This window comes from Caballeronia humi (assembly GCF_001544475.1).
Taxonomy (GTDB): Bacteria; Pseudomonadota; Gammaproteobacteria; order Burkholderiales; family Burkholderiaceae; genus Caballeronia; species Caballeronia humi.
Map to the genome: position 1 here is coordinate 1 of NZ_FCNW02000043.1, position 53905 is coordinate 53905.

The following is a 53905-nucleotide window of genomic DNA, read 5'->3' on the forward strand; positions in this document are numbered from 1 at the left end:
CCGGTGACCATCACGCGCGAAGTCGCAGTACAAGTCGAGCGGGCGTTGTCGCCTAAGCTATGGACCGAGTTGCGCCGGGCGTTGGATGAGCGCTGCGGCGGGACATTTCCGGATCAGGACGAGGCCGAAACTCGGCAGTGGCGCACTGCGCGCGCGGCGATCCTGCTGATGGGCGATTCGGGGCTGCGGCGCGACGAAGCGGCGCACGCGCGTCGGGAAGCGCTGCGCCCCTACGTGGGTCAATCCGTCCGCCCATCTGTGCGCCCCTCGCCTGAGGGTTCGAACGACACTCCGGTGTGGGCCCTGACGGTGATTGGCAAACGGCGCAAGCAACGCACCGTGCCGGTCAGTGCGGCGACCGTCGCTGCCTTGCGCGACCACTGGATCGACCGTGAACGGGACTTCGATGCCCCGCTCGATTCCGCCCCGTTGATCGCGCCGCTCGCGATTCCCGCTACCCCGAGTGCCTTGAACAAACACGGCGGCGCCGTCGAAGCCGCCTATACGGCCGATGCGTTCGGTCACCTGGTGCGTCAGGCGCTGCAACGCCTGACCACCGAGTTAGCCGCGCGGCCCGGTATCTCGCCCGCTGACCTGGTGCAGCTCGCGAACACCTCCGCGCACGCGTTCCGTCACACCTTCGGCACGCGGGCGGTCGCGCGCGACATGCCGATCGATGTGGTGCAGACGATTCTGGGCCATGCGTCGCTGCAAACGACCTCGATTTACGTGCGGGCCGAGCAGCGGCGTGTGCTCGAGGCAGCCGCTCAGTATTACGCCGGTGACGCCGAGGCTGACGCCGGATCTGCATCACCACGCCGACAAGAAGGCGGGGTGAAGGATCTGTGAAGACGTTAATCTTTCGGCCGCGCGACGCGACGGAACTTGAGCAAAAGGAGGGTAAGAGGCATCATGCCGCCGCTTTTTGATACGTCCAGAATCCGAATGAACCCGAGCGATAAAACCGCCGAGACGGCGCACGAGTTGAACTTCCATGAGGAGCTACCGAGTCAGGCGGCGGACGTCGCCCAGCCGGCGTTCATTAGGGCGCATTTGATCGAGCGGCTCACCGCTCGGCTTGGGCTCGACAAGCCAGATGCCCATGCGCTGGTGGACGCGTTTTTTGAGTTGATCATGCAGGCACTAGGAGACGGCGAAACGGTCGGACTGTCGGGGTTCGGCTGCTTTCAGGTGCGCGATAAACGTGCGCGACCCGGGCGGAACCCGAAGACGGGAGCCGCGGTCCCTGTTGCGGCGCGACGGGTGGTGCTGTTTCGCGCCAGCCGGATCCTGGAGTCTCGAGTGCGCGGCGTCACCCATCCCGACGACTAAGCCACCGCAAAGCCACCGCAGCCTCGCGGGCGGCCGGCAGGCCACATTGTCGCGCATGGGCGCAGAAAGCTTGCAATATGCTTTCGAACACGCTTTAATGAGGCTGTCTGCATCCAGCGTGAATCGAACGCTCTTATTAGAGGACCTTGTCGTGCGTTTTGCTTCGAATTGCTCTCTCGCGTCGCTTCGTCTTCCGTCTATGGTCGGAACGGCGGGCGGTACGCGTGAAGGATCGGAGACAGCGAAATGCACTCGGAGCCGCGCGTGTCCGGCGGACAAGTCAGCACTTCCTTCCGCCCGGCTCGCCTGACAACCAAACCTCAGACGCAGGCCGGGCTCACCCCTCCAAGCAAACCCCGTCTCTAACGGAGCGGCGACCGTCGTACGGGCACGCCTGTCCCGACATGCGAGTTCGCCTTCGTTAAGCCGTGGGACATTATCCAACGCGAACTGCCTCGTGCCGCTTTTCTGGCGGTGTGGTCGCTATCGCGTTCGAATTCAAAGACGTCGCTGACATGAGAGTGATTTCCTACATGACGAATATGCAACCGTCGCGCAAGCCGGAGCGTTCTGGTGTCGTGCAACATCCTCGCATAACGTCCGCAGGCGGCCCGTCAGAAACGCTAGCAGCGCGTTTGCGAGCGGGCCAATGCTCAGCGTCAAAGCTGTGCGTGGACTACGCGGGCTACGTTTTGACAGCCACTGCGCCCCCCGCGCATGCGCATTTATATTCGGCTGACCTGTTGGTTGAACGACAAGGCCACCGCAAGCACAGCGTTCGTGGACTCGACTATTTCTACGACGCGGCGCAAGCACTCATGTATTCGATCGAGTGGGGCCGGCTCTGGGTGAAGAGCAACGTAAGAAAGCATCCCGAAGCGACACATGAACACAGTCACAGCCGAAGCAGACGGTGAGCAAGGAAAGGAGGCCGTTTCATGAAGACGATCAATACGTCGCCGACCAATCGAGGTTTGCGTTATGTGGCACGCGATCCCGAAGACACGCGTACAGCGCTTCTCTATTGGCTGGGAACGGCCTTACCGGCGCGAGCAGCGAACTTCTCCGAAGTGACGCAACGTCTTTCCCCGCTGATGCAAGTTGTGTTTCCGGATGAACGGCCCGGAGTATTCGTGAACCCACTTGCGGTGCGCCAGGTGATACGAAACGGAAGCCTCGAGCGCCTTATTTTCGTGGACGGTTCATGGCTAGACGTCTGGTCGGGTGGCAGTTGCACGGACCTTTGTAACCTTCACGCTTCCAGGAGGCATATATGCCGCTAGTTCAAGTTGGCTCCTTCGCTGATTCGCGATCACGCTCCGACAATTCGCGGATTTTATCCGAGACCGACATCGCGCGGCTCAAGCGAGGCGGGTATCTGATTACCGCCTCCGCTCAGCAGCGGGCGCTCCTGGAGGAACTGGAAGCGATGGCCGTGTTCGTGGATTCCGCCGACGTTCCCCCGGACGTCATCACATTGAATACGACCCTCGAGTGCGTCGATGTCGGAGGAGACGTCTATCGATGGACACTGGTCTATCCAGATGAAGCCGACTACCAACGAGGACGTATCTCGGTGCTGTCGCCCGCGGGGATTGCGCTGCTCGGCGCGCGGTGCGGTCACATAGTGGACTGCCGGGCGCCGAGTGGCTCGTTGACTCGGTATCTGATCAGTCGGATTGTGCAGCAGCCCGAAAGTAGTCGCACGACGGATTAAGCAAGATAGAAGTCCGTGAAGTGACTTGCTCGTCGCGCAGACCGCTACCGTAGCGTAGGGACTCGATGACTGCCGTTGGCTCGAAAGCGGACGTCCAAATCTTTCCCGGTCGACTGACGCGGGGTCGCAAAGCGAGATCCGTTCGGATTCTTGCTGGACCATGCCTGCGTAAGTGACCTGTCGTAAGATTAGTTCGCATGCCTGATAAATCGTATTATCGGGATAGCGTTTGCGGGGTAGAATTAGCCAATTCCGATTTACCAGAGCGGGCAGGGGCCTGTGGCACAAGCTTTTCCGCCGAATCACCATGAGCGGCACGACAGGCAGGACCAGTCGAGCGATGCAGTGCCCGACGAGCGATGGTTTAGCGAGGCACCGACCGCCGCCGTCGCGCAGGCGGTGCTCTCCGTCGACGCCGCCGTCACCCTGAAGCGCCGGGCCGCCGCCGCGTGGCTGACCGCGCCCGGCGATGCGGTGCCGTTGCTGCCGGTGAAACCCTCCCGGCTCGAACTGGCGGTCGTGATCGCGCTCGCCGAAACCTTCGGCACCGCCCTCAGTGCGGCGCCGCGCTTCGTGCCGGTGCTCGATTTCATCGCGGACTACGGCGCGGTGAAGCTGGTGCAGCGCGTGATGTATGGGTCGCCCCCCGAATCGGACAACTGCGCCGACTTCGATGTCACCGCGTACGCCGCTGAAAACGCGCGACTGGCGGAACTGCCGCGTGAGGCCCGCACCGCGTTCGAATTTCTGTGTGCAACCTGGCTTGAGGCGTTCATGGCGCAGGCCGCACCGGCACCGCCGTCAACGAACGGTGGAAGACGCGGCCGCGACGAGTCAATCGACGAGCCAGGCGACGAGTTCGATGAGGAGGGTGGCGATGCCTGAGCGCGCCTCCTCGTCCCCGGAAAGGCTCACCGCAGCGACGGCGCGTGCCCCGGAAAAGCTCACCGAAAAGCTCACCGAAAAGCTTACGCTCGAGCGGCGCTACACCACCAAGGATTTCACCGCGCTGCGCGCGTACGTGCAGCGCATTCCGCCCGCGGTGATTGCGCGCACCTACTACGATCCCGACGAGGATGCGCACGCGGCGACGCCCGGCGCGATGGAGCGGCATCTCACCACGATGCTCGACGCGCTGGTGGCGTTGGCGCTGGCGCACGGCTCGACCGCGCTCGCCGAGCACCTGCGGGCGTCGATCCGTCAGCACGGCCACGCGAAACTCACGGCGGTCACGTTCCGCATGGTGACCGAGGCGGCGCAACTGGCCGCGCTGCCGCCGCGGGCCGATCATCCGATCGGCGCCTGGCTGCGTCCGCGCGTGGCGCGGCGTCTGAAAGGCGAGGGCATCCAGACGCTCGGTGAACTGGTCGCGTTCTGCAACCGGCGCGGCGGCAGCTGGTGGCGCTCGATTCCGCGCATCGGCCCGGGCCGGGCATGCGCCATCGTGAGCTGGCTACGCAGGCAGCAGGCGTCCCTGCAACTAACGATCGAGCCCGACGTCTCCTCCGTGGAACAGGACGGCGTCCCGTTGATCGCGGCCGAATGGGTGGAAGTCAGGCGGGCCCCAAAGGTGATGGGATGCGATCCAAGCGGCGGTCCGGGCGGTAATCCAGAGGCGGGTCGACTGACGCTCGCGCCGCTCGAGCGGCTCGCCGTGCCGCATGCTCTCTCCGGCGCCGCGGGCGAAAATCGCGCGACGGCCTTCTGTTATATCCAGGCGAACCACGATCTCGATGCGGTGCGCGCGTATCTGAACCGCTTTCGCGATCAGCCGAAAACGCTGCGCGCGTACACCAAGGAGCTGGAGCGGTTCCTTTTGTGGTCGGTGGTGCTGCGCGGCAAGGCGTTGAGTGACCTACGCGTGGACGACTGCGAGGCGTACAAGGACTTCCTGAAAGCCCCGGACCCGCGCTTCGTCGGTGAGCGTTTCCCGCGACACTCGCCGCGCTGGCGGCCCTTCGCATCGAGCGAGCTGTCTTCCGAGTCGCAACGCTACGCGGTGCGAGCGCTTCGGGCCGCGTTCGCCTGGTGGGTGGATGTCCGCTATCTTGCCGGCAATCCGTGGAAGGCGGTCAACGATCCGACGGTGATCAAGCGGGAACACGCGATGAAGATCGAACGCGCCTTGCCTGCCGATCTGTGGCGCAAGCTGCGCGACGAGCTCGATGTGCGCTCAGCAGAAGAGAGCGGGGCGACGGCCGGTGAACAGTGGCGCGACGGCCGAAACGGCGTGCAGTGGCGTGCCGTGCGAGCAGCGATTCTGTTGATGGGCGATTCGGGTCTGCGGCGTGAAGAAGCCGCAAGCGCCCGGCGCGAGGATCTGCGCCCTTCATCCTTTGGAACACCCGAGCGACCCGTCTGGGAGCTGACGCTCGTCGGCAAGGGGCACCGCGAACGCACCGTGCCGGTGAGCGCCGCGACGCTGAACGCGCTGCGCGCGCATTGGCGCGATCGGGGGCAGGATTTTGGCGGCGCGACCGAAGAAGACAAACAGAGCGGGCCGCTGCTGAGCCCCGTCGTCATTCCGTGGACCGACACGTCACGCCGGCGACATCGAGCGGGGCAGAGCAAGGAGGGCGGGCAGGGAGAGCCTGCGAATGAAGCGGGCTACACCGCGGACGGACTGAACCGGCTGATTAGTCGAATGGTCACCGAGCTGGTCGAGACGATGGATGCGTTGAGCCTCGATGAACGCGTGAGGCTGGGGCAGTCGAATGCGCATGCGTTTCGACACACCTTCGGCACCCAGTCAGTCGCGGACGAGGTGCCGGTGGACGTCGTGCAGAAGGTTCTGGGCCATGCGTCGCTGCAGACGACGACCATCTATGTCCAGGCCGAAAAGCAGCGCGTGGTCGAAGAGGTGGCTCGCTACTATGCCGGCGTCGCCACGCATAAGACGGGGCAATAAGCAGTAGCTCATGCAGTCGGACGAACAACTGGGGAAGTTCGCTACGGCTGCATATTCCCACGCCCGATTGCGTATCGAACTAGACCGGTTAGTTCCCCGCCTTACGCGTCTTTATGTCTTTCATCTGTTGCGCCGGCCATCGGCGCCTTTTACACTTCCGGCACCCGACGCTGAACTAAGATGACCGGTCGACGAGTTACAGTGCGCCTGCGAGATGAAGAGGAAGATGTGGCAATTCCGCCCTTAAACAATATTGGTTTGCTACCGCCCGGCGTTCACGCGTGCAACCTCGACGAAATCCCGACATGGTTCGAAGGTGACCTTCTGCGGCACCGAATCTGGATGGGCTTGGCGCAGGTTCTGCCTCAAATGAGGGCGCCCTTCACAACGCATGCGGTTCCACAGGGTCGACTGATCCTCGGTGGAAGTTTCTTCAGCGACAAGCCGAATCCAGCGGATATCGAAGCCACTGTCGTCCTGGATGCATCGCATCCACCCACATTAATGGGACGGTTCGTCGAGCTCTTCTACACATCGCACAGTCAATGGAAAGACGAGCACCTCGTGGACTTCTACCCGACCTTCCCGGGACAGAATGACTTCTCTGCCTTCTTCCAGTATGTTGGAGTGAAAACGGCGAACGCTAAAGGGCTTCAGCCGAATGATTTGCGGGGCGTTGTGGGGCTCTCGATATGGTGACGAACAACAAAGCATACGTACAGAAGCAGGCAGCCGTCTGGATGGAACAGGCTACGGCTGCTTGGTCGTACCTGGAGAAGACGGGTCAGGTAAGTCACGAACAGTTCTGGGGACCATCGAACCCGTATCTCAAAAAGATATCGGAGCTTTTCGAGAACGACTTTGCCGTCGCGCGACTGATCGATTCTTCGGATCTCGTGATCCATGCAGAGGGGCCCGGTGCAATTCATCACAGCCCAAGTCTTGGAGCTGTAAATTGGTTGTGTTCCCGGATGGAACGGCGACTTCGAACGCTCGTCGAATCCGTCCTGCCGATGAACGAACGTCAAGCACGGGCGGTTTCCAGAGACTTGGACCTTCGTCTAACGGGACTGGCAGCTGGAAGCTTGTACTTAGGGTTTTCGGTAGCGCCGCCGCAGCCGCGCCTCGGCTTTGAAGCTGCTGACGAGCAAGCGATGTCACTCGTTCGCGATGCTGTCGAGAGCTTGCCGCTGGTTCCTCAGTTCGTGACGGACACCGACGTCAGTCCAGAGATCGCGAACGCTCTTCCTGACCCAGCGCTCAGAGACGCGGCTATCGTTGCCGCGCACGATTTGGCGCCCACTGGAAGGAAAGGAATTCATACGGTGGAGATCAATGCGCCGAGGAGCCATGCTGCCAGTTCGGTCTTGGGCCAACGCGAGAGAGTCATTCTCCGAGACAATATGCGCAGCCCGCTAATTGGAAAGAGGTATCGCGGTAGCTTTGTCGGAGACCTTCGAGCGTTGGACCTGGACACAGGTCGTGCTTCCCTCCGACACGTTGCGGACGACATAAATTCGATCCGATGTGTATTCGCAAAGAACATCACTCTGGCTCAAAAGATGTATGGGAGGACCGTCCGTGTCACAGGCGAATATGAGGCGGGAAAAGATGGTAAGCCGCGCCTCATGAAAGTGTTTGAGATTCAGGAGGCAAACTTGGACCTCAATGCGAACGACGACTAGTGCGCCTGCCGGAGGGCGGGCAGCCATGGAGAAGTTCTTCGGTGCAAGATGCCGACGCGATCATAGGTATCATAGGTACCGGGCTGCCAGCTCCGGATCAGAGTCGGCAACTGAGAACCTATTTTGCCCCGCCTTTAAATCCGTGCATGCAGAAACGCCCGAGCGCGCAGCCTCCGAACAACGCGCCAAGCACTTTGGTTTGGGTGCTAGTCCATCGGCCGATGTGGTTTTTTAGCAAGGCAGCAAAGGCCAGGAAAAGGAAAACAACAATGACGCACATTGGGGTCGGGGAGGCTCTATTCCACCTGCTATTGGCCAGCGCGCGCTACGGCAGTCACGTAAATCTGACTTCTGCAGATTTCAGGCTGTCTGAGGAACAGGTGGTGGGTCTGCTGCAGGTGGTCGCCGAAACGCATGGCGGAAGACTTATCCTGCGCAGAAACGATTACGACCAGGTCTGGCTACTGATGCAGGTCATAACGTTCCCGATGCAACTCGAACTGAAATGAAAATGGGTTCGGAAAATGCCTGAAACCGAGAAGTTCACGCAGTCAGATTATTTCAGTCTCCTGGTTTCCAGCGAACCGGGTCATTGGAATTCAGGACAAGGCGATACCCCAGCTTCTCGCTATCTCAATGAGACGGTCGAGGCGGTCACGGTGCCGTTCACGCCCCTCGATGATGCAGCGGCTGCGCGTTTGAAGGCTATGCCAGCCGTATTCGCTTGCGAGACGAACACTGAGAATCCGACGCCTGCCCGGCTGGGCCGCATTACCCGAATCCAGCATCGTCAAGCGGCCTATTACCTGCACTTCGAATTCGATGAGGCAGTGCCTCCGATTTCTCAGAGCGCGCTCGCCGGGCTTGCCCGTGAACTTGACATTAATCAGCGACAACGCGGCATAGCTGAGCTAAGCACGACACACTGGGCGGTTAAGCAGGCGGATCTATACGACGTCCTGCGCCGTCACGGACTTGTCGACCTTCGGCCCGCGATAGAGGGCGCGCCCGAGTCTCCCGTGAGATCGCGACCACTACAGGCCGGCGTTGACGCGCTGGTCGGGTCTACTGGCTTGCCGCGAGTGTTCATCGTCCACGGACGTGCCAAGGGTGCCAAACATGAGGTCGCGCGGTGGATCGACGGCCTTGGACTGAAGGCGGTCATTCTCGATGAACAGATCAGCGTCGGAGAAACGATCATTGAGCAGTTCGAACGTGAAGCGAAGGCGATCAGCTTTGCGGTGGTGCTACTGACACCAGACGACGTTGGGGGCCTTCAGGTGACGAACGTCGTCCCTCCCAATCTCCAGCCTCGCGCCAGGCAGAACGTCATTTTCGAGCTTGGTTATTTTGCGGCGAAGCTAGGAAGAGGGAAGGTATGTGCACTGCGGGAGGGGAATGTCGAGGTTCCCTCTGATTACAGCGGTGTGCGTTACATCGGCTATGACGATCACGGTGGCTGGAAACTGCCTCTTGTGCAGGTGTTGCGCAGTGCCGGGTTACCCGTGGATCTAAGCCGGCTATAAGGCTGCCGCACGCGTTGGATGCTAGGTGCCTGCCGGCTAGATTACCAAGAAAAATTCGAAGGTTGGAAAGTTGAGACGCAAAACGAGCTTGGAGCTTCCAGACGATGAGCGCTGCGGGGACGGTCCAGCGCGATCGGCTGATATTCCAGAATCTTGTCCATTAGATCAGTGACTTACGGAGAAAATTCGAAGTCTAGGACGCTAATTGACGAATTTAATGCGGACTTATGCGAATTGACGACTTTATTTCGTTCGGACTGGAATTAAAGTCGTCAATTCCCAGCCGTAGATCCCGCTGGCGCCTCGATTGCGGATTGACAGTTTTATTGCGTTCTACGCGAGCCGCGTGCGAACTCGCAGCAAGCTGGATCGACGACAACGATGTGCAGGCGTGGAAAGTCGCAACTGGACGATTCACACGCTGAAGACAAACCCTATGGCTGACGTATGGGGTGTTGTTTCTGGGCTGGTCCCTGCCGCGTCCGGACTGGGTGGTGTCTGGCTAGGTGGGTGGCTGACATCACGACGTGAACGAATCCGAGACACCGCGCAGAGTCAGAAAGACATGACCTATCTGGCGATCCTGGTTGTCGCCCATTTGGATCGATTGGTCGACGGCTGCGTGGCCGTTGTCAGCGATGATGGAACTAGTTACGGCCAGCCTGCTGGTAAAGATGGTTGCCACGAGCCCACCGTTGAGATGCCAACCTTCGAACCGCTCTCGTGGGAGGTCAACTGGAAGTCGTTACCCCCGAAGTTGATGTACGAGATTATCAACCTCCATTACACGATTGAGGTTTTGAACCACAAAATTGCCAATGCGGCAGGGCATGACTCTCCGCCCGACTATGCGGATTATTTCTGGGAGCGTCGGCATGGCTACGCCGTCCTTGGACTGCATGTGTCGAACTTCGCCAAAGAGCTCCGCCGGCATGCCGGTCTACCGATCGCCGTACCCGCGCCCGATGAGTGGTCTCGCGACGAATTCTTGAAAGAGCGCAAAGACAAGCTCGAGGCCAAGAGGCAAGAGAGTCGAGAAGGATAGGTGCGTTGGTGTGGTCGTGGACGACCCACCAAGGCTGCACGCGGGGATCGGAGCAGCGCGTCGCCGCCCCCGGATGCGGATCGGCTGATTTCGCAGGGAGCTGTGCGCGTAGAGCATCGAAAAGGAGATGATGCTCACGCGAGGTAGCAACTATAGCTTCAAATCGTTTTGATCGTGATCATCAAAAAGATGCGCACTTAAAATCTTCATGAGATATGATTTCCGTACGCCACAGAACGCAACTCCTTCATGCCCGAACCGTCCATTCCTACCGCACTTGATGCCCTAAACCAAGCTCAGCGAGAACGGCTGGCGTTCATCGACTTTAAAGTATATTTTTGCGGCGAATTTCGCCGCGCGGATCTGGAAAACCGGTTCGGGATCGCTCCCGCAGCAGCCACCCGGGACCTGACCGCGTATCGATCGCTTGCACCCCGCAACTTGGCCTACGACCCGAGCGCCAAGATTTATGCCTTAGGCGACAGCTTCGCGCCGCTTTTCGAACTCTCTCCCGACCGCGCACTGACTTGGCTTCGCCAAGGCTTCGGCGACGGACTATCGCTCCGAGCGAAACGGCTGGTGCTAACCGCCGACGCTGGACTGCTGGCGCCACCTCCGCTCGACACGTTGGCGTCGCTGTCTCGTGCGATCCACCAAGGCAGCCCCGTAACAGTCACCTATTTGTCCTTGTCGTCGGGTGCTTCGCGGCGTCCCATCGTGCCCCTCGCTTTAGTCGAGAATGGCTTGCGCTGGCACGTACGCGCCTACGACCGCAAGAACGGAAGGTTCGGCGACTTCGTGGTCGGGCGGATCACGCAAATTGAGCAGGTGAACGACGCGGTCGCCGACCACGAGCGCATTGCGGAAGATATCCAATGGAACCGGGTCGTCGAATTGGAGTTGGTGCCACACCCGGGTCTTGAACACCCCGAAGCCGTGGCCGCAGACTACGGGATGACCGATGGCGTGTTGCGGGCACGCGCTCGAGCCGCCGTCGTCGGCTATGCGCTCCGGCGATGGCAGGTCGACTGCTCCACCGATCATTCGTTGCCGCCGAACGAACATCACCTGTGGCTGCGTAACACGCCGACGCTATACGGCGTCGAGAGTGCGGAGATGTCGCCCGGATACCGGTGCGTCCCGCAAACCGAGGAGAGCGCATGACGCCATCCATGCCTGTCACGCTTCGGTTTGCGGAGGCGATTGGCGAGATCCTTACGGCTGGGCCGATCCGGGACGACCTGCCGCCTCTTCCTTTCCGCTACTACATCTAGCGGAGCGCCGTGCCGACCGTGAAACAAACGAATCAGATCAAGGGGCGCTTGGGGCTCTATAACGCCGAGATCTCCGCAGGCTCGCTCATGCCGCCGGAGAGCCGCCGCATCGCGAAGCTGTTACTTGAACGCCCGACGCCGGAGCAATGGGACGCCGCTCTAAAGGATGAGAATCTTCTACAGAAGAAGCCGGCCACCGCCCGTCGTCAAGCACGTCTCATCCGCAACCGCCTTGAGACGCTAGACGACGAAGGCCTACGTCTAGTCGTAGAGGGCGAAGGCGAGCTGTGTGGCCAAGTGTTGCTGGCTGCCGCCGTCCGCCACAACCGAATTCTGAGCGACTTCCTGCGCGACGTGTATATCGCCGATCTGCACCGGCTGGAGAACACGCTGAGCCATCGCCAGTGGGAGGCGTTTCTCACTGAGTGCGAGCACCGGGATGAGACCGTGGGCCACTGGGCCGTATCGACCCGCGAGAAACTTTTTCAGGTCGTCGTGCGCATCCTCGTCGAAGCGAAATACATCGATTCCACGCGCCGCAAGGGCCTCACACCCCCGATGCTGCACCCCACAGCGCGTGCTTACCTAAAACGACTGGGGGACGCCGAGACGCTCGCCCGCATGGAGGTCAAAGCATGACTACATCCTTTGAGGAGCGCCTCAACCACGTCTTGCCCAGGCTCGCGTCTCCCGACGTGCTCGACAACAGGGGCGCCGGCGGTGAGATTGGCTTCTGGATTTTCGATTACCCGCCGGAGCACGAGATGCAAATGCGCTCGTGGCTCTCGGACGTGATCGCGCCGGGTTTGCGCAAGCAAAAGCCCGATCTGCGCTTTGCCGTCATCGACCTCTTCGAGTGCGTCATCGGCCTGCTCGAGGAGCGGAGTCTGTTGGTAAAGGCATTCGATATGCAATTAAAGAAGGGCGACGAGTCCCTGCTAGCGTCGCTGCGATCCGTGCTCAAGGAGGATCGCCTCGCTGCGCGGATCGTGGAGCTCGTTGGCGCCGATCACCTCGATCTGCTGGTCGTCAAGGGCGTCGGTGCCGTCTACCCGATGCTGCGCACGCATACGCTGCTTTCGGCGCTGCACCCGCACATGCGCGACACGCCGCTGTTGATGCTGTACCCGGGCCGATACGACGGCCTGTCGCTGCGGTTGTTCAACAAGCTGGGCGATGATAACTACTACCGGGCCTTCCGCTTGGTCTCGTAAAAAAGGGATCCATGAAAATTAACGAACTGTTCGTCAAGCCAATCAACCGGCCTATCAACGGTGTCATCAAGGCCGATCAGCGTGACGACGAGAGCGTCTGGCAAGAGCTCGATGAATACGTGACCACCAAGCAGGTCACTGAATACCTGCGGCGCTTCTTCGACGCCTATCTAGCGACAGTTGACCACTCCAGCGATCCCACGATCACTGCGCGCATGGGCGTGTGGGTCTCGGGCTTCTTCGGCTCGGGAAAGTCGCACTTCATCAAGATCCTGTCCTACCTGCTTTCCAACCTCGAGGCGTCGCATCCGGGCGCGCACGAACGCAAGCGTGCCGTCGAATTCTTCGAGTCCAAGATCAAGGACCCGATGCTGCTCGGCGACGTCCGCCGCGCGGTGTCGGGCAAGACCGACGTGATCTTGTTCAACATCGACTCAAAGGCCGACGCCAAGAGCGATCGTGACGCCATCTTGCAGGTCTTCCTGCGGGTGTTCAACGAGATGCAAGGCTTGTCAGGCGACGCACCCCATGTGGCCGAGATGGAACGCTACCTGATCACGAAGGGCAGCTTTGAGGCCTTCAAGGAGGCATTCAAGGCCTCCAACGGCAACGATTGGGAAGCTGAGCGCGACGCGGTGGACTTCCTTCGCGACGACGTCATCGCGGGCCTGAGCAAGGCACTCAAGATGTCGGAGGAGTCGGCCGGTAGGTGGTTTGACAACGCTCGTGACACCTACAAGATCAACATCGAGGGCTTTGCCGAGCTCGTGCGCGCCTACCTCGACGCCAAGGGTCCTGGGCATCGCATCGTCTTCCTTATTGACGAGGTGGGCCAGTTCATCGGCAAGAACACCCAGTTGATGCTCAACCTGCAAACCATCATCGAGGAGCTGGGCACGCTGTGCAAGGGCAGGGCGTGGGTCATAGTCACCAGCCAAGAGGACATCGACGCGACGCTGGGCGAGGCCAACCAGGCGCGCACCAATGACTTCTCCAAGATCACCGGGCGCTTCCATACGCGCCTGTCACTGTCGAGTTCCAACACCGACGACGTGATCACACAGCGCCTTCTCGAGAAGACGCCGGCTGCCCGCGCCGAGCTTGAGGCTGTCTGGAGGGCCAAGGGCGATATCATCAATAACCAGCTGTCGTTCGCCGACCATGCTGTTGCCTTCCGTCGCTTTAAAGATGCCGAGGACTTCGCGGCGCACTATCCGTTTGCCCCCTATCAGTTCCAGCTGCTACAGAAGGTCTTTGAGTCTATCCGAAGGGTCGGCGCCACCGGCCGCCACCTCGCGCGCGGTGAGCGATCCATGCTCGACGCCTTCCAGACCGCGGCCGTGGGCAACGGCGACAAGGGGATCGACTCGTTTGTACCACTTTACGACTTCTATCCCTCGATTGAGAGCTTCCTTGACTCGTCGGTCAAGCGAGCAATAGACCAAGCCGGCGAGAACCCGGCCCTGGAGCCGTGGGACGTCAAGCTGCTGCGGGCGCTGTTCCTTATCCGCTATGCCGACGCCATCAAGGCGACCGTCGATAACCTGGCGACCCTATGCCTCGACCGCGTCGATGCCGACAAGCTCGCATTGAAGCGCCAGATCCAGGAGAGCCTTGCCTGTCTTGAGCGGCAGAGCCTAGTGAGCCGCAACGGCGAGCTGTGGTTTTTCCTGACCAACGAGGAGCGCGATGTCTCGCAAGAGATCAAGGCTGTAGATATTTCGTCGACAGAGATCTCGCGGCTGGTCTCCGAGTTCGTCTTTGACGAGGAGTTGAGTGGGCAGACGAAGGTGCGCCACCGCGGCACCAAGAGCGACTACGAGTTCAACCGGGTGCTCGATAGTGTGCCATGGCGTCAAGCCAACCAGCAGCTCACGTTCGAGGTTCTCTCGCCTGTCGGCTCCGATTACGAGCTGATGACCGAGGCGAAGTGCATCGGCCGAAGTGCCGAAGGTGTGGGCCGGGCGATCCTGCGCATGGCCAATGACTCGCGCGTAGACGTGGAGCTGCGGACCTACCTGCAGATTGAGAAATACATCGGTCCCAAGGCCGATACGGCCACACCATCGCTCAAGCGCATCCTCTACGACCGGAAAGACGAGAACCGCGAGCGGCGAACGCGCATCCTCGGCCAGCTTTCTGACCTCATGAGTCGCGGTGACTTTTACGCGCTGGGCCAGAAGCTCGCGCTCAAGCCGGTAGGCCCCCCGTTGCTGCTCGACGAGCTGCTCAACTACCTTGTCTCTAACACTTACACCAAGCTCGGTTACATCAAGGTCCGCCAAGCCGACCCGGCCGCCGAGATCCGAGCGGTGCTCGCGGCCGACACCAGCGGTCAGCAAAACATGGCCCTCGGTGGTGAGGATGGCAACGCCTTGGCCATCGACGAGATGCGCCAGTATCTGACGGTAGCCGCGAGCTCGAGCCGCGTGCTGCTCTCCGACGTAGTGGACCGCTTTGCCGGCGCCCCTTGGGGCTGGCGCCCGGAACTGGAAACCGTCTTGCTCATCGCCCGCCTGTTCATGGTCGGCGAGATCAAGCTTGTGATGGAGGGGACAGATCTGGACCACAAGACCGCCGTCGAGCCGTTGACCAAGGCGGTCCGCTTCAAGCAGGTTTCGATCCTCAAACGCAAGTCCGCGGACGCCACAACCCGCGCGAAGGCCCGCGATCTCCATCGCGAGATCTTCTCGCTGATACCGCCTGATGACGAGGATGGGATGGTCGCCGCGTTCCGCGAGAACCTCAGTAAGCGCAAAACTGAACTCGAGCGGGCGAAGGTCAAGGCTGAGCAGAAGCACTATCCTGGCGCGGCGGCAATTGCCACGACACTTGGCGCCATCGATAGGCAGCTGGCCGTTCGGGATCCGTACGAGTTCCTTGGGACCATGCTCGCATCACGCGACGACTGGCTGGACTTGGCCGAAGACACGCATGACGTTTTGAGCTTCTACAAGACCCAGGCGCCGGTGTGGGCGCGCATGCTTGATGGGCTCGCCAGCTTCGCAGACAATCGTGAGGCGCTGGTCAAGGACGCGGGATCAGCCGCCGCCTTGGGCGAGCTCGAGACAATTCGATCAAATCCTGCTCCGTACGGCCAGGTCAATCGCATCGAGGCGTTGCTTGCCTCGGTCGAAAAGGTCAACGATGCGCTGGCGAGCGCGCGCCGCGAGAAGGCGCTGCTCTCAATTGACGCCAAGATCAAGGAGGCCAACCAGACACTCGACGCGGCCCATGCTGACGCTGGGCTTCGCAACGCCGCCTTGAAGCCCTTGCAGGACCTCAAGACACAGCTGGCTGGGCTGGTGAGCATCCCTCGAATCCTCTTCCTGCAGGGCAGGGGCGGCGAGTTGCTCGATGAGGCGATGGAGAAAATCGCGTTAGTCGCCAAAGCGAGTGTGGCGGCCAAAGCTCCGGTCGCCCCGGCAGGTGCGGGCGGTGAGGCACCTGTGCCGCCACCTCTGCCGGCAGCACCGGCCTCCAAGCCCATCCGGGTGGTGCGCACCGCCGATCTCGGGGCAAAGACCTACTTGGAGACCAAGCAGGAGGTTGAAGACTACGTGGCGAAGCTCAGATCAGAACTGCTTGCGGCCATCGCTTCGGGCCACCGCGCCCGCATCCAATAACGACAACAAGGCTCAGCCTCAGGGCAATCCATGAACAAAGCCAACCTCAAGTCCTACGCGCCGAAGGCTCGACTCGACTTCATCGCTGCCGTTACCGCGCGGGCAAACCTGCTCGGCATCTCCGCCAATGGTGCTTCCCGCGCGGACGTACGGGGCGACGTCGCCATCATCGACGGGCGCGAATGGCCCGCCCGACTCTCGGGCCAGCGCGACGAGCTCATCGCGCACATCAAGCGGCGCGGCTTCGAGCAGACCATGGAGGAGGTGGCCTACACGTGGTTCAACCGCTTTGCCGCGCTCCGGTTCATGGAGATCCACGAATATCTTGACCACGGCTGGCGAGTGTTGTCGAGCCGAGACGGCGGGTTGCCGGAGATCCTGCGTCACGCGAGCGAGGTGACCCTGCTTGGGCTCAACCAGGATCGCGCGCGTGAGATGCAGCTGGCGGGCAACCAAGACAACGAGCTCTATAAGCAGCTGCTCGTAGCGCAGTGCAATGAACTTTCGCGCTCGATGCCGTTCCTTTTCGAGCGCATTGACGATGAGACGGAGTTGCTGCTGCCTGAAAACCTTTTGCGAACAGACTCCATCATTTCCAAGCTGGTGGCTGCGGTGCCAGAGGAGGACTGGCAGCAGATCGAGGTGATTGGCTGGCTCTACCAGTTCTATATCAGCGAGAAGAAGGACGAGGTCATCGGCAAGGTGGTCAAGAGCGAGGACATCCCAGCCGCCACCCAGCTCTTCACGCCCAACTGGATCGTGAAGTACCTAGTGCAAAACAGCGTCGGCCGCCTCTGGCTAATGGCCAACCCCGGCTCCCCGCTTGTGAGCCAATGGTCGTACTACATCCATCCCGCCGACCAGACGCCCGAGGTGCAGGAACAGCTCGACGCGCTAATTCAGACCCGCATGGTTGAAGACGGCGGTAGCCTGAATCCTGAGACCATCACCGTGTTGGATCCGGCCTGCGGCTCAGGCCACATCCTGGTGGAGGCCTATGAGCTCCTTAAGGCAATCTACCTCGAGCGAGGCTATCAGGCTCGTTCAATTCCTCGCCTGATCCTGGAGAAGAACCTCTACGGCCTGGACATCGATGACCGTGCTGCGCAACTGGCGGCGTTCGCGCTTCTGATGAAGGCCCGCGCCGACGACCGGCGACTATTCAATGAGCCGCCCCAGCTCAATGTGCTGGCGTTGCAGACGAGCAAGGGGCTGGATCTGGATGAGCTAACAACGCACTTGGCGCCGTTTGGAATTCACCGCGCCCAACTGGAATCGCTATTAGATACTTTTTCCCACGCCAAGACCTTTGGCACACTGATCCAGATTCCGATGGCGTTGAATGGGCAACTGGCCGCCATGACTAAGGGGTTACAGCGGGCGCTAAAGGAAGGAGATCTCTATGCACGGACTGCAGCGCACGATGCTTTGCCACTGGTGCGGCAAGCGTTGATTCTTGGAATGCAGTTTGATTCGGTGGTAGCCAATCCGCCTTACATGGGATCAAAGTATTACGATCCTGAGTTGAAACGATTTATCGACGCGAACTTCAAAATTGCCAAGGGCGATCTCTATACCTGTTTTATGATGCGAAGCTGCATTGCGGCAAATCAGGTTGGTCTAGTAGGAATTGTCAATATTCCAAACTGGATGTTCTTGTCAACATTCAAGAATCTCCGCGAATGGCTGCTGTCGTCGGCAACAATTGAAACCTTCTCCCACAATGGACGAGGTGTTTTCGGGTCAGACTTTGGCAGTTGTGCATTTACTTTTCGGGCGACTTCTATTCCTGATTTTAAAGGGCAGTACAAGCGTCTTTTTGAAAAACAAGGTGGCGTATCAACCAACGAAGACCTCAGCGATCTTTTCCTGACGACCAAATGCTTCGAGTCGAGTGCGCGGGAACTCAGAAAAATACCTGGTGCGCCGGTGGCGTACTGGCTGTCGAATAACGCAATAAGTGCGTTTTCTAACTTCTCTCCACTTTCGGAGCAGGCAGAAGCGCGCGTTGGACTAATGACGTCCGACAATGATAGATTTTTGCGACTGTGGTGGGAGGTCTCCACTTCCAATGTAATGTTTGACGCTGACTCAGATGAAGTTGCTCAGTTGAGTGGGAAACGTTGGTTTCCACACAATAAAGGCGGAGGCGCGATTCGCTGGTATGGCAATCAGGAATACCTTGTTGACTGGCAAGATCGTGGCAAACGAATAAAAGATACTGTGATATCAAAGTATCCATATTTGAACGGGAACCCAAACTTTGTAGTGCATGATGATGGGTATTACTTTAGGTCGTGCATTTCATGGTCTGAAATAACCATTGGATATAATACATTTAGATATTTTCAAAACGGATTTACTTTCAATATCAAAGGGATGAGTGCCTTCCCGAAAAATAGTTCGGTAGACCAAGTGCTATCATTTTGTAATAGCAAAGTCTTTAACTATTTTGCTAAAGCAATAAACCCGACAGTTGGATTTGGTGTGGGTGATTTCAATTCGATGCCGGGCGGACTTCTTCCCAATGAGGACGTCTCTGAAACTGTGCGCGAGCTGATCGAAATAAGCAAAGCAGACTGGGATAGTTTCGAAACCAGTTGGAACTTTCGAAAGCTAGAGCAGAACGGAAATTCATCAGGAAGTTTGATGGTATATTTCTCTGAAATGGCTGAAGTACGAGCACGGCGACGCGATCGTTTGAAGACGCTTGAAGAAAGTAACAATGCCAAACTCATTCGATATTACGAACTCCAAGATGAATTTACCTCCGAAGTACCCGAAGATCAGATCACCCTCGCTCGTGCCGATCGCGAAAAGGACTGTCAGCGGCTGATTTCCTACGCCATCGGCTGTACGATGGGCCGCTACAGTCTGGACGAACCTGGACTGGTGTACGCGCTCGACAGCAACCTCGGCTTCGACGCCAGCCGCTACACGACCTTCCCGGCAGACGCTGATGGCATTGTGCCGATCACCGACGAGCGCTGGTTCGAGGACGACGCCGCCAGCCGCTTGCGTGAGTTTCTGCGAGCTGTTTGGGGGGCGAAGTCGCTGGAAGGGAACATGGCGTGGCTGGCCGAGAGCCTGGGTACCAAGGGCAGGGAGACCCCGGACGAGACCATTCGCCGCTACCTGGCCAACAAGTTCTTCAAGGACCATCTGCAAACCTACAAGAAGCGCCCGATCTATTGGCTCTTCTCCAGCGGTAAGCAAGGCGCTTTCCAGGCCCTGGTCTACCTGCACCGTTACCACGAGGGCACGCTTGCCCGCCTGCGAGCCGAATACGCCGTCCCGCTAATGACTAAGTTCGCGGCTCGCTTGGAGATGCTGGACAAGGACGCTGCTGCTGCCACATCCACAGCCGCGCGGACCAAGGTCCAGAAGCAGATCGAATCGATTCGCAAAAAGCAGTCGGAGCTACTGGCCTATGACGAGAAGCTCCGCCACTACGCCGACATGAGGATCGGCATTGACCTCGACGACGGGGTCAAGGTGAACTACGCGAAGTTCGCGGACCTAGTGGCCGAATCTAAGGGGATCGCTGGTGGCAGCGATGACTAACGCGCCGGCATTTCTTACTACTCTCACGAGGCTATTTCAAGAGGGCCACGCGCTGGTCTTCTGGAACGACGCCGACGGGGAGTTTTCCTCACAGGTTAACGGCATCGACATCGAAGGTGTCAAGATTCTGCGCCTGGACCAGACGCCGGCCTTGCAGGCCAAAATTTGGATCGAGCGCGAGGTCGGCGCCCGCTGGCTCGTCTATGCGCCCTTCGAAGAGCCCGAGCCGGCCCAGGACTGGCTACTCGATGCGCGGCTGCGCGGCAAGCCTTTCAGCGCGGACACGGCCTCCATGCAAATCGATGAGCTGGGACTGACGACACGATCGCTTCGCGACCACCTCAAGGCGCGGGCCAAGTTCCTGCGCGCGCGCGACCGCTTCGAGCGTATCAAGCGCTGGGTGCAGCCGCAGGACACTGCCGAAGATCTCGACCGCAAGATGCTCGCGGCGGTGGCGAAGTCGGAGACTGCCGACCCCTCGGCCATCTTCCTCAAGGTCTTCGACGCCTTGGCTGCAGAAGGGGTCGAACTCGGGGCTCGGACCAAAGCTCTTGACGAGCTGGCCACCTACGAGATCGAAGAGGCCTTCTGGGCCTTGGTCGAGCGCGAGTTTGGCTACAAGGAATCGGGAAAGGAATTGCCGACGCTTCGGGGTTTGCTCTACTGCATCTTCGCCACCGACTTCTGCAATGGGGTCGGAAACACTCCTTTGCCACTGGCCCACTTTGTGATCGAGGCACGCGCGAAGGCTGCCCAAGTCTCTGTCTTCGCCAGTCGTTGGCGGACCGACATGGCCAACTACGGCAGCTACGACGCGCTCTCGAGCCAAGTGGCCGAGGAGCTGAGGATCATGGACATCCTGGGCCCTATGCACGCCGAGGAGCTCGCCGACGCGATGACCTTCGAGGGCATCGAGAAGCGTGTGATCGGTGACCTCAAAGCTCGCATCATTGCCGGGCGTGGTGCCAACATGGATTCGGCGCGCGAGATCATCGCCCGACGTCGAGACGGACACTGGGCCAACCCTTTGCTCGCCGGCGCCAACGCATCCACCCGAGCTCTGGCGGCGAGCTACGACGCGCTCGAGGCGGCGGCCGGCTTCTTCGAGCTGCAGGCCAAGCACGGGCATGGATTCAGCTTCCCCGATGCTCGCGCAGCCTTCGAGGCGTATCGTTCGGACCTCCACCAGTTCGACCAGCTTTACCGCTGGTTCATGCGCGCCACCGAGTCGGTCGAGCCCATGGGGTGGGCGCTGCTGCACGAACTGCGAGAGCGCATGGAGGATGCCTATTCCGGCTGGTTTGTTGGCCAGCTCGCCTCTGCTTGGGGGGCCGTGGTCGAAGGCTCCTCAGGGCTTCTCTCGACATGGAAACTCGATGGCGTGGCCAACCAACAGGATTTCTACCTAAGGCATGTGGCCCCGGCATTCGATGGTGGCGCCAAGCGCGTGTTCGTTGTCGTCTCCGATGCGTTCCGCTATGAGGCTGCTGCCGAGCTCGTCGGCGAGCTCAATGCCCGCAGCCGGGTCACGGCGCGGCTCGACGCCATGTTGGGCGTGCTGCCGAGCTACACTGCCCTGGGCATGGCAAGCCTGTTGCCGCACGAGCGGCTTGCCTACAAGGGCAATGTAGGGCTCGATGTGACCGTCGACGGGCAGCCCTCGTCGACTTTGGAGCAACGCTCGGCCATCGTGGCGGCCCACGGGGGCGTGGCTATCGGTCGAGACGCAATTATGGAGAAGGGCAAGGAGAAGGGCCGCGAGTTCGTCAAGCCGTATAAGGTTGTCTACGTCTATCACGACGTGATCGACATGGTTGGCGATAAACGCGGCTCGGAGACCAAGACGTTCGAGGCGACCGCTCAGGCCATCAAGGAGCTCTCCGAGCTCGTCAGCTTTATCGTCAACAACCTCAACGGCTCGACGATCTTCGTGACCGCGGACCATGGTTTCCTGTACCAGGAGTCGGCGCTAGATGAGGCGGATCGCTCCACCGTTGAAGAAGGCATGCCGGGCGTGCTGAAACCCAAGAAGCGCTACATCCTCGGCCGCGGCATGCGGCCGATGCAGAACGCCTGGAGCGGCAACACGGAGACTACGGCAGGCACCGATGCCGGCGTGGGCAGCGTGGATTTCTTGGTACCCAAGGGGGCGGGTCGTTTCCACTTCGTTGGCGGCGCCCGCTTCGTCCACGGCAGTGCGATGCCTCAGGAGATCGTCGTGCCTGTGGTTGTCGTCAAGGAGAGCGAGTCCGAGAAGGCCAAGACAAAGGTGGTCGAGGTTAGCCTCTTGGGATCGAGCAACAAGGTGGTCACCAACAAACAGCGCTTTGAGTTCATCCAGAACGAGGCCGTCTCCGAAAGGGTGCTTCCAGTGACGCTGCTGTTCACGATCCGCGACGGCGACAAGCCTGTCAGCGACGAGCAGGCGGTGACGTTTGACAGTGCCTCGCCCATGCTCGATGAGCGCAAGCGCTCGTTGATGATGACGCTGGCCGGCGGCTCCTACGATCGCAACAAAGACTACTTCCTAGTTGCCCGCGACGCGAAGACTAAAGCCGAAGCCTGGCGCGCGACGCTGCGCATTGACCTCGCATTCAGCAACGACTTTTAGGGGCCACCATGGCAGACGAGATTGCACCGACGAAAGGTGCCGCCATCGACACCGCGCTGGACAAGCTACTCAACCAACGCTTTGCCGGCCGCGTCGTGCGCAAGGATTTGACCAAGCTCATCAAGGAGGGGGCCAACGTCCCGGTCTACGTCCTCGAATACCTCTTGGGCATGTATTGTGCGTCGGACGACGAGGAGACGATTCGGGCCGGGCTAATCACCGTCAAGAGCATCTTGTCCGAGAACTACGTGCGGCCCGACGAGGCCGAGAAGGTCAAGAGCAAGATCCGCGAGCGCGGCTCCTTCAAGGTGATCGACAAAGTTACCGTCAAGCTCAACGAAAGCCGCGACGCATACGAGGCGCTGCTGTCGAACCTGGGCATCAAGAACGCCGAGGTCCCCGACTCGTACGTGCGCCAGTTCGAGAAGTTGCTGGTGGGCGGTATCTGGTGCATCGTGACGCTGCAATACCGCTTTGAGGAGAACCAGAAGACCTCCCCCTTCGTGGTGTCAGACTTGAAGCCGATCCAGATGCCCAACATGGACATGGAGGAGCTCTTCTCAGCCAGAAAAGGCTTCACCGAAGAGCAATGGATCGACGCCTTGCTGCGCTCGACAGGCATGGAGCCCACTTCCTTCAAGGAGCGAGTCAAGTGGCACCTTCTCGCCCGCATGATTCCGCTGGTCGAGAACAACTACAACCTCTGCGAACTCGGGCCGCGCGGCACCGGCAAAAGCCACATATACAAGGAGATCAGCCCCAACTCTATCTTGGTCTCCGGCGGCCAAACGACGGTCGCCAACCTCTTTTACAACATGAGCGCGCGCAAGGTTGGCCTCGTTGGGCTGTGGGACGTGGTCGCCTTCGACGAGGTCGCCGGCATCAACTTCAAGGACCAGGACGGCGTGCAGATTATGAAGGACTTCATGGCCTCGGGGTCCTTCAGCCGCGGACGCGAGTCCATCAACGCCAGCGCCGCGATGGTCTTCGTCGGCAACCTTCCTCAGGGGCAAACGGTCGAGACGCTGGTGAAAACCAGCCACTTGTTCAGTCCGTTCCCCGACGCGATGATCGATTCGGCCTTCTTCGATCGATTCCACGCGTACGTGCCCGGTTGGGAAATTCCGAAGATGCGCCCTGAGTTTTTCACGGACCAATACGGGCTCATCGTTGACTACTTGGCCGAGTGGGCGCGCGAAATGCGGAAGCACAGCTTTGCCGACGCCATCGACAAGTGGTTCAAGCTGGGCAACAACCTCAACCAGCGTGACACGATTGCAGTTCGACGCACTGTTTCGGGCCTCTTGAAGTTGACTTGTCCCGATGGCGCATACACCAAGGAGACGGTCCGCAAGTGCCTTGAGTACGCCCTGGAGGTCCGTCGGCGCGTTAAAGAGCAGCTCAAAAAGATTGGCGGCATGGAGTTTTACGACGTCCACTTTTCCTACATAGATCTTGAGGACATGCAGGAGCGCTTTATTTCGGTGCCCGAGCAACGCGGAGGCGGTCTGATCCCGGAAGGACGGCTTAACCCCGGCGTCCTACACACTATTACTATGGGCGACGGGGGCATGCCAGGTGTCTACCGCATGGAGATCCAGGCAATCGCCGGTGGAGGCAGGCTATCAGTGTCCGGATCATTGTCGCGGGAGCCGGTGCGCGTGGCCTTCGACTATTTCAAGGCCAACGCCTCGCGCGTCAGCGCTTCCATCCATCCGACCGAGCGCGACTTTCACCTCCACTTGGTAGAACTCCAAAGTGCCGGGGTGCCGGATGCGCTGACGCTGGCCAGCTTCATCGTCTTATGTTCGGCCGCGCTCGGCAAGCCCATGCAAAGCCAAATGGCGGTGATGGGCGACATGACGCTTGGCGGTACCATTGCGCAGGCGCGCAACCTCGCCGAGAGCCTACAGGTGGCGTTTGACGCTGGTGCCAAGCGGATACTTTTGCCGATGTCGAGCGTGACCGACATCCCCACAGTGCCAGGCGAGCTATTCGCGAAGTTTCAGACGAGCTTTTATTCCGATCCAGTCGACGCCGTCTTTAAAGCGCTTGGCGTCGAGTAGGGATGTGTAGCCTGAATCGGCTCGTGAAAATTTCAATTCTGGCGCGTGAAGCGCGTAGAGCTTGTGCATATCCTTCGCTCGCTGGCGACAGATACGCGAGGCGCGCTCGAGCCAGATGCTCAAGGACGCCTGCTGCTCAGTGGATATGTTCGATAGCTTTCTCTCGATGTCACGCAGCAATCGTCCGGGTATCGTGCGCTGGCGCTGCTTGAGCACGCAGCGCAGTCGCTTGAACTGTTTCGCATGACGCTTTGTGTTGGACCGTCGTATCGATAATCACGCGGCCGACCTCGACCGGCCTCACATCTAGGTTTGGCATTAACGAAATCTGTGCGGTATCGTAAGTGGGTCAATAATGTCCTTATCCGGTTTGACCGGCGCCTTTCAACCATACAAAACAAGACGTTTCAGGCATGCGCATCATCGACTTGATTCACCATCTACTTCCTGCTGGAACAGATGCCGCTTATCTGGTGGAAGCGCCCACGAAAGAGGCGTTGAATCGTCCAGGCGGCATACGTGCAACTTACCCAAGCTACACGCTGTGTCCAATATGGCCGCCGGATCTCTTTGCCGTCACTGGCCTCATCATCGACCTTAGCGGTTGCTATACAGAAGCAAGTCCGGACCGCGCAGCCCTGCGTCAACACGAAGTTTATATTGAAGACGTGCGGGTGATTGCAACCAGTTGGGAGTCGATGCTATCGCCGCCGAAGGAAGTGGAGGCGCTATGGCGAGAGCTCGTGTCGTTCCACGGGCAGGTCGCCATTTCGGACATTTGCAGAAACAAATCGGCCGTCGCGACACTTTTAAAGTTGTTCGCGATTGCCGACGAAGCAAGCATGGGCATGGGATGGGACGCATCGGCGTCGGGCGAAGCATTGACAGAATTTGCTTCGATAGTAATGTTGAATTCGTTGCACGGGGCCGAGCCGCCGTTCAAGCTCCCTTATTGGCCTACTTCGCTGGCAGGCATGGTGTCACCTGATGTTGTGATTGTTCTCCCGAAAGCTATCACCACGACTAAGGGATGCACGATCCGATCTCTTAGTCATCATCTCGCGCTCTTGCCTTGTCGTTCAACGATCGAACCGTCTTGGTCACTCGTCTCGCGCGACCGCAGCGATGCAACCGACATTCGGTTGCTGTTAATTCCGTTTCCGTTTGAAGTGTCTGATAATTGCTTCCGACTAAGTGTGCCAAAAACAAAATTAGCTAACGGCACGTCGTTCGCCGCATTTTTCGAACTTGAGCAGAAGTGGCTGACCGATGTGGACGGAAGAATCTCAGGAAAGCAACTGGCCAAAGATCTCGTGTTGCCCTTGGTTGAGCAGGCGAAGGCAAAGGCGGGGGGAGTCGTTCCTCACGGGATCGTTTTGCCGGAGTGCGCTCTTTCGGCGGACGTGGCAAAGGAACTGGTCGAGGCGATCGCGTCCACAGGAGTCGAATTTGTCACTACAGGTGTGTTGGATTTCGATTCAAATAGTCGTCGTTGGTTGAATCAAGCAAAGACCTTCGCATATGTCGGCTCACTTGGAGCCGTGGAACTGACTCAGAATAAGCACCATCGATGGCGTATCGATAAAGTTCAGGCTACACAGTATGGTCTGGACTTTGATCCAGATCCTTCCAATGATCAATGGTGGGAAGACATCGGTGTCACACATCGGACGTTGCCGTTTTATGCGATCCGAGCGGATATGACAATGGTGACGCTGATCTGTGAGGATCTTGCGCGCATGGATCCTGCTATGAACGCGATTCGCGCAGTCGGTCCAAATCTTGTCATCGCTTTGCTGATGGATGGGCCTCAATCGGCCAAGCGCTGGCCGGGTAGGTATGCTGGCGTCCTGGCAGACGAGCCGGGATGCGCAGTCTTGACCCTCACATGCGCAGCAATGATGGATCGATCAAACCGTGGATGGACGGGGGATGTCCACCGCACAGTAGCGCTTGGGTCACAAGCCGATGGGCGGAAAGAGGAAATCGAACTTTCCGAAAATGCGACAGGCATGTTGTTGGTTGTAACCTCGCAAAGTAAACATCAGACAACGCTGGACAACCGTTCGGACTGGGCTCTGTCGCGCGAACTCAAGTTTAAATCAGCGATCTCATTATCCGTTACGCCAGCGCTTGCACAGCCACCTCGGGCTCGCTAGACTGGAAGCACAGAGGGACAAACCATGAGCAAGAAAAAATTTAGCTTCGAAATAATTGGTCGGGAAATCTTTGCTTCCGAGCAGGCAATTGTGGATACTTTGACTGCAAAATACGGTGAAGCAGGAGAGTTTGTTACGCCGAAGCTCTCCGTAAAGTCCAAATCTTCGATCCGTGCTGCCCTTCGGAAGGGCCAGCCACGTGAGACGGCCTTCTTTGGAGATGTCCAAAAAGTCCGTGAAAGCGGTGTGACGGAATTGATCGTTCGCAGGTTTCACCCTGGAAAGGCTGCTGCCGCTGGTTCGACTGCCACTGTGGACGCTGCGCCTGAGGGCGATCGCAAGGCTGGTTCGAGGAGGGCCCATGTTTCTCCTCGAAGCGTCTCTGAAAAGGCGTCGGTTAAGCAAACCACGAAGAGGGCAGCATCTGCGAAAAGTTCGGCGCCGAAAAGCGAAGCGGGTCCGAGCCATTCCCGAAGCAGAACGGTGATTCACAGAAGCGTCTAATCAGTAGTGGAATTAGGTCGGGAAAGCAGCCTATGGCTGCTTTTTCGTTTCCGAAGGGCGTTTGATTTGAGCTTCAAAGACCTTCATCTACTCGACGCGCCTTATTGGATCATCGTTTGCGGCAGGCGAGTTGACCCGCGTTCAGAGCACGCCGCACTGCGCTGGGAGGTAAGTTGCATTTAGCGCAATTGCCTATGGTGGACCAATCGCTGAGTTGACATAACGCCGTCGTGTCGATCACGACAGTGTGGGAGCAAAGTAGATGGAATGGTCGCCTCCCGCCTGAACCGTCGGTTTGGCGCAGCAGGCTCGTCCGCAGATCGTGCGACATTGTCAATTGCGGTACGACAGCCGCCCAGGAGAATCCAGATGGAACCCATGACCATTGCCATCGATCTGGCCAAGCGCGTTTTCCAGATTCACTACGTCGATCCTGTGACCGGCGCGATTTACAGCAAGGCGCTGAAACGCGCGCAACTCGTGCCGTTCTTCGCCAACCGGCCTGCGAGCCGTGTCGTCATCGAAGCTTGCGGCAGCGCTCATTACTGGGCCCGAGCACTTGCGCGGCTCGGTCACGATGTGCGGCTCATCGCGGCGCAGTTCGTGCGACCGTTTGTGAAGTCGAACAAAAATGATGCGGCCGACGCCGCAGCGATCTGGGAGGCAGCTCAGCGCCCTGGTATGAGATTCGTGGCAGTCAAGACCGAGGATCAGCAGGCCATGTTGTCGCTGCATCGGATACGCCAACAACTGGTTCGCATCCGCGTCATGCAAATCAATCAGCTTCGCGGATTGCTGTATGAATTCGGCGTTGTTCTCCCACAAGGTCGCCGGCCATCGATTGAGGCTGCGAAGGCGGCGCTGGCATCTCTGGGCGATCAACTCCCCGCGATGCTAACGGATAGTCTGCAGGATCAGCTCTCGCGACTCAGCGCGCTCGACGATCAGATCGCACGGCTCGAACAACGCATTACCGATTGGCGGCGCAACGATGACGCATGCCTTCGTATCTCGGAGATTCCCGGCGTTGGCGTACTTACCGCGACAGCGGCGGTATCAGTTATCGGACAAGCAAGTTCGTTCCGGTCCGGGCGCGAGTTCGCCGCCTATCTCGGTCTGGTGCCGCGACAGAACAGTTCCGGTGGCAGGACGAAGCTCGGTGGCATCAGCAAGCGCGGTGACGTGTATCTGCGAACGCTACTGATCCACGGTGCGCGATCGGTTATCTCGAGCTCCAGACATTTACCTGAACGACTGCGTCTGCTGCTCACACGACGTCCAACTAACGTCGTAGCGGTTGCACTCGCCAACAAGATGGCACGAACGATCTGGGCGCTGCTGGCGTACGGACGAACCTATCAAGCCTCACCAACGCAGTAATCAAGCTACACGGCTTTAATGTTATCCACGGTTGCACAGGTAGATTGAACGATGGCAAGACAGGTTGGACCGCGCAGAGGCAAGCCTGAGACATTACTCGGACATCGAGTCCGCTTTGTAGATTAGGACCTTTGCGGCGAAATCCATCGGGGCCGGCGGGCCACGCCCGCGATCGAGTCCGGATATAAGTCCGCAACCACCCTCCTCGCCACGCAAAATCGCCTTGCAAATGGGAGGCGACCATATAAGTAGTGTCGTACTTGAGCAAAGTACAGATGTCGTACCAAGGGATCTGTAGCGCATGCTGGTGCGGTTTTCCCGCCTGTGGAGACCGCCATGACGCGCACTGGGACGATCACAATGAGCATGCGGGAGCTTGACCGGCTGAAGGTCATCGAGGCGGTCGCCGAGTCGCGTCTGATGACCTGGCGCGCCGCTGAGCGGCTGGGTCTAAGCCGGCGCCAGGTCGAGCGGCTCGTGATCCTCTACCGCGCCGAAGGCGCCGCTGGTCTTGTTTCGCAGCGGCGCGGCGTGCGCAGCAATCATCAGTTGCCGCAAACCGTGCTTGACCGGGCGTTGGAACTGATCCACGAGCGCTACGCCGATTTTGGTCCGACGCTGGCGTGCGAGAAGCTGCGTGAATGCCATGGCCTCGTGCTGTCGAAGGAAACCGTGCGTCACCTGATGACGGATGCCGGCCTGTGGGTGCCGCGCAAGCAGCGCCCGCCGAAGGTCTACCAGCCGCGTGCCCGACGAGCCTGTTTCGGTGAGCTCGTACAAATTGACGGCTGCGATCATTACTGGTTTGAAGACCGCGGGCCCGCGTGCGCGCTGCTGGTGTTTGTCGACGACGCGACGAGCCAGCTGATGCACTTGCACTTCGCGCCGACCGAATCGACTTTCAGCTATTTCGAGGCGACGCGCGCGTATCTCGAACGGCACGGCAAGCCGGTCGCATTCTATAGCGACCGCGCGAGCGTGTTCTACGTCCACAAGCGCGACGAAACGGCCGGTAAAGGCGTCACCCAGTTTGGTCGCGCAATGTACGAGCTAAACATCGACACATTTTGCGCCAACAGCAGTCCCGCCAAGGGACGCGTTGAACGGGCTCATCTAACGCTGCAGGATCGTCTGGTGAAGGAACTGCGCCTGCGTGATATCAGCACCATTGCAGCTTCTAACGCGTTTGCCTGCGTTTTCATGGCGGCCTATAACGCGCGCTTCGCAAAGCCGCCAAGAAGCGCGTACGACGCGCACCGGCCGCTGCGCGATGACGAGAACCTCGACGCGGTCTTGACTTGGCGAGTGCAGCGCAAGGTATCGGATGCGCTGACGTTGCTGAACGATCGCGTACTCTGGCTACTCGACGACACGCCGGCGACCCGCAGGCTGATCGGCCGCTACATCGACGTGTGGGAATACCCGGATGGGCGCCTCGAAATCCGCGCTGACGGCAGCGTCCTGCATGCCGTGCCGTATGACAAGCTCGCAGACATCGACCAAGGCGCGATAATCGAGAACAAGCGTCTTGGTCATGCGTTGCAGGTCGCGCGAGCGCTACAGGCGCAACGGGATAACCGTCGGATCTCAGGCTCGCCGTCTCGCACAAATCGAGGTGCGCCGGTACGCACACCCAAGCCGTTGCCCGGCACGAAGAAGTCGCGCGCATTCACCCGAGCCGATCTGGACTTGGCAATCGCGCAGGTCGCGCAGCAGTCGAAGACGCCTTCAAAACCTGGCCAGCGGTCTGCTCGCACTCGCTAAACGGTCTGACACGCCCATGTCCGATCAGGGCCGTCCTTCAACACTACGTGAATTCAAACCGTTGAAGACAGCTTTCGCAACCAACCAAAAACACGACATCTGTACTTAGCCGGCGGTACGACATTTCAATTTTGCTTTGACAGACATTTGTTAGCATTTCTAGATTCATGTCGCTGCGCGTAACAAGGCACCAAGCGCGATGAACGTAGCACCATTGCGCGAGGCCGGCTTTGTGCGTCTCGATCAGCGGACGCACCTGATGCGATGCTTTGCAAATGGGTCACGTTCGGACGGAAGAGATAAGATAAACGATAGGTGAGGCAGGTGGTGGCATTCTGCCGCCACGTCTTCTTATCTGACAAGCCCGAGATTGGCTCTCAAGGTCGTTCCGGCGTACGAAGTACGAAACAGACCCCGGCGCTGAAGTTCGGGCACGACCAGATCGACGAAGTCTGACAGACCGGCAGGAGAAACAGCCGGGAGGATATTGAATCCGTCGGCCCCACCTTCGACGAACCACTGCTCCAGCACGTCGGCAATCATTGCGGGTGTTCCGACGACAACATGATGTGCATTGCCCACGGAGACGGTCTGCAGGAGGTCGCGAATCGACAGTCTGTCCCGCCTGGCCATCTGCAGCAGCGCAAGTCCCCGACTATTCGTCGACCTGTCCTCGCGAAGTTCCGGGATGGGATTGTCTAGTGGCAGCGCCGATAGATCTCCGAAGTAATACAAGAGATATTCGAGTCCGAGCAATGGGTCGACCAATTTCCGCAAACCATCGTACTTGATCTTCGCGAGACGCAGTGTATCTGAAACGATAGGGACAACACCAGGCATCACCTTCACCGAATCCGCTTCGCGTCCGTGCGCGATCACTTTGCGCTTCAACTCGGCGTAGTATTGCTTTGCCTCGGCCAAGGAAGTCTGGAGCGTATAGACGACATCGGCAGAGCGCGCTGCCAACGCTTGTCCGGCTTCGGACGAACCCGCCTGAAAGATGATGGGCCTCCCTTGAGGAGACTTTCGAACGTTCAGAGGTCCATTGACCGAAAAGAACTTTCCCGCGTGGTTTAGGCTTCTCACGCCGTCGGGCCTGAAATAGACGCCAGTGGAACGATCCGCAACGAATGTGTCGCTGTCAAAACTGTCCCAAAGCCCAGTGACGACGTCGACGAACTCCTCGGCACGGGCATAGCGAAGCGCTTTCTCGAGGATCTGGCCGGCGCTGAAATTTCGTGCTTCGTCGTCATCGTTCGAGGTCACCACGTTCCAGCCGGCCCGACCGCCGCTGATTTGATCCAGAGACCCGAACATCCTTGCGATGTGGAAAGGCTCGGAAAACGTGGTGGACGCCGTGGCCACAAGCCCGATGTTGGACGTTTGGGGCGCCAGGGCAGAAAGCAAGGTCAAGGGCTCGAGCCCGGTTCCATCGCCCCGACGTCCAAAAACACCCTCCGGCATTTTCGTCATGGGAAAATAAAGCGCGTCCGCCATGAAAACCATGTCGAATAACCCACGCTCTGCGATTCGCGTCAAGCTGAGAAAGTAATCGATGCTGGTCGGCCCATGGAGAGCCGAATCCGGGTGCATCCACGCGCTGAAGTGATAGCCATGGCCCAGCATCGAAAGGCCAAGCCTCATTTTGTTGTCGGCGTTCATCATGCTCTATGTGTCTCCGCCTTTTCTTGGGCTGCTTTCAACCTTCCTGTCCAGGTTGACGCGCCATACCATTCAATCCGTTTTGCATCTTGCCACATGCGCAACATCTCAACGATGTCTAATGGGCGACCATCGGCCTCCGTGAAACAAGTTGCTCGGCTCTACCTGAATGATCCGGGCAGTCCGTTGACCGGGGCCGATGCCCAAGGAAAGTAGGGAGCCGGACTGGCGCGCCCCGCCACGAAGATTGGTCGTCCGTCGGCAACTTCGCCGTTGGCCGAGCGCCCGAATGCCCGTGGGCAAGGCAGTGGACGGCCGATCCAGGTTTCCGGCATGAGACGGGGATCCCGTCGAGGCCCTGATTGTGACTCCTGCAGCATCGAACCTGCGCATTCGGGCTCTGGTTGTCAGCGATCTGTGGCATGCTGTAATCGTTGCACAGAGCTTGCGCGATCGCCGTCGGGTCAGCGTCTGATAAAGGAGCATCAAATGGAACAATCATCGGCCGACGAGGAACCGTACAAGGTTGTGGTGAACGATGAAGAACAGTTTTCCATTTGGCCTGCCTGGAAGTCGATTCCGTTGGGCTGGCGTGACGCCGGCGTGACGGGCAACAAGGCCAAGTGCCTACAACATATTGAGGAGGTGTGGACAGACATGCGTCCGCTCAGCCTTCGCAAAGCCATGAGGTCGGCAGAAGAAGGCGGCTCCGACCCATGACCGGCGCTTCATGTTGGAGGCGGCATTCCGTCGTCCGTTAACTTGCGGGGACGTATGAGCTACTTTCCGAGAAATTGGCCTGATTTTATCGCGAGGTCCTGGAATCGGGAGGCCTTGGTGATTCCGCAAGCTCTGGATTGGCCACTTGCGTCGACGGACGAAATTTTGTCAGCGCTCCTGGCGCTCGCAGGCCAATTCCGGACCGATGCGGACAGGCCTGGGCTCCGGCTGAATCCCGAGCCGATGATCGATCGGGAAGAACTGCGAAGCGACATCCATCTCTTCATCGGCGGCAAGCGCTTGCCGAAAGCCGTACTCGACCCGTTGTTACCTGATATTGGCGACTCGACGCTGGAACAGTATGGCGAGCGCCTTTGTCAGGCGGCCGAGGCGGCTGACGTGATGCTTTACGTGACCGGTTTGCAGCGCTTCACACCGACGATATGGAAACGCGCGTGCGAATTTCTTATACCACTGTATGAATCGGTCGGACTTCCGGCGGGCTACGCTGACCTTGAACTGTTCATGGGCCGGTATAGAGCAACGCCGGGTGGAGTCCATCGGGATCAGGGCACGAATTTCCACTTCGTGATCAGCGGCCAAAAGAAGATGCATCTCTGGCCGCGACCGGACCTCTCCGAGGCCCTTGATCCCGCAGGTGAGGCATCGTCCGATTCGCGCAGGTTTCAGACCGACCAGTGGATGTGGGACTTGGGCCATGGCCTCTCGCTCGCTGCTGCATCCGGTGACGTGTTTCATTGGGCAATAGAGCACTGGCACGTCGGCGATTCGCCGGAGTTCAGCGTCTCATTGAACATCGCGCTGTACCTGAATGGCAGTCCTTGGAAGCTCGTCGAATCGGCTTTGTCGCGAGCATTGGCATTGGCTAACGCTTCATCTTACCCGTTCGACCCTCGCGCGGAAGATTGGCACGCCCAAGGCTTCCCGTCAGACGTGTCGCGCATTTTCGACCGGCTTGCGGGCATGGCTTCGCTAGAATCCATCGAAGCGCTCTGCGCTAGGGAGTGGCTGCGCAAGATGACCAGCTTCGGATTCGCCATCGTGCCGCCGCCTGAAGCTTCGCCAGTTGTCCAGCCGGGGGATGTGTTCAAAAGAACAGGGGTCATCCCTGTTCTTTATCGGCGTGTCGGCGGTCGATTGCTGTACAGCGCGAACGGACATGTCGACGAGACAATCGATTCGCCTAGGATGTTGAATCTGTTCGACCAGATCAACCGGTTGCAGCCAGAGTGCGAGCAGTTCGTCATGGAACCATCATGCGATGAAGACGTGACGCGCAAGCTCGAGGTGGTACGTCGTCTGGTGCAGATGCGCGCCGTCAAGCCCACGCATCGCGATCTCGCGGCGTGCACGAACGATCGGTGACCCCGGCAGGACCGACACAATGTCCGAATCCGAAGAATTCTTTACGGACACCACGGTCACAGCGCAATTTGCCCAACGAGCTGGGAGGCACCCTCTCGCGAGAGCTGTCACCTGCGGCGCGCAGACGATCACTTACGAAGATCTGGACACTCAATCCGACCGCTGGGCGCAAACCCTGAGGCTGGCGGGCGCCGGTCCGGAAGTCCGCGTAGGCCTGCTCATGTATCGTTCCGTCGAAGCGATAATCGCGATCGTAGCGATCGCGAAGACGGGCGCGGTCTGCGTGCCGCTCGAGTGCGCTCATCCCGACGATCGTCATCGTGCCACGCTTCGCGAAGCAAACTGCCGAATCCTCGTCACTGCCGCCGGCATTCCGGCTCTCCCAGGCGATTGGTCCGTTGTCGACGTCGAAGCGCTTCGCGCTGCGGTCGACATCGAGGAAGCCGCTTCGGCGCCCATAGGGCGGGAGGCGCTGCCGCAGAATCTCCTTTACGTGATACACACCTCGGGGTCCTCGGGCCGACCGAAGGGTGTGCAGGTTACGCATGCCAATATCGTGTCGCTTACCATGGCCGCGCGCGCTCTCGAACCTTTCGGCGTCGGCGACGTCTGGAGTCAGATTCATTCGCTCGCCTTCGATCTTTCCGTATGGGAGATTTGGGGGTGTCTGCTGACGGGCGGCGAACTCGTGATCGTCGCGACGGATATCGTGCGCTCCCCGGCCCAATGTCTCGACGTGTTGCGTCGCTCCGGTGTTTCCGTGCTCAGCGTCACGCCCACCGTGCTAGGCGAAGTGCTGATCCACTCCATCAAGGCATTGGTGACCTTGCAATTGCGGATGCTCACAGTCGGCGGGGAGCACCTGCCATCGCACATCGCACTGCCGATTGCCCGCGATGGCTTGCCGATATGGAATTTCTACGGCCCCACCGAATGCTCGGTCTGGGCCACGGCCGGTCGACTGGATCCGGCGCAGTTGCCCGGCGCCGGCCAAATTTCCATCGGATTGCCGCTTCGGAATTCAGAAGTTCATGTCCTCGACGAACAGTTCGACGCCTTGCCCTTCGGAATCGAGGGAGAACTCTATATTGGCGGGGATTGCGTGACTCGAGGCTATCTGAATCGTCCTGCGTTGACGGCGGAGCGTTTCATCCCTGACCCCTTCGGGAAGATTCCGGGTTCGAGGTTGTACCGGACTGGCGATCGCGCCCGGCGTGACAACCGCGGCGCCCTGCACATACTGGGCCGGGTCGACCAGCAGATCAAATTGCACGGATACCGAATCGAACCCGCCGAAATCGAAGCAGTGTTGATGCATCACGTCGACCTGGCAACCGCCGTGGTTCAACTCCGCGAGGATGCCCTGGGCAAATACCTCGCAGCCTTCGTTGTGCCCGAGGAAAACCGCGAACTCGATATCGCCGGCTTGCGGGAACATCTAAGGACCCGGGTGCCGAACTACATGGTCCCCAGGGTCATCGTGCCGCTGCCGGCCCTTCCGACGACGACCAATGGCAAAGTCGACTTTGACGCACTGACCATACCGACCTTCGACCGACTTGGTACAACGACTCCGTATTTCGCGCCTCGCACACCGGAAGAGGCATCCCTCGCCGCCACTTGGCGCGAGATCCTGCAAGTCCCCAGCATCGGAATCGCTGATAACTTCTTCGAGTTGGGGGGCGATTCTCTCAAGGCGATCCGCGTCGCAGCGCGGGCCGCCACGGCGCTTTGCGCGCTCACGGCCGCGGACGTTCTTCGACATCCAACGATCGCGGGTCTTGCCGAGCACGCACGTCAAGTACGCGCAATTCCGGCCCCTTCCGTGGCGGACTCGCGTCCGGTCGACAAGACGCGCTCCGATCCCGTCGGATCGAAGAACGTGGAGACGCATGCGGGAGGCGGTTCTTTCGCGCTGACTCCTTTGCAAAAAGGTCTGCTCTTTCATGCTATCGCGAACCCAGAGGATTCGGAGTATTTCCAGCAGGTGATCTGCGAGATACATGGCGAATTGGACGCCGACATCTTCGAAGCGTCGTGGAACACGCTTCTTGGTCGCCATGAAGCCCTGCGCGCGGCATTTGTCTGGCGAGACCTTGACGAGCCTGTCCAGCGCTTTCTGCCGACCGTTCAAATTCAGCTTCATCGCCATGACCATCTGGGACTGTCGTCCGACATCGCGGAGCGTCGACGTGCGGCCCTCATCGAAGCAGATCGCGCCGACGGGTTCAACTTGGAGGTCGCACCGCTCATGCGCGTGCATCTCATTCGTGAGTCGGAGACTCGCCATTGGATGGTGTGGAGCCATCATCACCTTGTTCTGGATGGCTGGTCCCTGCCCTTGGCGCTGGCCGAAGTGTTTCGGGGGCATGCGCGGCGGCTTGCCGGCGTCCATGCGCCCGACGAGGGGCCGGCCGCCAGCTTTTCGACATACCTGCATTACTTGGTGACGCGCGATTCCCGCAACGATGAATTGTTCTGGCGTCAAGAACTTTCCGGCTTCTCGCTGCCAACACCGTTGCCGTTTGCTCGAGCCACGGGAACGAAGTTCGCGGCCCACTTCCGCGGCACACATTCCACCGTGGCAGCGGCTGTTCCAGACACCACGCTCCATGCAATCGCCGCGTTCTGCAAGGCGCATCGGCTGACCGAGAACATTCTTTTTTGTGGTGCGTGGGCGCTGACGCTTGCAACGTACGCCGGTCACTACGATGTTATGTTCGGGCTCACGACATCCGGTCGCTCGGCGCCGGTTCCGCAAGTCGACGAGATTCTGGGTCTGCTCATCAATACGGTCCCGCTGCGCGTACGTGGCGAGGATGACCAACTCGCCTTTGACTGGCTCGCAAAGCTTGGATCGCACGTCAGGGATGTCATCGAACGCGAACATGCTTCGCTCATCGACATTCACCAATGGAGCCAGATTCCCGGCGACATGCCTCTGTTTCACAGCAACCTAGTATGCGAGTCCGACTTTCGCGAACGCATGCAGGCCGTGGATGGCGAGTACTCGCGGATCGGGAAAATGCACATCCTCGAACGGACCAACTTCCCGCTCACGTTGACCGTCGTGTCGGGGGCCGCGATGCGTTTCGAACTGGGATATAGGTCGGACCTGGTTCCCGATCACGCAGCCAGACGCATATTGTGCCGCTTCGAGTCGGTGCTCTCGAATGTGACGAGACATGGCGTCCGCTTGCGCGAGCTTGTCAGCCCGACCAATGATGAGTTACAGGTGCTTCGCGGGTGGTGCGGACAGATTCGGCCGCGCCGAGACCGCTCGAGTGTGCTCGATCTGTTCCGTTTGCAGGCGCGAAAGCAGCCCCAGGCTTGCGCGTTGCGCGACAAGAATCGCGGATTGACTTTCGCCGAACTGGATAGGAGTTCCGATGCTTTCGCTCGCGTCCTTCGAGCGCGAGGGGTGCGAGCCGAGGTGCGTGTCGGTCTGCTAATAGATAAGTCCGTCGAACTCGTTCAGGCCCTGCTCGGCGTGCTAAAAGCTGGCGGGGCCTATTGCATCCTAGATCCCGGCCAGCCTGCGGAGCACCGCGCAGCGTCGATCAAGGCTGCTGCGATCGGCATGCTCTTGACCATCCAGGATCTGGCGACGGACGGGCCACCAATCGACGAAGCATCTGGGCAAGCGGAAGTGCATGATTCTCAATTGGCGTACATTGTATTCACGTCGGGATCCTCGGGCAGGCCGAAACCTGTAGGCGTATCGCATGCCAGCATCCTGAGCGCGTACATAGCGTGGCGTGAGGTCTTCGGCTTGGAGGGGCAGTGCCGCAATCATCTCCAGATGGCCAACCCATGCTTCGACGTCTTCACAGGCGATTGGGTTCGCGCCCTCTGTTCCGGCGGATGTCTCGTCTTGTGCGAGCGCGACGTGCTCCTGAGTCCCCCGGACTTGTTGCGGCTGATCGACCTTCATGACATCCACATCGGGGAATTCGTTCCCGCCGTCTTGAGAAGCTTGGTTCAAGATGCATCGGAGAGGGGAGTGAGTTGCGCGACACCGAGGTTCATCGTGGCCGGATCGGACGCATGGCGCAACGAGGAATTCGAATCCGTGCGGCCCGTGTTTCCGGCGGCCCGCATTATGAATTCCTATGGTCTCTCCGAGTCGACCGTCGACAGCACCTGGTATGACGGCACCTTCGCGAAGCCCGACAACGGCCTTACCATAGGCCGGCGACTCTCGAACACCACGGTCTACGTCTTGGATGATTCCTTGCAAATGCGACCGATCGGCGCGACAGGCGAGCTCTTCATCGGTGGTGACGGTCTGGCACGCGGATATCTGATGATGCCTGCCATGACGGCAGAGCGATTCATTCCCAATCCATTTGAAGCTACTCCCGGCGCTAGGCTCTATCAAACCGGTGATCGTGTTCGCTTCACGGCTGACGGAGATCTCGAATTTCTCGGTCGACGCGACAAACAGGTGAAGATCCGTGGCCATCGCATCGAGCCGGCGGAGATCGAGCTCGCCATGCTGAGCCACCGGGGTGTCGCTGCGGCCGTCGTCCAACTTCGCGAGGACTCGCCCGACGACCCCTATCTCGCGGCCTATGTCGTCGCCGCCACCGGCTTTGCCGTCGACGCCGCCGGATTGCGCGAGCACACGCGGGATCGGCTTCCTGGCTACATGGTGCCGCAGGCGTTCGTGGTATTGGATGAATTGCCTACGACGGTAAATGGCAAGATCGACAGATCCGCACTCCCGGCGCCTGTGTTCGATCGACAGACCGCGCCGGGAGACGGCATGCCCCGCGACGAGCTCGAAACGGTCCTCGCTTCGATCTGGGCTGATGTTCTCGATCTGGTGCAAGTCGGCATTCATGACAATTTCTTCGACCTGGGCGGTCACTCGTTGAAGGCGACCCGTGTCGTATCCCATGTGGCTGATCTTTTCGGCGTCGAAGTCTCGATTCGAAGCGTGTTCGAGTATCCAACGGTCTCGGGATTCGCCGCCGAACTTGTCGCGAAGCATCGGCATGGCGACAGGCTTAGGAAAGCGGCTGCCGTAATGCTCGAGGTGGCGAGACTTTCCGACAGCGATATGCAGGAGGGCAAGTCGTGTTGACTCCAGGCGGCAAGTTGCGGCTCACGCAGCTCGGCAAGAATCGTCGGGAGCTTCTCAAGTCTCGATTGAGCGAAGCAGGATTGAACCATCAGGGCGATGCCATCGAAGCAGGGTTGCGACCGGCGCGCATTCCGTTGTCCTTCGCGCAAAGCCGGCTGTGGTTTCTCGACCAGTGGTCCGCGGGCAGCGGCTTCTACAACATTGCCGATGCCTGGACCTTGCGAGGGCCGCTGGACGTCGCTGCTCTCTCTCGCGCGCTGGTGGGGATCGTGGTCCGCCACGAGGCGCTTCGCACCCGCTTCTTGTCGTCCGGCGGCGAACCCGAGCAGGTCGTCGATCCGGCTCAGGATGTCGGCTCGCCGCTGCGCGAGGTCGACCTCGACGCCTTCGACCCCGCGCAGCGGCAGGCGCGCTTGGTCGAGATACTTGCGCAGGAGTCGACCAAGCCCTTCGACCTCGGGAGCGGCCCGATGCTGCGCGCGACGCTGGTGAAGTGCGGTCCGGACGAGCACGTGCTGCTTCTGGTGACCCACCACATCGCCAGCGACGGATGGTCCGTCGGTGTGCTGAGCCGGGAGCTGTCCGCCTTCTATCGGGCCCACGCGCTGGGCCACGAACCCGACCTCCCGGCGCTGCCGATCCAGTACGCCGACTTTGCGCTGTGGCAGCGCGGACGGCTCCAAGGGGAGTTCAGTCAGCGACTCTTCGATTACTGGCGACGGCAACTGCAGGACGTCGAGCCGCTCGAGCTGCCGACCGACCGGCCGCGCCCGGCGCTGCAGACGTTTCGCGGAAACTCGCTGACTTTCGAACTCTCCGCCAAGCTGACGGCCTCGCTGGAAGCGCTCTCCCAGCGGTGCGGTGCGACCCTGTTCATGACGCTGCTGGCCGGGTTCCAGATCCTGCTGCACCGATACAGCGGGCAGACCGACATTGCCGTGGGCTCGCCGATCGCCAATCGCAACCGGGTCGAGATCGAGGGCTTGATCGGCTTCTTCGTGAACACCTTGGTGCTGCGCAACCGCCTCAAAAGCGGGGAGACGTTTCGCCAGTTTCTCCAGCAGGTGCGCCAGACCACCTTGGACGCCTATGAGCACCAAGACTGTCCGTTCGAGCAATTGGTCGAGATCCTCGCTCCACAGCGCGATGCGAGCCGCAATCCGATCTTCCAAGTCATCTTCGCGCTCCAGAATGCGCCGTCCGATCCCCTTGATCTGCACGGCACACAAGTCGCATATCGCGAGCTGGACAGCAAGGCGAGTCGATTCGATCTGGAAATCTATCTGTCTGCCGAGCGTGGCAGGCTTCACGGATACTGCTGCTACTCCGCGGATCTGTTCGACGAGCGCACCATCGAGCAACTCGCCGGTCACTACCGCGAACTCTTGCATTGGATCGGGGAGCATCCCGAGGAACCCGTCCGCAAACTGCAGATGCTCACGCCTGCCCAACACGACCTGCTTCTGAACACGTGGGGCACAGGCGCCGCGCTACGTCCGACCGAGACGCTTCTCTTCCTGTTCAGACGGTCGGCGCGCCAGCATTCGGACGCAATCGCGGTCACTGGCAACGGCCACGCGCTGAGTTATGACGAACTGGACCGGCAATCCAGCCAATTCGCGCATTTCCTGCGCAAGCGAGGGGTCGGTGTCGAAACGCGTGTCGGGCTATGTCATGAACGGACACCGGAGCTGATCGTTGCGGTGCTCGGCATCCTCAAGGCGGGGGGGGCGTACGTCCCGATGGATCCGTCCTATCCCAATCATCGACTCGTGTTGATCGCCGCGGATTCCGATCTGGCCGTCGTGGTCACGAGTGGTCACGAGCGGCGTCGTTTCGAACGGCTCGAGTGTGACGTGATCGTGTTCGACGATGTGCGCCGGATGGTGAGCCTTGAATCTGATGATACGCCGCCGGACCCGACTCGCCCGGACAATCTAGCCTATGTGATGTACACGTCGGGGTCGACCGGCGAACCGAAAGGAGTTGCGGTCACTAACCGGAACATCGTGCGTCTGGCCATTCGACAGACCTATGTGGATATCGGCCCGACAACTGTCATCGCTCTAGCCTCTAACACGGCTTTCGACGCCGCCAGTTTCGAAATGTGGGCAGGACTGCTGAACGGCGCACGGCTGGTTTGTGTCGCTCGGCACGAGCTGATCGACGCTTCGGCTCTCTCCGCGAAGATCGAAGGCGAACACATCTCGGTGCTCTTCTTGACGGCTGCCCTGTTTCATCACATGTGCAGGAGCCATGTCGACACATTCGCCGGCCTTACGAACCTGGTCGTCGGTGGTGACAGGCTTGATCCGTCGGCGGCGGCGATCTTTCGGCGCGCTCATCCCCGAGTCGCGTTGATCAACGGCTTCGGGCCGACCGAGACGACGACCTTCGCCACGTCTTACCGCGTTCCGAAAGCTGCGGCAATGACGTTTGTTCCGATTGGTCGACCCTTGACCAACACGGAGGTGTATGTTCTCGATGCCGAACTGCGGATCGTTCCGATCGGCGTTCCAGGTGAGCTGTTTATCGGGGGCGCCGGCGTTGCCCGGGGGTATCTAGGACGGCCGGGGCTAACAGCTGAGCGGTTCATGCCGCATCCATTCAGCAGCGTCCCTGGGGCCAGGCTGTACCGCACTGGAGACAAGGTGCGATTCCTCGCCAAGGGCGACCTCGAGTTCATCGGGAGATACGACCATCAGGTGAAGTTGCGCGGCTATCGCATCGAGCTTGGCGAGATCGAGTCTGCATTGATGCGTCATCCCGGTGTCGCTTCGGCGGTGGTTCAGTTGCGGGAAGACACCCCGGGGGATCGATACATCGCCGCCAGCGTGGTCCTTTCGGGTCGGGCGTCAGATCAACGGCAATCCATGGCGGCGTCGCAGATTGAGGGTTGGCGAGCCGTGTTCGACAGCAATGCAATCGACGCTGCACAATCGACATGGACACCCATGTTCAACCTCCAAGGTTGGATAAGCAGCTACACGGGGCAGCCGATGTCCGACGCTCACATGCGAGTCTGGGTGGGCGACCGCGTTCAGAAGATTCGCGCATTGTCCCCACGAAAGCTTCTGGAAGTCGGGTGCGGTTCCGGCCTGCTTCTGTTCCGCTTGGCGGCCGGCTGCGAAGAATTCTGGGGTACCGACATCTCCGCCCGTACCTTGGCCGCGACGCAGGCCAATAATTCGGCGACGGCAAGAGAGAGCAAGGTCAGGCTTTTCCACCTTGCCGCCCACGAACTTGGAGAGCTTCCGCGGAGGTACTTCGATTCAGTGGTGATCAATTCTGTTGTCCAGTACTTTCCGTCGTCTTCCTACCTGCTCCAGGTTCTGGAGGAAGCGATCAACAAGGTCTGCCACGGAGGCATGCTGTTTCTTGGGGACATCCGATGTTTTTCGCTTCTCGAATCGTTTCACACCGATGTGATCTGGCGACGGCGCCGCGACGATCAGACAGTTGCTGATCCGACAGTTGCTGAATTGCGCGACGCAGCCTCCCGTGCGGCTCGAGACGAAGAGGAACTTGCCGTCGCCCCTGCGTTCTTCCATGGTCTCTCCAGGCAACTGCCTCGCATCAAGGCGGTGAGGATTGAGATGCAGAGAGGCGCAGAGTGGAACGAGCTGACGAAATTCCGCTACGACGTCACACTGAAGCTCGACGAACCCGTCCAGTCGTTTGAAGGCCCCAGCTTGGAGTGGCACGGCTCCGCGGGCGATCAGATCTTGCGGCTGCTACGAGACGAGCACCCGCCTGCACTTCGGCTCGCGAGTGTCGCTAATGCCCGAATGCAGCAAGACGCGAAACTGGCGAAGCTGCTGCGCGAAGGTCCGCCCAACGCGTCGGTTAGAGTCTTGTTGGAAGGCATCGATCGTGAGATGGATCCCTCTGCTGCAGACCCGGAGGCATTCTGGCGTCTGGCGGAGGATTGCGGCTATCGACTTACCGCATCGGTTCTCGATCCGCAGTTCGAATACTTCGATGCATTTTTCACCAAAGTCGGGACGACCGCCACGGGAGGGTTCCTTCCTTGCGACAGCACCGCGTCGTGCGCGTCGGAAGACCTGGCGAACGACCCATTGTCGAACCGTCTGTGGCGTGAACTTAGTCCTGCGCTCTACGATCAGGTCCGCGAGATCCTCCCGGATTTCATGGTGCCTGCCGTGATTCAAGCGCTCCCGCACATTCCGCTCACCCCGAGTGGGAAAGTCGACTGGCAGAGCATTCCCATCGCGAAGCGGGGCCGGGATGGATCGAAGCGTGGCTTCGTGGCCCCGGGCAATGAGGTGGAGCGACAACTTTGTCAAATGTGGGAGACGCTGCTGGGTGTCCCTCGGGTCGGTGTGCAGGACAACTTCTTCGATCTCGGCGGGCATTCCTTGCTGGCGACACAGCTCGTCTCGCGCATCTGGTCAGGCTTCGGCGTCGAGCTGCCGTTGCGCACTTTGTTCGATCGCCCGACGATCGCGGCACTGACCGGTTTGCTGCTCGGCACGGCCGGCCTTGCACATCGGCAAGCGATCGTCCCGGTCGCGCGACCGGCGCGCATTCCGTTGTCCTTCGCGCAAAGCCGGCTGTGGTTTCTCGACCAGTGGTCCGCGGGCAGCGGCTTCTACAACATTGCCGATGCCTGGACCTTGCGAGGGCCGCTGGACGTCGCTGCTCTCTCTCGCGCGCTGGTGGGGATCGTGGTCCGCCACGAGGCGCTTCGCACCCGCTTCTTGTCGTCCGGCGGCGAACCCGAGCAGGTCGTCGATCCGGCTCAGGATGTCGGCTCGCCGCTGCGCGAGGTCGACCTCGACGCCTTCGACCCCGCGCAGCGGCAGGCGCGCTTGGTCGAGATACTTGCGCAGGAGTCGACCAAGCCCTTCGACCTCGGGAGCGGCCCGATGCTGCGCGCGACGCTGGTGAAGTGCGGTCCGGACGAGCACGTGCTGCTTCTGGTGACCCACCACATCGCCAGCGACGGATGGTCCGTCGGTGTGCTGAGCCGGGAGCTGTCCGCCTTCTATCGGGCCCACGCGCTGGGCCACGAACCCGACCTCCCGGCGCTGCCGATCCAGTACGCCGACTTTGCGCTGTGGCAGCGCGGACGGCTCCAAGGGGAGTTCAGTCAGCGACTCTTCGATTACTGGCGACGGCAACTGCAGGACGTCGAGCCGCTCGAGCTGCCGACCGACCGGCCGCGCCCGGCGCTGCAGACGTTTCGCGGAAACTCGCTGACTTTCGAACTCTCCGCCAAGCTGACGGCCTCGCTGGAAGCGCTCTCCCAGCGGTGCGGTGCGACCCTGTTCATGACGCTGCTGGCCGGGTTCCAGATCCTGCTGCACCGATACAGCGGGCAGACCGACATTGCCGTGGGCTCGCCGATCGCCAATCGCAACCGGGTCGAGATCGAGGGCTTGATCGGCTTCTTCGTGAACACCTTGGTGCTGCGCAACCGCCTCAAAAGCGGGGAGACGTTTCGCCAGTTTCTCCAGCAGGTGCGCCAGACCACCTTGGACGCCTATGAGCACCAAGACTGTCCGTTCGAGCAATTGGTCGAGATCCTCGCTCCACAGCGCGATGCGAGCCGCAATCCGATCTTCCAAGTCATCTTCGCGCTCCAGAATGCGCCGTCCGATGAGCCTGAATTGGCGGGGTTGGAGGTCAGAAGTCTGACCATTCCTGGCTGCAGCGCGAAATTCGATCTGAGCTTCCTTCTTGCCAAGCACGGTGCGGGCCTGTCCTGCGAAATCGAGTATGCCGACGACCTGTTCGAGCATCGCACGATCGAACAACTTGCCGATCACTACCGCGAGCTTCTACAGCGAATTGTGGAACTATCAGATCGCCCGATCCGGCAGTTGATGCTCACGAACGGCCAGCGTCGACGTTCGCAAGATGCGTTTGACCATCACGTCTGGAACTCGCCTCGTCCAGTTCTTGACCTCGTGGCCGAGATGACCCGCCAGCAGCCGGACGCGATCGCCGTCAGCGGTGGTGGCTGGTCATTGAGCTATCGCGAGCTCGATCGGCGGTCAAGTCAGCTTGCCCGCTTTCTTCAGAAGCGGGGCGTCGGCGCGGAAACGCGTGTCGGTCTGTGCCACGATCGCACGCCGATGCTGATCGTCGCGGTGTTCGGTATCTTAAAAGCGGGGGCCGCCTACGTGCCGCTGGATCCAGCCTACCCGGACGGTCGACTCGCGTTCATGGCGGAGGATTCCGGCGTGCGCATCGTGCTTGCTTGCCGTCAAACCCGTCGTCGGTTCGTTCGTCCGTCATATGATGTCGTCGTGCTGGAGGATCGGGACCATGAATTGGAACTCGAGAACGGTAAAGCGCCGCCGCATTCCACGTCTCGGGACAACCTTGCCTATGTGATGTACACGTCCGGATCGACGGGCAGACCCAAGGGCGTGGCGATCACCAGGGGCAATCTCGACTCTTTCATCTTCTCGGTCACTTCACTTCTCGCGACAGAGGAATTGGAAGCGGTCCTCGCGAGCACCTCCATCTGCTTCGACCTCTCCGTGTTCGAGATGTTTGCACCGCTGTCGACCGGCGGAAAGATTATGTTGGTCGAAACATTCTTGACGAGGCGAAATTCACAAGCGGCCGACACGGCGACACTTTTCAACACGGTGCCTTCGGTGTTCTCAGAATTTCTAAAGATGGAGCCCGCCTCTCGGCCGGTGAGGTCCATCTGCCTTGCGGGCGAAGCTCTGAGCCTCGAACTCTCGCGGCGCATATTCGATCGATTTCCCGACGCGAGACTGCGCAATCTGTATGGTCCGACGGAGAGCACCACGTACGCGACACACCATATGCTGGACCCGAGTTTTGCGCTGCGACCGCCCGTCGGTCGACCGTTGCGCAACACCGAGGTCCACGTGCTGGACGATGACCTCAATGCTGTTCCGGTCGGTGTCACGGGGGAGCTCTTCATCGGCGGGGAAGGGCTTGCGCGGGGCTACTGGGGGCGGCCCGCGCTGACTGCTGAGTGCTTCCTGCCTCACCCGTTCACCGAGCTGCCGGGCTGCCGGCTTTACCGCACGGGGGATCGCGTGCGCTGGAACGGGCGGGGAGATCTCGAGTACCTCGGTCGGCGTGATCAGCAGGTGAAGATGCACGGCTACCGGATCGAGCTCGCGGAAGTCGAGGCTGCCTTTGCGAGCCACGCGTCGGTCGCCGCGGCAGTGGTTCAGCTACGCGAAGACAAACCGGGAAGGCAACACTTGGCAGCCTATGTCGTCCCGGTCGTTGATGGCGTCGTCGACGACGACGTCCTCCGTGCGCACGTGCAGGCAATTCTTCCTGGTTACTCGGTGCCGGCAAGCATCACCCCGCTTGCCAGCCTGCCGTTGACAAAGAGCGGAAAGGTCGATGCCAATGCGCTTCGTCTGCTGGAGGTCGACACAGCACCGTGGACAACCAAGATCGCGCCCCGCAACGAGACCGAGGACCTGCTCGTCGAGATCTGGAAGGAGATCCTCCACATTTCCGCTGTTGGGATCCATGAAAATTTCTTCGCGCTCGGCGGTGACTCGTTCGACGCGCTCCGGTGTATGGCTGCCTGCGAGGACAGGTTGCGGTGCCGTTTGCCTGTCTCGGCCTTGTTTCGGCTGGGGACGATCGCGGGACTTGCCGAGGCCATCGCCGCGCGCAACATCGCGGGGGACACAGACCTTGCCTCGATACCCGATGTCGTGCCGATCGCACCGCATGACTCTCGCCCGCTCCTGTTCCTCGTCCATCCGATCGGTGGAGAACTTGCCTGCTACACGCCCTTGTCCCGCAGGCTCGAGCGGAGCTACAGCGTGCTTGGATTCGCTGACAAGTCAGTGCAGCAGGATGGCAGCATTGAGGAGATAGCCGGCCGCTATGCGAATGCGTTGAACCTTGAAGCTGGAAATCGACCCGTGCGCATCGCTGGTTGGTCGTTTGGGGGACTGGTCGCCTACGAGATGTGCCGGCAGATCGCGGCTCGCGACGGACAGGTGGCGCTCTTGTGCATGATTGATACGCACGCGTCGCTCTGCGAAGAGCTCGAAGCCTCCGACGACGACCTCTTCGTGCAATTCGTGCGGGACATTGGCCGATCGGCAAACGTCGCTTTCGACTTCCCGCCCGAGAGCTTGCTCGACCTTGAAGGGTCGCTTCGATGGGCCGGTCTACGGACCCACCTTCACGACGTGGGCATGTGGAGTTCCGCAGGCGCCGTGCGTCCGCTCGAGCTTGCGTTCGAGCGCTATCGTGTCCAACTGAGGGCCGCCGGAAAGTACCGGCTCGCCCCGTATGCCGGACGGGCCATCATCGTGTCGGCTCTTGCGGAGGGCGATTCTGAGACCTCAACGGACGCCTGGTCGTGCCTGCTGCTGGGCGAGACCACTTACGTCGGGCTGGACGCCGACCATTACACGATCATGCGCGAGCCGAACGTCGGTGAGATCGCCGGCCTTCTTCTCGAAGACGTCGAGACGTCGTAAATTCAGCAAGGTAATCGGCAGATCGAGCGCCGCCTTGCGAAACTTCGGCATAAACTTTGATGCCATCTTGTCGAGCCCGACCTGCGGATCTCGGGTTCCCAAGTTCATCGCGGCCGCGACGCGTCCGACGCTATCGGGCACTGGCATGCGATAGAGCGCAGATAGGCGCAGCGGGCGATATCTCGGTCGTTGTTGAACGAGCCGCCGCGCAGGACCTTTCCAGACTGCCTGGCGGATGGCGCCACCCACCAGGGAAAGATAGCGAAAAAAACCACGTTTCGCGCAGCGGAGAAAGTCTCTCTTGCCCCCTCCAGAGCCGGAATGTTCAGAGTGCCGGAGCCCAGAGATGCCAGAGAGCAGAGTTACGAAACAGGCGAAGACCGCAATACCACCCGAAACCCGATGTAGCCGCAGCGGGGGACTGGAGGATTCCAACTGCGACTGGCGCAGCGGGCGAGACCTGGGCCGACGCTGAACGAGCCGCCGCGCAGGACCATGCAATCCGTTGCGGTTGCAGTCGGGTTCTCGCGGCCATCATCTGCGAGGTAGGGATAGGCAGCGTAACGGCTGCGTGTCCATTCAAAGACGTTGCCTATCATGTCGTACAGGCCGAAGCCGTTGGCAGGAAAGCAGCCTGCCGCCGACGTGTCGCCGATCCCAGAATCGGCGTAGTTCGCCCGATTCGGATTGGGTGTCTCGCCCCAGGAGAAAAACGGTCCGCTCAATCCGCCCCGCGCGGCCTTCTCCCACTCAAGTTCGCTGGGCAGGGCGACGCGCCAGCCGCTGTCCCGCACTAGGCGGGCAAGGCCGCTCTTCTGAAGTGCTGGCGAAGTGACCAGCATCTCGTGCAGCCAATCGCAATAGGCCAGTGCATCGTGCCAGCTTACGAAGCGCACCGGTCGGCTGTCCGGGTCGCGTAGTGCTCTGGCATCGCCAATCTCGAATCCCGTCGACTCGACGAAGGCCCTGAACTGTGCGATCGTAACTGGATAGCGTGCAACGTAACAATCCGGAGCCGGGGTGGGTGCATCGTTGATCTCTTCGCCCGGCACTTGGAGACCGGTAATCGCGACTCGCCGCAAGTCAGAATTGGGCGTGCCGATCCGGAAATGCGGGTCAGCCGCGATCCGCACGAACCCGAGCAGGTCGTCAGCCGGCAAGTAGAAGCACTGCGGATCAAAGCGCGCATCGCCGAGGGCCGCCAGCAGATCCCCAGCCTGCGCGCGATTTGCGGCGGGCAGACCGCCATCGTCTGGATGCACCGAGAGCGACGCGGCGAGCCAATCGGCCACGCGCTCCGTTATGGCGCGGGTATGCTCGTTCTTGTGGATTGCGCTCAGACCAATTTCCTGCAACTGCGTCCCGGCAAGGAACGCACACATCCAGTCGGCCGCTTCCGGTCGTCGCCTAGCGCGGAATTCGGCAATTGACCTGCCGCCGATCAGCGCGTCGGCTGCGCTGGCACCGCGCTCGACCTTAGCGAGGCGCGCCGCCAGCGGCAACACGACTTGCCAGTGCGACGGTGCGCTTCGGGCCAAACGGGTACACTCGGCCGCGAAATCGTCCCGTGTGAACAAATAGCACGCGGCGAGAAATTCCTGAAAGGTCCGATGGGGAAATGCAAACTGCGGCTCCCCGTGCTTCTGGCCTTGGCCGACCAGAAGGCCAGCGCGCTTATCGATGTAATCAACGACCATCGCAGCCTTATCCCAACTATCGTTGAACAGCGGCCGAAAGGCGCGAACCAACTGGTGCTCTCCGATGTCCGTCTTCCCTTCCGGCTCAGGATCGCCTCCCGAGGCCGGCGCGCCCCCTTCAAGGCTGTCCTCATGTACATTGAAAGCCAACTCCTCCAGCACCTCGCGCAGATCCGAAAGTTTCAGGCCCGGCATGGCGAGTTCATCGAGCAGTGCCTTGTCTGCGCCGATCTGACGGTTCCAGCGCAGTATGAGCAGGTCCACCGAGTCGTTGTACAGGTCGGCTCGATCGTCGGGCAGCCGTCCGCGATTGGCGTGCAGCGTGGCCATGAGCGTGAGCAGTAGCGGGTTGCAGGCCAGTGGCTGCAGATCCGGGCGCTGCCTCGCCTCCAGAAAGTCGCCCCTCTTGCGCTCAGCGTCCCCGGGAGCGAGCCATGCGCGCGTCACGAGTGCCGCATACCAAGCGCGGATGAATTGCTTGACCTGCTCGTCATTGAAGTCGGCCAACGCGTACACGCCACGGGCGGGGTCGGGTCCGCCCGGCCATGCATAGGGCCTGGCGGTGAGTAGGAAGCGGCACTTGGGCCCTGCGATCCGCATAAGCTCCTGGACTGCTCCCAACACCCGCTGCTGCTTTGCGGCGTTGCCGCATTCGTCAAGACCATCAAGCAGGATCAGGGCACCATGGCTGCGTGCGAGACGCGTGACGTATTTCATTGTGTCAACCGACAGGCCGTAGCCGCTGGCCTCCAGATCATCCCCGATGAAGGTCCAAAGGTCGTAAGCGCGCGCCGCATCGCTGCCGACGGGAAGCTTGTCGGCGAAACGGCGCAGGACGACGCGGATGGGCAGCAGCACATCGTGCGTCCAACTGTCGCCCAATCTGGCGAGTTCATCCCGGTGGCCCTGCCACACTTGGGCCAACGTGAGCAGGACGTTCGCGCCGAAAGTGCTCTTGCCACTTCCTGGCCTGCCCAAAATGGTGAGTTCTCGATGCGCGGCGAGCGCTTCGAGTGCAGAGACGGGACGGTCCTGGTGCTGCGTCGCCGCGTCACCGCTCAAGGGGCGCTGGTTGCGCAACAGCCACTCAGTAAGCTTCATCTCCTTAGGGATGCGCAGGCGGGTGTCGAGTGGCACGTAGACGTCAGCGAGCTGCAGCGGCTCCAGCTTCGCCTGCATGGCAGATACGTCGATTTCGCCCAGCATCAGGCCGGCGAGATCGGCTACAAGCCCATACAGATATAGCGCAATGACCGACTTCGCTTCCTCGGCGTCCTCGCCGCCGTGGATGATCTGGCTCACACGCTCAGTGAGGGCGATAGCGATGAAATGGCCTCCTTCCGTAATTACCTGGGTGCCGGTATTGATGGTGCCGGTGTTCTGTCCGCCGACATGCACACCTCCGGCGCCGACCGACCTTGTGCTCCCCGAACCGTCCACGGTAGGACGCTGACCAGCTTCCAGTTCGGCAATGCGACGCCGCAGGGCTTCGATGTCGTCGTTGGGGTCAACGGGCGAAGAATTCATGGTCAGCTCGGATTCAGTTTGTCCAGAACGAACTCTGTCACGGGCCCCGCAATGCCGCCGAGCATTGGTGTGGAAAATATGTTCACGACCGATCCGACTGCTCCCGGCACCATACTTACGAGTTGGTCGATGAGTTTGCCGATCCTGCTGTCATCGGCTTCCTCGCCCTTGGCGACTTCGGCCTTGAGGTCCTGCACTTGCTGCACCGCCGCGGCTTGCTGGCCAGTTGCCGTCTGCCGTGCCACGACCGCCAGCAACGGTGCAAAGAGCAGTTCCAGGTCGCGTTGCGAAACGCCTTGAGAGACACAATATTGCGCGCCGCGGCGGATCACGGCCCCCGTCCCCGAGACGCCGGCCTTCACATTTCCGCCGACGTAGGCGCCCCCCCCCCCGTGTTCACTTGCGTCCCGGAATTGATGCTGCCGGTGTTCTGTCCACCGACATGCGCACCACCGGCGCCGACCGCCACCGCTCCCTGCCCCTGCGCGATCGCTCCGCTGCCAGAAAGGCTTGCCCGGTAGGTGATCGTGCCAAGCATGGCAGTGTCACCGGCATCCGGATTGAGTTCGATAAAGCCATTTGCAACGAGCTTGTCCAGTTGTCGAATGAAATGCAGTTGGAGCGCATCGACATTCTCGTACACCGTATAGAAGTGGCCGAGCCCTTTGAGCTTTCCCTGAAAGGCACGCAGGCTCGCTCCGTCGCTTTCGCTTTCGCTTGCGCTGGTTGTACTGGTCTCGGAATTCCTGAAATAGGTGAACACGAAGGGTTTGCTGGTCGATTTGAACTGCCCGAAGGCAGTTTCAAATTCTTCTTCGGTGTATTTGCCCACCTTCGTCCAGAACAGCATGACAAAGACATCGCATTCGCGAATGGCCTTGTTGTACTCGTCCTGCAGAGCGGTCTTCGAAACGGCATCGAGGAAGTCCTCCCATAAGACAAGTTCGAGAAACACGCCTCGCTGAACCCAAACCTTATTCTTCCGGGAGATCGCTACCTCAAAGGCCTGCCGGTCGATCTCCAATTCGGTGGAGGAAGCAAGAAATATCTTCTTCGTTTGCATCGTGACTGCTCCTTGTCCGCAATGAATAATACGGGGCGTCACCGCAATGGCGCGTACCGATCTTGATGGAGCGACTCGGGCGGCAAAGTGAATGCTCCGGTAACTATAGTCGTCCACGCCGGCTAGGTGGAGTGATTGTGCAATCAAACCCCTCCTGGGGCCGATAGAACTCGCGGATTTTGGAAAGCCGCTAGCCGAATGAGACGGTTGAGCAGTGCCTGGGGATGCTGCGCCTTCTCAAGACAGGGGTTGATTTCCGTGCAAATTCCAGGTTAGGGCGCTCTCGCTCCGACAAAGCTTTGCGTTCTGGCGCCAAAATAATACCTTTTTAGTCAGAGACTTCCTGTCTACCCCCGAACGTGATCCGGCGCATCGCTATCGCGCTGAGTGGCTTCACGCGTCGCCACACCTTGAACCAAAATTGGAAGGAGTCTGCTTGCGTAGCGTCCGACGGGAAAAGTGAAGTCCCGCGGAGGTTGATGCGCTCCTGATGCGTCGGCGCAATCCTTCTGAGCTGCTCGGCTCCAGGCGATTCGCCTCCAGAGGCTTGTTAGCATCTCGAGTTGCTGCATGTGCGTCGTGTTCCATGCCATCAGAATGTTCGCAAGCAACGTCAATGCGGAAGACACGGCTGAGAGCGAATCTTCGCGCCGAGCCAATTTGACCGGGATACGCCCAACATGGATCGCACGTTGGACGACATGCACGGCCTCGCCCCGATTCAACACGTGCTGCAACTCCGTGCGGAAAGACGGGTTCGTGAAGCAATCGATCAGGAAGATGCTACGGAACAGCCGACCGATGTGGACGCCTCCGTCATAGACCGGCTGCCCACGAGCTGCTGAGCCGAAGCGGGTTAGGGCTTCCACTGCAGTGCATTTTCCTAAGCGAATCGATGGATGCCTCCGTTCAAGCGCTCGCGCCAGTTCTCTTCAATCTACGCTTCTGATTGACATAATGAACATTTAGCGACTATTAATACGGTATCCCTACCAAACAACTGGCGAGAAACGACTTTGCGCATTTGCGTGCTTCAATCCACGCGCTTAAGGGATGACCTTGCTTCCACGCAGTTTCCGGGTTAGGCTCCAACCCGAAATCTGCATCGGAATCAGGAACGCCCCGTGTGTTGATCGTGGCATCGGGCGGGATGCCGCGTTGTTCGCGTCGGCGATCAGCTAAGTTTGAGCTTTTGCGCATGCGCCCGCTTTCGAACCGGGCGCATACGCTTATGAACGGCGCGCCGCCGCGTCCAGAAACGCAATCAGCAACGGATGCGGCGCGCCATCACGCGACGACAGTTCGGGATGCCCCTGCATGCCCGCAAAGAACGGATGCTTATCGGCCTCGATGGCATCGGCGATCGAGCCGCTCTCGTCGTGCGCGCTGACGGTCACGCCGAGCGTCGCGAGCGGCGCTTCGAGCGCCGGATTGAGCCTGTAGCGATGATTGCAGAGAATGCTCGCCTGCGCGCCGAGCATGGCCGCGATACGCGATCCCGGCACTAAGCTTAACGGCCGCAAGCCTGAGCGATGCAACAACACGCCATCCTCGCCAACATGAATCGGCTCGAAGCTGGCGACGCGCGCATCGGGCTGCGCTTCCTTCATGCCGATCTCATCGCTCTTCAACACGAGCCGCGCGATGGCCGTCGCCATTGACTGCATGCCGAGAGACAAACCCACGACCGGAATCGACGCCAGCCAGCCGAAACGCGCGGCCTCGATCTGTCCCGCCACGTGCGCTATGTCCGCGCCCCCCGGCAAAAGAATGCCGTGTGCATCGGCGAGCAAAGTTTCTGCGTTGTCGCGGTCGATGTCCTGTGCCGCGATGAAGCGCACGTCGAGATCGAAGCCGAGCGCATCGGCGGCGTCACCGAGGGCGGCGAGCGTCGCGGGGTATTGCTGATGCTGGTCGC

The 53905-nt window shown here is 60.1% G+C and carries 31 protein-coding genes and 1 pseudogene; 26 read left to right on the forward strand and 6 right to left on the reverse strand.

The features are described 5' to 3' along the window. The 22 genes from AWB65_RS26745 to AWB65_RS26845 form a co-directional block, all read left to right on the forward strand. Positions 1-849 (forward strand): tyrosine-type recombinase/integrase (locus tag AWB65_RS26745; RefSeq protein ID WP_143281813.1); only part of this gene is annotated, 849 nt, incomplete at its 5' end. Positions 850-912: 63 nt separating this feature from the next. After that, positions 913-1332 carry an integration host factor subunit alpha gene (locus AWB65_RS26750; protein ID WP_235007778.1) on the forward strand — a complete coding sequence of 140 codons (420 nt, stop codon included), beginning with the start codon at positions 913-915 and terminating at the stop codon, positions 1330-1332. Positions 1333-2270: 938 nt separating this feature from the next. After that, positions 2271-2615, forward strand: a complete 345-nt coding sequence (locus AWB65_RS26755; protein WP_087660680.1) for a hypothetical protein — start codon at positions 2271-2273, stop codon at positions 2613-2615. Beyond that, on the forward strand, positions 2606-3049 hold the full coding sequence (locus tag AWB65_RS26760; protein ID WP_087670032.1) for a GreA/GreB family elongation factor: 444 nt from the start codon (positions 2606-2608) through the stop codon (positions 3047-3049). Before AWB65_RS26755 ends, AWB65_RS26760 begins: the two co-directional genes overlap by 10 nt. 345 nt (positions 3050-3394) lie before the next feature. Next, complete coding sequence (locus AWB65_RS26765) at positions 3395-3934, forward strand: hypothetical protein (protein ID WP_235007779.1); 540 nt, start codon at positions 3395-3397, stop codon at positions 3932-3934. Continuing rightward, entirely contained in the window at positions 3927-5957 is a 2031-nt protein-coding gene (locus AWB65_RS26770) for a site-specific integrase (RefSeq protein ID WP_087670033.1), read from the forward strand. Before AWB65_RS26765 ends, AWB65_RS26770 begins: the two co-directional genes overlap by 8 nt. 201 nt (positions 5958-6158) lie before the next feature. After that, a complete protein-coding gene (locus tag AWB65_RS26775) occupies positions 6159-6656 on the forward strand; it encodes a DUF6932 family protein (protein ID WP_125474209.1) in 498 nt (165 codons plus the stop codon). After that, on the forward strand, positions 6650-7642 hold the full coding sequence (locus AWB65_RS26780) for a hypothetical protein (protein WP_087670035.1): 993 nt from the start codon (positions 6650-6652) through the stop codon (positions 7640-7642). The genes AWB65_RS26775 and AWB65_RS26780 overlap by 7 nt, the downstream gene beginning before the upstream one ends. Positions 7643-7683: 41 nt before the next feature. Next, entirely contained in the window at positions 7684-8151 is a 468-nt protein-coding gene (locus AWB65_RS35835) for a hypothetical protein (RefSeq protein WP_125474210.1), read from the forward strand. A gap of 15 nt (positions 8152-8166) precedes the next feature. Continuing rightward, positions 8167-9168 carry a TIR domain-containing protein gene (locus tag AWB65_RS26790; protein WP_087670037.1) on the forward strand — a complete coding sequence of 334 codons (1002 nt, stop codon included), beginning with the start codon at positions 8167-8169 and terminating at the stop codon, positions 9166-9168. A gap of 565 nt (positions 9169-9733) precedes the next feature. Then, the gene (locus AWB65_RS26795; protein WP_087670038.1) at positions 9734-10213 is read left to right on the forward strand and encodes a hypothetical protein; all 480 of its coding nucleotides are present in this window, start codon (positions 9734-9736) and stop codon (positions 10211-10213) included. 249 nt (positions 10214-10462) lie between these two features. After that, positions 10463-11377, forward strand: coding sequence for a WYL domain-containing protein (locus tag AWB65_RS26800; protein WP_087670039.1), 915 nt, complete (start codon positions 10463-10465; stop codon positions 11375-11377). 119 nt (positions 11378-11496) lie between these two features. Continuing rightward, positions 11497-12126: a DUF1819 family protein gene (locus AWB65_RS26805; protein ID WP_235007780.1), complete on the forward strand. Its 630-nt coding sequence runs from the start codon at positions 11497-11499 to the stop codon at positions 12124-12126. Between the two features lie 32 nt (positions 12127-12158). Beyond that, complete coding sequence (locus AWB65_RS26810; protein ID WP_235007781.1) at positions 12159-12701, forward strand: DUF1788 domain-containing protein; 543 nt, start codon at positions 12159-12161, stop codon at positions 12699-12701. Between the two features lie 11 nt (positions 12702-12712). Next, positions 12713-16327, forward strand: a complete 3615-nt coding sequence (gene brxC / locus AWB65_RS26815) for a BREX system P-loop protein BrxC (protein ID WP_087670041.1) — start codon at positions 12713-12715, stop codon at positions 16325-16327. Positions 16328-16357: 30 nt separating this feature from the next. Beyond that, a complete protein-coding gene (pglX, locus tag AWB65_RS26820) occupies positions 16358-19891 on the forward strand; it encodes a BREX-1 system adenine-specific DNA-methyltransferase PglX (protein WP_087670042.1) in 3534 nt (1177 codons plus the stop codon). Beyond that, positions 19884-22502, forward strand: coding sequence for a BREX-1 system phosphatase PglZ type A (pglZ, locus tag AWB65_RS26825; protein ID WP_087670043.1), 2619 nt, complete (start codon positions 19884-19886; stop codon positions 22500-22502). The genes pglX and pglZ overlap by 8 nt, the downstream gene beginning before the upstream one ends. A gap of 8 nt (positions 22503-22510) precedes the next feature. Next, positions 22511-24568: a protease Lon-related BREX system protein BrxL gene (gene brxL, locus AWB65_RS26830; RefSeq protein ID WP_087670044.1), complete on the forward strand. Its 2058-nt coding sequence runs from the start codon at positions 22511-22513 to the stop codon at positions 24566-24568. A 413-nt stretch (positions 24569-24981) separates the two neighbouring features. Then, positions 24982-26727 (forward strand): hypothetical protein, encoded by a 1746-nt coding sequence (locus AWB65_RS26835; protein WP_087670045.1) that lies wholly within the window; start codon positions 24982-24984, stop codon positions 26725-26727. Positions 26728-26751: 24 nt separating this feature from the next. Beyond that, positions 26752-27231 (forward strand): hypothetical protein, encoded by a 480-nt coding sequence (locus tag AWB65_RS35840; protein WP_125474212.1) that lies wholly within the window; start codon positions 26752-26754, stop codon positions 27229-27231. Positions 27232-27600: 369 nt separating this feature from the next. Further along, a complete protein-coding gene (locus tag AWB65_RS26840) occupies positions 27601-28611 on the forward strand; it encodes an IS110 family RNA-guided transposase (protein WP_087670046.1) in 1011 nt (336 codons plus the stop codon). A 336-nt stretch (positions 28612-28947) separates the two neighbouring features. Next, complete coding sequence (locus AWB65_RS26845) at positions 28948-30375, forward strand: ISNCY family transposase (protein ID WP_087670047.1); 1428 nt, start codon at positions 28948-28950, stop codon at positions 30373-30375. Between the two features lie 351 nt (positions 30376-30726). Here AWB65_RS26845 and AWB65_RS26850 read toward each other — a convergent pair whose 3' ends face one another. Continuing rightward, complete coding sequence (locus AWB65_RS26850; protein ID WP_087670048.1) at positions 30727-32040, reverse strand: LLM class flavin-dependent oxidoreductase; 1314 nt, start codon at positions 32038-32040, stop codon at positions 30727-30729. 486 nt (positions 32041-32526) lie between these two features. On the opposite strand from AWB65_RS26850, the gene AWB65_RS26855 reads away from it, so the two are divergent. The 4 genes from AWB65_RS26855 to AWB65_RS26870 all read left to right on the forward strand — a co-directional run bounded on the left by AWB65_RS26855 (position 32527) and on the right by AWB65_RS26870 (position 47700). Continuing rightward, a complete protein-coding gene (locus tag AWB65_RS26855) occupies positions 32527-32757 on the forward strand; it encodes an MbtH family protein (protein ID WP_087670049.1) in 231 nt (76 codons plus the stop codon). Between the two features lie 117 nt (positions 32758-32874). Continuing rightward, positions 32875-34143 (forward strand): hypothetical protein, encoded by a 1269-nt coding sequence (locus tag AWB65_RS26860; protein WP_125474213.1) that lies wholly within the window; start codon positions 32875-32877, stop codon positions 34141-34143. A 19-nt stretch (positions 34144-34162) separates the two neighbouring features. Beyond that, positions 34163-39232 (forward strand): non-ribosomal peptide synthetase, encoded by a 5070-nt coding sequence (locus AWB65_RS26865; RefSeq protein ID WP_087670051.1) that lies wholly within the window; start codon positions 34163-34165, stop codon positions 39230-39232. Beyond that, positions 39226-47700 carry a non-ribosomal peptide synthetase gene (locus AWB65_RS26870; protein ID WP_087670052.1) on the forward strand — a complete coding sequence of 2825 codons (8475 nt, stop codon included), beginning with the start codon at positions 39226-39228 and terminating at the stop codon, positions 47698-47700. Before AWB65_RS26865 ends, AWB65_RS26870 begins: the two co-directional genes overlap by 7 nt. Positions 47701-48062: 362 nt before the next feature. Here the strand turns inward: AWB65_RS26870 and AWB65_RS26875 are convergent, their stop codons facing one another. The 5 genes and pseudogenes from AWB65_RS26875 to AWB65_RS26895 all read right to left on the reverse strand — a co-directional run. After that, the gene (locus tag AWB65_RS26875) at positions 48063-50924 is read right to left on the reverse strand and encodes an NACHT domain-containing protein (protein ID WP_087670053.1); all 2862 of its coding nucleotides are present in this window, start codon (positions 50922-50924) and stop codon (positions 48063-48065) included. A 2-nt stretch (positions 50925-50926) separates the two neighbouring features. Next, positions 50927-51286 (reverse strand): hypothetical protein, encoded by a 360-nt coding sequence (locus AWB65_RS26880; protein ID WP_087670054.1) that lies wholly within the window; start codon positions 51284-51286, stop codon positions 50927-50929. Next, positions 51283-51987, reverse strand: a complete 705-nt coding sequence (locus AWB65_RS26885) for a DUF4062 domain-containing protein (RefSeq protein ID WP_087670055.1) — start codon at positions 51985-51987, stop codon at positions 51283-51285. Before AWB65_RS26885 ends, AWB65_RS26880 begins: the two co-directional genes overlap by 4 nt. Positions 51988-52334: 347 nt before the next feature. Next, positions 52335-52883 (reverse strand): annotated as a pseudogene (locus tag AWB65_RS26890) (Tn3 family transposase); the annotation flags it as partial. A 333-nt stretch (positions 52884-53216) separates the two neighbouring features. Then, positions 53217-53905 (reverse strand): glutamine amidotransferase-related protein (locus AWB65_RS26895; RefSeq protein ID WP_200821806.1); only part of this gene is annotated, 689 nt, incomplete at its 5' end.

What these genes read in the sequence shown, in the direction of transcription:
- AWB65_RS26750 (WP_235007778.1), top strand. Translation starts at nt 913, where the DNA reads ATGCCGCCGCTTTTTGATACGTCCAGAATCCGAATGAACCCGAGCGAT.
- AWB65_RS26755 (WP_087660680.1), top strand. Translation starts at nt 2,271, where the DNA reads ATGAAGACGATCAATACGTCGCCGACCAATCGAGGTTTGCGTTATGTG.
- AWB65_RS26760 (WP_087670032.1), top strand. Translation starts at nt 2,606, where the DNA reads ATGCCGCTAGTTCAAGTTGGCTCCTTCGCTGATTCGCGATCACGCTCC.
- AWB65_RS26770 (WP_087670033.1), top strand. Translation starts at nt 3,927, where the DNA reads ATGCCTGAGCGCGCCTCCTCGTCCCCGGAAAGGCTCACCGCAGCGACG.
- AWB65_RS26780 (WP_087670035.1), top strand. Translation starts at nt 6,650, where the DNA reads ATGGTGACGAACAACAAAGCATACGTACAGAAGCAGGCAGCCGTCTGG.
- AWB65_RS26790 (WP_087670037.1), top strand. Translation starts at nt 8,167, where the DNA reads ATGCCTGAAACCGAGAAGTTCACGCAGTCAGATTATTTCAGTCTCCTG.
- AWB65_RS26795 (WP_087670038.1), top strand. Translation starts at nt 9,734, where the DNA reads ATGACCTATCTGGCGATCCTGGTTGTCGCCCATTTGGATCGATTGGTC.
- AWB65_RS26800 (WP_087670039.1), top strand. Translation starts at nt 10,463, where the DNA reads ATGCCCGAACCGTCCATTCCTACCGCACTTGATGCCCTAAACCAAGCT.
- brxC (WP_087670041.1), top strand. Translation starts at nt 12,713, where the DNA reads ATGAAAATTAACGAACTGTTCGTCAAGCCAATCAACCGGCCTATCAAC.
- pglX (WP_087670042.1), top strand. Translation starts at nt 16,358, where the DNA reads ATGAACAAAGCCAACCTCAAGTCCTACGCGCCGAAGGCTCGACTCGAC.
- pglZ (WP_087670043.1), top strand. Translation starts at nt 19,884, where the DNA reads ATGACTAACGCGCCGGCATTTCTTACTACTCTCACGAGGCTATTTCAA.
- brxL (WP_087670044.1), top strand. Translation starts at nt 22,511, where the DNA reads ATGGCAGACGAGATTGCACCGACGAAAGGTGCCGCCATCGACACCGCG.
- AWB65_RS26835 (WP_087670045.1), top strand. Translation starts at nt 24,982, where the DNA reads ATGCGCATCATCGACTTGATTCACCATCTACTTCCTGCTGGAACAGAT.
- AWB65_RS35840 (WP_125474212.1), top strand. Translation starts at nt 26,752, where the DNA reads ATGAGCAAGAAAAAATTTAGCTTCGAAATAATTGGTCGGGAAATCTTT.
- AWB65_RS26840 (WP_087670046.1), top strand. Translation starts at nt 27,601, where the DNA reads ATGGAACCCATGACCATTGCCATCGATCTGGCCAAGCGCGTTTTCCAG.
- AWB65_RS26845 (WP_087670047.1), top strand. Translation starts at nt 28,948, where the DNA reads ATGACGCGCACTGGGACGATCACAATGAGCATGCGGGAGCTTGACCGG.
- AWB65_RS26850 (WP_087670048.1), bottom strand. Translation starts at nt 32,040, where the DNA reads ATGATGAACGCCGACAACAAAATGAGGCTTGGCCTTTCGATGCTGGGC.
- AWB65_RS26855 (WP_087670049.1), top strand. Translation starts at nt 32,527, where the DNA reads ATGGAACAATCATCGGCCGACGAGGAACCGTACAAGGTTGTGGTGAAC.
- AWB65_RS26865 (WP_087670051.1), top strand. Translation starts at nt 34,163, where the DNA reads ATGTCCGAATCCGAAGAATTCTTTACGGACACCACGGTCACAGCGCAA.
- AWB65_RS26875 (WP_087670053.1), bottom strand. Translation starts at nt 50,924, where the DNA reads ATGAATTCTTCGCCCGTTGACCCCAACGACGACATCGAAGCCCTGCGG.
- AWB65_RS26885 (WP_087670055.1), bottom strand. Translation starts at nt 51,987, where the DNA reads ATGCAAACGAAGAAGATATTTCTTGCTTCCTCCACCGAATTGGAGATC.